Source organism: Microcoleus sp. A6-C6 (assembly GCF_036705955.1).
In the GTDB taxonomy this organism is placed as follows: Bacteria; Cyanobacteriota; Cyanobacteriia; order Cyanobacteriales; family Microcoleaceae; genus Microcoleus.
Genome location: NZ_JAUBVR010000042.1, coordinates 1 through 56,988, shown reverse-complemented (window position 1 = coordinate 56,988; position 56,988 = coordinate 1). Strand labels below are relative to the sequence as shown.

Sequence of the window (56,988 nt, the reverse complement as noted above, 5' to 3'; positions counted from 1 at the left end):
ACAGAAGCTGATCGTGACCCTAATACTCTCCGAATCTCCATTGATGCCAAGGCAGCAGTCAAAGTTGGAGAATTTGATCGAGGTGGTAAAAGTCGGATACCAACTCTTGCACTCGATCACGATTTTGCGACCGAATCAACCGTGATTCCCTATGGCATCTTTCTGCCTGAGTACAACGAGTTATTTTTGATTTTCGTTACCTCTAAATTAACGGCTGATTGTATTGTTGATCTACTTGAAAGTTGGTGGCAGACTGTCAAGCATCGTTTTACTCATATTCAAAGATTGGTCATAAATCAGGATAATGGACCAGAAAATAATTCTCGTCGCACTCAGTTTATGAAACGGATTCTAGATTTTGCTACATCATCTCAACTGACGTTACAACTGGCTTATTACCCGCCCTATCATAGCAAATATAACCCCATAGAACGTTGTTTTGGTTGGCTAGAAAAGCATTGGAATGGTAGTTTACTTGATACTGTTGAGACTGTAGTAAATTTTGCAAAAACTCTCACATTTAAGGATAAAAATCCAGTAGTGACATTGGTAGAAACAATTTACTCCACAGGAGTTACACTCAATAAATTAGCTAGGGCAGAAATTGAAACTCAGATTAATCGCCTCCCTAATCTTCAAAAATGGTTCGTGGAAATTTTCGCTAAACCCACATAGTTATTGGATCATTTTTTTTGTGGAGGCCTCTAAAAGACTATTCCACGATATGTATTTACTCTAAATAAGGTGATAACACATAATGAAAAAGCAAACAGACGATCTTAATCAGCCGTTAGAATCAGTTCGTTGCAAAATTATTAATTCCTACCTTGCAACTATTGAAGATAGCTTTCGAGAAAACCGTCCCCAACTAAAACTCATCAATTATGGTACGGGTTCAGGAAAAACTCACCAATTGTTTCAAGCGATTTATCAAACCATAGAAGAACATCCCAACAATCAAATAATCGGTATATATGTTGCGCCATTGAGAGAACACTTATGTGTTCCAACTTCTGTTGAGAGCCAATACCAAAATATTCCCGTCTATAAAATAAATTCATTAGCAATGAAAACGACGGATGAGTATATCAAATTATACAAAGAATTGATATCTTCAATTCTTGAAAATAAAAATATTTGGAAGATCGATAAGAAAGTACGTTCTGATGAAAAAGTTCAGGAAAATCGACGAAATCTTGAAAAAGTTAAAAATGTAATTAAACGCCTTGAATATGTAAAAAACACAGACTTGGGCAATGAAAATTTTAATATTTTGGAAATTACGAAAATAGAACAAGAACTGAATAATTTAATTGAAAAGTTTTTAGAGTTTTTTATCAAATGTGAATTAGATAGAACAAATTGTCCTGCTGAATGTTTAAAGTTAATTGAAATATTTTTTCCTCTTCATCTTCTGCAAAAGAAATCTGGAATTTTGATGCTCACATATAAAAAATTTGAAACGGCTATTCCGTACTTTATCCACAATGATAAAACCTGGGTAAAGAAAAGCAGTCATCTCGATAAATATGTTGTTGAACATACAGACAACTCCCGAAAATTTATCCTTGCCTTGGATGAGCAGGAAGATGGCTATCAAATTATGCTAGAGGAGAAGATTGATATCATCTCTCCTGAAAAACTGGCAATCAATAATGCGCTGTCATCTATCAATAGAGAATTTTCTATGCTGTTTTCAACTAAAAATAATGAAAACAGAGATTTTTTAAATTTTATAGATAAGAATAAGGGAGCTTTTTACGAATTTCAAGAACACTTTGAAAAAGACAAAGCTCTAGAACAAAAACTGCAAGAATTCGCTCACACCTATCAACGAATGACCTTTGAGGAGGGAAACTCTATCAAATTTTTAGAAGAAATAGTAAAACTTCAAAAAAAGCTTGACAAATCAATGGAAGAAATTATTGGGATTTTCGAGAATAATGATGAAAAAAATCCCATTATAGTAGATTTTGAAATGTTATCCAGAGTTATTTCAAAATTCGAGAATAATAGAAGTTTATTGATTCCTCAAAAGCTTTACAATAAAATATGTGATGATTTGATGAACATTTTTGCATACAACAACCTATACATCTACAACCTCGAACCTCTGCAAAAATTGTTTTTAACAAAACCTTCTGGCGGACACGTACAAATCACAGAGGAAAAAGTTGCAGATAATACTTCTGTAGCAGAGTTAATTTATGCCATTCTAGCTGTGCGATCGCAAATCAAAACCATCAAAGATTTTCTAGCTAACGTCTTAGATGCTGAAGATTCTCAATCCCGTTCTTTAGAAATTTGGTCGAAACAAATAACTAAAGTCCAAAAGGCAATTGAAGAAAGTCCCTCGCAAAATAAACTGCTAAAATACTTAAATACTGCTTATGTCTATGAAAGTTATAAGTCTATCATAAATATTAAAGAAATTTCTCGTTATCAAAATCCTAAAAATAATCTGATAGATCGCGCCCTTAGAGAAGTTTCTATTGGTAGTACGGCTATATTGACTTCGCCTGAATTCAAGATAAAATCCATGTTATGCAATAATAGTAATGTGATTTTTCTGATTTCAGCAACAGGAGGAATTTTAGGAGATTTAAGCACTAGCTATGATATGCAGTATTTCAAAGATAAATTGCGGAATGCTAGTGAATTCGGTCAAAGTTCCTTTAAGGAAATGAGCGAGGAAGAAGTATTGCTTTGCGAAAACATCAGAGAGAGTCGTGAGGCGAAGCGACAGATTGGAGTAGAGTTTTTCGGTGAGGATTTATTGTCTTTCCCAAATGACGAAACTCAACAAGTTGTGGAACGATTTGAAGAAACTATTTTAAAAAGTTTTATCGACGATCTCAAACAGGATGGGAATTGGCTGGGTATTTACAAAATCCAAGAACTTCAAAAGTTTGTTCGTTTCTTGTTTTACCTTTTTGAGGATGACTTAATTCAAGAAACAATTGCTTTTACTCAAACTTTACGCTGGATTAAACAGTTTATTCAACATTGCGAACGGCTCAATCATGCTAACTTTGTATTTGAGGTGTCACCAGAGCACCCAAACATATATTATATGCAAGTGAAGCATAAAAAATATCACAGTAATATTCGGATTAAAATCATTTTGTATGAGGCATCATTCAACAGTCTTTACTGCGACAAAAAAGCTCATGACACGTATTTAAATGAGCTTGTTGAAAAAGAAGGGGAAAAAATATTCTTTATATCGGCTTATCAATCAGCCTCTAAAGGCTTGAATCCTATCATCAAAAGCCCTAACGGTGATGAAAAAGATTTCGACTCTTTAATTTTGTTAATGGACAGTTACTATACAGTAATGGGCCCATCGCTTAACAAATCAAAAGATTCTGGATTATCTATGACGCTTTACCATTTTGCCTTAATGAAAAGTATTGTAAACTTGGGAGAGTCTGATCTTGAAATCAAAGATTTTAACAAATATCTGAGTAAACCAGAAGCTGGAGCATTTCGAGAGCAGCAACACCAGATATTATTAGGGAAACAAGTTTTGCAAGCTATCGGCAGATCTGAGAGACGTGATTTTCCCAACCAAGTAATAAAAATATTTGTTAATGAAGAAACTAGAAAAAATTTAGTGAATTTTTATAGATACCTGGAAGGGAAAGAAAAGGAGGAAATCCGTAAGTTTTCCGTTAACAACCACAAAGTTTACTTAAGCGTTCGAGAAGAAGAGAAAAAACGAGCAATTAAGGATTATGACGATCATGTTATTGATGAGATTGATGCCACTCTGGCTTTCCAAGCGTTTAGAACACAAATGTTGGAGGAAATCGATCGCTTTCATCTTAATAAAAATACTTTTGATATTGCACAAGCGTGGGATGCGTTGCGCGACCCAATTGTTTTCAAAAACCCAGCCAAGTATCTGGAAAATTTACGAAATTCAAGGCTATTTCCTGATGATTTTATTAAGTCATTATTCTATCACAACCCAGAACAAGTTGAATTTACGCCATATTTAGCTTCCGAGGAAGAAAGAGGCCAAAAATTCCAGATTATTAGCGATAGTATCAATGGAGAAAAAATATATCCTTATCAAAAGCGGTTATATCCTGAATCTCTAAAAATAAATGATCGAGGCTATGACTTAGAAAATAATGAAATTAGCTCGCTATATCCTTCGACTGATTTAATCTACAGACTGTACAGCAAGTTGATGCCACAACCGGAAGTTTTTAATACTTATATTCCGCGTCCGCATTTCTTTTACGATGTGTTGTATGCCTCACTGGCTGAAAATTTTGTGGAACGCTGGATTCAAGATGTAGTTTTCAAAGGCAAAGACTGGAAAGACATAAAAGCCACCTATGGTTTTGAGCCATTGCAAAATTTCAAAAAATATCATAAGCTATATGAGCGGTTTGATTTGTACTATGTCAAGGATAATACGCTATTCTGTATTGATGTTAAAGCTTGGAGCGTAGGTTCGGGTAATCGCCTTTCAAAAAAGACCCTGGATAAAACCGAAAACAAGCTGAAGGCGATTGTTTCAGACTATCCAGAATTTAGCACTGCGAGAGGGTTACTCCTTAACTTGCACGCCGCCCAAGAAAAAAATCAACAACACTCACCCATATTATTTTCGGGAAATTTGATTTTTTTTGACGAGCGCAATTGTCCAGTAGAATCCAAGATCCTCAGAGATTTTTTGTTTCAAAAGGAGAAATAAAATGAAAAATAAAATAGCAGCATTATCAGATATATCGCGAACCAACCAACTAAAAATATTAGAAACTCCCCAACAAGTTGCCGAAAAACTGCGTCAGTATCTATTTGAATTGGGACAAGGGATAGAACATTTTACTCTTGAATATCCGCTTGCTGAAGATAAAAATTCTGAAAATGAGGATTCACGACCGACATTTTATAAAGACCGACATAAATACATTAAAGCTCAAGTCCAAGAAAGGCTTGCTGCACATGGGGAAAAACGGGAAATTTCAGACATTCAATACTTCCTATCCTATACGGGTGGCAAAAAATATGTGTTCTTTTTATCGCCCAATAAAAATCATTCGGGATGGCAAAAGTTATTTACAGACACTTCTAGCGATCGAGAAAGGATTTTCAACCTCATTTTTAAGTTTTATATTCTTTCTCAAGGCTTATCTGTCGAAACAATAAACGGTTTTGAAGAATTACTCTTACTTCATTCCATGAAGACCAGTGAAAAATCGAAAGACGCTCTTTTTGTATGGGGACAGAATTTGTTAATCAAATACAATCCATATAATGTACTAACATTAACACTGTCTAGAAAAAGCCGAAAATTCTTAGTACAAAAAGATCGAAAAGATTACAAGACTGTAGATGGTGATAATTTAGGAGAGTTGTTGGTATACAAAAATAAGAATTACTACTTCGAGCGCGATCTCGATGCTCGTCGCCAAAATTCTATTTATTTTATGCAATTTGATAGCGATCCCAAAAATTACGATAAGTTCAAAAAAACTCAGCTTTATCATTACCAAAATCTCATGACAAAACTTGAGGGATTTTTAAGTGAGTGCAATATTACTTTTCAATCTCTTGATTTTCAGGCTGACCACTACGTAGAAAACCCTTTCATCAAAAATATAGAATCTGTAGAATCCTTACAGATTATTAACAATACAGGAGTCGATCTGGCTGAATCTGACCAACAATTTTTGCAACGTTTTCTGAAACATCAAGGGGTATCTACGATCGCATTTTACAATCAGGGAAAAACTGTTAGTACCTATGAAAAAGTAGAATCTGAAGGTGATGACGAGGTTTGCTGGAGAATTACGGAATCTATTAAATGGTCAGATATTCAACTCGAACCGGAAAAAAACTATTTAGTTTTCAATAAACTTTTGGAGGAAGAAGCGGGTTCAATGGCTTACCAGAGAAAAGACACTCTCTGGTGTCCCTCGACAACATTAGATAAGCAATCACCAGTAGATTTCTATTCACAGTTAAAGAAAAAATTTAACTATTTGGAGACTGGAAAGTTTTTTAGCATGCAGGGGAGAAATATACCAGAATTTCGTGCTGTGGGAGATGAGAAAACTGATTTTGCTGTTTTTAATTATACAAATTGGAAAATAGATATAGATAATCTCCGCGAGGAGACGAAAGCTTTTACAGATGGTAATTTTTTGGATGTAGAGGGCTCTATTTTTGCTTATATAATAGGACAAGAAGATACCAAACAATGGGAGAGTTTCTGCGATAAATACAAGATAAATATTTCACCTGAATTTCAGAAAGTTTTGATTGAGTTGGGAATTAAGAACTGGATCTCGCAGAGTTTGTCAAATCCGAACTTGGGCTTGCGTATTACTACTCCTCAAGCATTTTCTGAAAAACAATTTTTTAGTATTTATGTACGCAGCCCCAAAAAAAAGGAAGCTAAAGCTGTTGCGGTAGAATTTCTGTACAAAGATGGTTGCATATATATAAAAAATGTAATATCCAATTTGAAACAAATAGAGTCCAAATTTCGATTTTTAAGAAGGAAAAGAAATAATTCAGAAAAATTAATTAACGATCAGAAAATTTTTGTAGATGAATCAGAGAAGCTGTATATTAGTTGTTATACCGATGATTTCTATACGCCAACATTAATTGGAAAAACTGGTATTATTGAAGACTTGGCAAGCGAAGAATTAACAATAGATCGAAAAAATAAAGGTGAAAATAGTAGTAAATTGTTACCTTTGGTATCCCATTACAACAGCGAAATTAACCCTATCAACAGAATCCAAAAGATGATATGTTTGGACTTGAAGAATGAAACATTTATTCAGTATTATGTTCCTCCGGCACAAAATATCGTAGCATCGATTAAGAAAGGGTTTAGAGTCTATCATTTGATTGGGAATAGATATTCAGGAGAGTCAATTCCCACATCGGATCTGATCGATCATCCCATCACAGCTTTACATTTGAGTACGCTAACTCACAATGTTTTAAAAATCGGGGAAAACAGTCAATCGTCATTGTTACAAAAAGTAGCACAAGTATTAATTGAAAATTGAAAAAAAGCTGAATTTGAAGGCTGATTCCAGAAAAAATCAAGATATTTCAGCGATCGGAGAAGATGATCGGATACACTCATATCTGGTCTGAGGCAGGACAAAAGTATCAATGTCAGCTAGAAGCCAACCTGCTAGTTAGAGCCGATCGAGCATTACGATCGCCCTTTAGACTGGTAACTTGGCAAACTAGACGTGCAATAATCAGCCATATTCTCTGGTATGCGATCGCCCGAACCTATGGACGCACTAATCGGCAAAACTTTACAAGGTGGAAAATACACCCTAGAAAAAGAACTGGGGCGGGGCGGTTTTGGGATTACCTTCCGGGCCAATCACCGCTACTTAGGACAGCCCGTGGTGATTAAAACCCTCAACGAATCTCTGCGGCGCGATCCAAATTTTGCCGAATTCGATCGCAAATTCCAAGACGAAGCGAGGCGATTGGCATCCTGCGTCCATCCGAATATAGTGCGCGTCAGCGACTTTTTTGTGGAAGACGGACAGCCATACATGGTAATGGACTACATTGCCGGTCAGAATTTGGCAGAAGTAGTCGGTGGAAACAATCCCCTCCCAGAAAATCTCGCAATTCTCTACATCACTCAAATTGGCGCTGCTTTGAAAGCAGTTCATCAAAAGGGTTTGCTACACCGAGATGTCAAGCCGCAAAACATCCTCCTGCGCCAAGGTACTCAGGAAGTAGTGCTAATAGATTTTGGCATTTCCCGCGAGTTTACAGCAGGTGCAACCCAAAATCACACTAATATGGTGTCCGACGGCTACGCGCCGCCAGAACAGTATTTCGCCCAAGGAAAATATACGCCCGCGACAGATGTTTACGGGCTGGCGGCGACGCTTTACACTTTGCTCACAGCACAGGTGCCGGTGGCTGCAATTTTGCGTACCAGCCAGCCGATGCCTTCACCCCGCGACTTGCGGCCTGAGTTAAGTACGACTGTCAGTCAAGCTGTGATGCGGGGGATGACGGTAGAAGCTCAAAATCGCCCTGCTAGCGTGGATGAGTGGCTGGGTCTGCTGCGCGGGCAGGGTGCAGGGTCGGACACCGGGCCGACGCTGGCGGTGATGCCGGGACACGGCGCTCAGTCGCCTGCAAATGTGAGAACAGCGCCTGCTGTGGTGTCTTCTGGGGGGAGCAATCGCAAGATTTGGTGGATTTTGGGGTTGGTGGCGATCGCCCTGTTAGTTGCAAGTTTAGTGGGTGTTGCTAGGGTTTTCCTCAACCGGCAACCTTCCGAACCCGCACCGGTAGCGAAGGACGATCGCACTTCTGCCTCTGCTGATCCAGACGCGCGATCGACCCCCGCACCAATTCCCACACCAACTCCCACACCAACTCGCCGAGAAACTCCGCCACCTGCTGCTGAAACTCCAACACCAACACCAACACCAACACCAACTACAACTCCCGCGCCTGCTGAAACTCCTTTCTCGCCAACACCAGCCCCAGCGCCAACAACCGCAGGGGAAGGCGCTGAGACACCGCCGCCACAAGAACCAACCGAAAAACTTGTTGACAAGGAGTTGCCGCCCGATCGATCCGCACCCAGCCCCGAACAACCCGCAACCAGTTATCAGAAGACTCCCACTATCCCAGGGTTTGCCGTTGGTACCCCGGAAAGTCAGATTGTAACTGCATTGGGAAATCCCACAGACTCTCAATCCCGCGGCTATTGGCCGAATACTCGCACCGCGCTTTACGAAATATTGCCAAATCGGATTACTCTCGGCTACATCTACGATCGCGATTCCGACAAATTAGTGCAAACAGAGGGATCATTTGCCCCGTCGGTGGACGATTTGGTGGTGAAAACCGCCTTAAATGGGATGGTGGGCGGTGCTAACCGGGATATTTTGCAAGGCTTGGGGGACGTGCAGCAGCGCCGGACTAATCGATTTACTTTTAGGAAGGGTTCTCTCGAAGGTACGATCGAACGCAATGAGCGCGATCGGATTTACATCGGCGTTTGGGACGAAAATTTGCATTAAACATTCCTACACGCAGAACCTCGTAGAGTTCGCAGTGCGAACTTTACAGATTCCATCTTCCATCTTCCATCTTCCATCTTCCATCTTCCATCTTCCATCTTCCATCTTCCATCTTCCATCTTCCATCTTCCTTCTTCCATAAAATCTAAAATCGATTGACGTTACACGAAATATTCGCTATGATAAGAGAACACGAGGGGCTGTAATGGTTTCGACAGGGTGGCGAAAGCCGCTCCGTGATGCAGGTCGAGAGGGAGTCTACTCTCGTTAATATCGGCTCAAACAAAAAAGTAAATGCGAACAACATCGTTCCTTTCGCTCGCAAAGCCGTAGCTGTAGCCTAAAAACTTCTCTAGCTTGGTTCAGAGTGTATGCAGCTTAACTCCGTTAAAGGCAGCATAACAACCCCCAACGGATGCCCTAGCTAAACGTTTCTAGTCGTCTAGCCGGGAAAGCAATCACTAGAAAATCCCCCCATTTGGGATAAAGATGGTTCCCGCCCCAAGGATTAGAGGGGATAAACCTGTGAACGATCGGAAGGTTAATACCCATTTTGGACGGCAGTTCGATTCTGCCCAGTTCCATAAAAAAGGTGACGTAAAATCAATGGTTTAAGCCATTTGAAAGCCACTTTACAAAATTCAAAGGGCTCGCGAGTTAACTCGCGAGCCCTTTTGTTTGGCATTCAATCTTGATTCAACCTAAAGATCAGACGGCGGTTGAAACCGCTTCTACACAAAGATCAGACGGCGGTTGAAACCGCGTCTACACAAACGAAGTCCGGATGGTGCGCGGACTGAAGAAAAAAAGGTAATTTTAACCAATCAGTCTTCAACCCGCGGAGGCGAGTTTTGTCTGTATAGACGCGGTTTCAACCGCCATGTCTTCTGCGTCGGCGGGTTTTGTCTGTATAGACGCGGTTTCAACCGCTCGGTCTTCTAAAAACACATCAGTTACCAACCCATTAGCTAAGCTGCGGGATCACATAATTAGAACTTCACCTCATCCATCGGTTCTTGGGGCCAGTCCGGCGATATACTATTAGGCGGTAAAGCATTAAAAATCTTTACAAAAACCCCGCTCTCTAAGCCTACTCCTACGAAGGACAGGTTAAAAATTATATGGCGATCGCTCAAAAGCTGGAAACATGAACCCAGGAATTGACTTACAAGGAAGTTTCGTAGAAGCCCTCATCAATTGGGGCTTACCTGCCGACATCGCCCAAGTGCTTTGGCTACCGCTGCCGATGTTGCTGATGATTGTCGGTGCTGTATTCGGGGTACTGACTAGCGTCTGGCTGGAACGGAAAATTTCCGCCGCCGCTCAACAGCGGATCGGCCCAGAATTTATCGGCCCTCTGGGAGTGCTCGCACCCGTTGCTGACGGGCTGAAGTTGGTATTCAAAGAAGACATCGTACCGGCCAAAGCTGACGCGCTGCTGTTCACGCTCGGCCCGGTAATTGTCGTGATTCCCGTGTTTCTGTCCTACTTAATCGTGCCCTTCGGAGAGCATATGCTCATCGCCGACATGGGGACAGCAATATTTCTGTGGATTGCTCTTTCTAGCATTCAGCCGATCGGCTTGCTGATGTCGGGCTATGCTTCTAACAACAAATACGCCCTCCTCGGCGGACTAAGAGCAGCCGCTCAATCCCTCAGCTACGAAATTCCCCTAGCTTTGGCAGTATTGGCAGTTGTGATGATGTCCAATAGCCTCAGTACGATCGACATCGTACAGCAACAAGCCAGCTACGGAATCCTCGGCTGGAACGTCTGGCGACAACCCGCCGGTTTCCTCATTTTTTGGATCGCAGCCCTCGCAGAATGCGAACGGTTGCCCTTCGACCTTCCCGAAGCAGAAGAAGAATTGGTAGCAGGATATCAGACTGAGTACACAGGCATGAAATTTGCTCTGTACTACATCGCTTCCTACGTTAACCTCGTCCTTTCTTGCCTGCTAGTAGCAGTTTTGTACCTCGGCGGCTGGGAATGCCCGATTCCCGTCGGAGTTATCAGTAATGCCCTCGGATTGAGCGAGACAACTCCTTGGTTGCAGGTAATTACCGGCTTGCTGGGCATTACCATGACCATGCTGAAAGCCTACTTTTTCCTGTTTCTGGCAATTCTGCTGCGCTGGACTCTGCCGCGAGTTCGGATCGACCAATTGCTAAATTTGGGATGGAAGTTTTTGCTTCCCGTTGCTTTAGTTAATTTGCTATTAACCGCAGCTTTGAAGCTTGCCTTTCCCTTTGCTTTTGGCGGTTAATTGATAATAGGTAAAAGGCAATAGCTAACACAAATTAGCTGTTAACCAATTACCTATTATCAATTAGCAATTACCAAAAACTCAAGTACAGAGAGAGAACACAATGCTAAAATTCCTCAATCAAGTAGGCGAATACGCCAAAGAAACTCTTCAAGCTGCTAAGTATATCGGTCAAGGGCTAGCTGTGACTTTTGACCACATGAGACGCCGGCCGATTACGGTGCAGTATCCTTACGAAAAACTAATTCCTTCGGAACGTTTCCGGGGCAGAATTCACTTTGAATTTGACAAGTGCATCTCCTGCGAAGTCTGCGTTAGGGTGTGTCCGATCAATTTACCTGTGGTGGATTGGGAATTTAACAAAGAAACTAAGAAGAAACAACTCAAGCACTACAGTATCGATTTCGGGGTGTGTATCTTCTGCGGCAACTGCGTAGAATATTGTCCGACTAATTGTTTGTCGATGACAGAAGAATACGAGTTAGCCGCTTACGAGCGTCACGAGTTGAATTATGATAGCGTGGCTCTCGGACGTTTGCCCTACAAGGTTACAGATGATCCGATGGTGACACCGCTGCGGGAATTCGCTTATTTGCCGAAAGGTGTGATCGACCCTCATGAAGTTTCCTACACCGATCGCCGCGCCGGTCTCCGCCCAGAGGAAATTGTCGAAAAGTAAGTAATTAGTCATTAGTCAGCAGTCATCAGTCATTGAAACAACCAATAATTAATGACTGCTAACTAATGAGTGAAAACCAACAATAGAAAACTAATGATTGAGGATTTAAAATTGTGAATCTAGCCGAAGGGGTTCAACTTGTTTCATTTGGCATCCTGTCAGTAATGATGATTGGAGGAGCATTAGGAGTAGTCCTATTCTCCAACATCGTTTACTCAGCATTCTTGCTGTGCGGCGTATTTACCAGCATTGCGGGTTTGTACCTGTTGCTGAATGCTGATTTTGTCGCAGCAGCGCAAGTCTTGATTTATGTTGGCGCAGTTAACGTCTTAATTTTGTTCGCCATCATGTTGGTAAACAAACGAGAAGACTTCCGCGTAATTTCCAACGCTTGGGTACGTCAAGTAGCAACCGCAGTAGTTTGTGCTGGTTTGTTTGCGCTTTTGGGTACGATGGTAGTGTCTACTCCTTGGGCGATCGTGCCGATTACGGGAGCACCGGCTGAAAGTTCGATTGTAACGATCGCCAAACACTTCTTCACAGACTACTTGCTACCTTTTGAATTAGCCTCACTGTTTTTGTTGATGGCAATGGTAGGAGCAATTGTCTTAGCCCGCCGCGATTTCTTTGCGGATGAACTGTCCATGAAGCAATCGGAAACACCAGCTTTTAGTTTGCCAGAACGCCCGCGCGAATTAGTTTCAGCAGGTGATGTTTCCTCACCCGAAACAAAGTAATTCTATGGTGTTTGTGGCGCACATAATTATGCGTAGGGTTCGCCACAAGCACCTCATGGATTTATGCAAGAAGTCCAAATCTGCCTGTTTTGTAGTAATTTTGACTGAAAGAAACTCAAAAAATTTATGCAACTGCAACTCCAGTATTTCCTGTTATTAGCTGCTGCACTTTTCTGCATTGGGATATACGGTTTAATTACCAGCCGAAATGCAGTGCGGGTGTTGATGTCGATCGAGTTGATGCTAAATGCAGTCAATCTCAACCTGATGGGTTTTTCCAACTATCTTGACCCCGTACAGATTAAAGGCCAAGTATTTACGGTGTTTGTACTCACGGTAGCGGCTGCTGAGGCTGCAGTCGGTTTGGCGATCGTCTTGACGATTTACCGCAACCGCAACACCGTAGACATGGAAGAGTTTAATTTGCTGAAGTGGTAATTAGTCATTAGTCAGTAGTCAGTAGTCATTAGTCATTAGTCAACACTTAGGCAAGTTATATTCGTTACCAGCCAAGAGCCTGGTAACGCATACTCGGAGGGAGCATCTCAGTTTTGCATTTATAGTGCGAGCGTCCCCGCTCGCTCCTCCGTACAATACGCGAGCGGGGACGCTCGCACTATACTCGCAACCAGTTAATTACTGTCTTTGCTTCTAGTAATTTCGAGAGTAATTCTGCCGCCAAAGTCAGGAATCGGAGCGGCCGGTTTTGAGAGTTTGAGCTTAACTTTTTCGACTAAATGCAGTTCTAAAAGTGCTTGAACAATAGTATCTGCTAGCCTTTCTATCAATAAAAACTTCGAGTCTTTGACTAGCCGTTGAATCAGAGAAATTGCACTTCGGTAATCGAGAGTCTGTTCAATATTATCGCTTTTGCCGGCGGGCGATAAATCTAGCCAGAGAGTGACATCCACTTCAAACCACTGGCCCAATACTTGCTCTTCAGGTAAATAGCCTGTGTAGCCGTAGCAGCGAATTCCTGTAAGTTGAATACAATCCATTGTGAAATAAACTAAAAGTGCATTGCATATACCAATTTACATTGAACCCGATAAAGTTCTAATTCTATTCGGGAGTATCTCAGTTTTGGTGTTGTATTAGTGCGAGTTCGTATAGCACAGCAAAGGTCTATAAGCAAGCGATCGGGGACGATCGCACTATAGTATAATTCTGATGTTGTATTGCAAATTTGATAAGCCGTTGCGCGTGCAAGCATTTTCGCGGTTCATTAACTCTTATTATACCTTAAATATCAAAGTTGCTCTCCCTTCTCCGATTTATCCAGAAAATCCTCAGCAACTTGATACCATTTCTTTCTAATTTCTGCATCTTCGGGCTTGTCTGTCAAGCTACGACCTTGTAATTCTGGATATTTATTGTAAAACAATTCATCCACTTTCTGATAAAATATGTCCGGCTCGATATTAAGATTTTTGCGGCGCTTACCAATTTGTTCTTGTCTAGCTACTTCTGCATCGAAAGATGTATCTGGAAATTTGGGAAGTTCTGGAATTTTAGGCATATCAGGTAGTTTGGGCAGTGTAAAACCAGATTTGACTATGCTAAAAGCTAGCATCCCCGGCAATAAAACCACACTTAAACTCCCTAGAGTTTTCCACGGAATTAACTTAAATTTGCTGGTGTTGCTGTTAACAACTTGATTGTTTTGCACAACAGGAGGATTGTTATTGGTAGCTGTTTGAGTGCTTTGGTTGAAGGGGCGACCGACAAAGTTCATTGTCACCATTTGGGAGATGATGCTGCCAATTTGGGATAATTTTGGGTCTTTGAGTGCTTCGCGGACTTCTTTTGCGGACTGGTAGCGATCGCCCGGTTGTTCTGCTAGCATCTTATCCAACACACTTGCGAGGTTTTGACCGACTGTGACGTGCGTGCGCCAATCCCAAGTTTTGTTATGGATATCGTACAGTTTTTGAGGCTTTTTGCCGGTTAGTAGCACTAAAGCCGTCACAGCTAAAGCGTACAAATCGCTAGCGGGAGTAACTTTTCCCAGTCGCATTTGTTCGGCGGGCGAATAACCTTGTTTGCCGATCGCAGTATCCGATTGTCCCCTAAACTGAAATAGGGCGGTTGCTGCGATTTGCTTGACTGAACCGAAATCAATTAAAAATGGCAGTTTGTCAGCATCGTGCTGGATGATGTTGTCAGGGGAAACATCGCGGTGAATTAAATTGCGGGAATGAATGTATTCTAAAACGGGTAAAATCTGAAATAGCAGTTGAGTAACTTCCGCTTCGGTAAAATTGTTACCTTGCTGCTGGCGAGATATCAATATTTGTTCGTAGGTTTCACCGGGGATGTAGTCTTGAACTAAAAATAAAGATGGATTACCGCCCAAATCGGTGCGAAGCAGTTCTCGAAAGCGGGGGATTTGCGGGTGTTGGAGGTTGTAAAGCATATTCGCTTCGCGATCGAACAATTCGGCCGCTTTGGGGCTTTGAACCACCGGAGAGAACTCTTTGAGCACGCAGTTTTCGCCGTAGCGATTGATATCTTCTGCGAGGTAGGTGCGCCCGAAGCCGCCGCGGCCCAATTCGCGGATGATGCGGTAGCGTTTTTCGAGGGTGGAACCAGGGGCGAGGAGGGATGAGTTAGACATAAACAACGGTAAATTGTTCGAGTTGAGGAGTCGCGGAGCACAGTATAGCTTATTGTAGCTAAGTTTTTTTGGCTGTGAGGGCGATCTTATAGCCTTTTTCAAAAAGGTGAGGTTTAGATTTTAGATTTTAGATTTTAGATTTTAGATTTTAGATTAGGGGATTGATTGGTCAATACCTCATATGAGAGCTCGAACTGCTATACATTAGATTTGAATTGCAGCATAAATCTTTGATAGATAGATCGACCGCAGATGAAAGGCAGATAAACACAGATGGACGCAGATAATTTCAAGAATAGCAATTCAATGAAAGCACAAGGTATATTGCAATACTCCCAAAAATCAAATAAAATTTGATTCCAATTCGAGATTAATATGCAGCTTATTGTTAGTTACAAAAGTTAAGCGGCTGCGTTAAAAATTACATCTTTAGTTATGATGGATGAATCCGAAACACTGCTTAGCCACTCACAAAAATCATCGGGTGTCATTGCAGGATGATCGCCCGATTTTGCCAAAGCTTCCTGCACAACTTCAACCATTGTTTGCTCGTAATCTGGGTGCTCTCTTTCGATCGCTCCAAGTACAGCATTTTTTAGACGAATTAAGGCGTTGAAGTAGTCAGTCAGAACATCAGTTTCACCACAGATTAGCATCCAAGCTAGTGACAGCCTTGTTCTCAGAGAAGCGAAAAAACCTTGATTACCATCTTGATTGATAATTGAGGCATAAATCAGAGCTTTAAGCAACTCACGCTCCCCATCCGAAAAATCTTCCCACTTATTCTCTACTGCTGTTGCTAGAGCCTCTGTGTTTTGGGCGATCGATCGCAACCTTGACTGACTTACTGTATCCGGTTGGGATATTTGCCTAATTTCATAGGGGTTAATGGTAATTGCAGCGGACATTTTTTGCCTCCGGGCGCGATTGCGAAGGGTATAGATTAAGTATAGCAGTGCGATCAATAATTTGTGAATCGGCAAATCGCGATCGGGGCGATCGCACTATTGTATTCTACAAATCGCGATGGGTAAATTCCTGAGCATCTTTCCCGACATAACTCGCAGCAATATGACCGTCTCCAACAACTCGATACTTATAGGTAATCAAACCCTCCAAACCAACCGGCCCGCGAGGCGGCATTTGCTGCGTGCTAATCCCCACTTCTGCACCGAAACCGTAGCGGAAACCGTCAGCAAATCGAGTCGAACAATTGTGATAAACTCCGGCTGCATCGACTTGATTTAAAAAAGTTTCGGCGGCTTCGCTGTCTTCGGTGACAATCACATCTGTATGTCTGGAACCGTAGGTGTTGATGTGGTTAATTGCTGCTTCTACAGAATCTACTATTTTGATTGACAAAATCAAATCGCTGTATTCTGTAGACCAATCTGTTTCTGTCGCTTCGGCAATATTTTCTAAGATGCCGCGAGTTGGTTCGTCTCCCCGCAATTCGACTTTTTTTTGCTGAAAAGCTTGGGCGACAGCGGGGAGGAAAATGGGAGCAATATCCCTGTGAACTAACAAGGTTTCAATGGCATTGCAGGCGGCTGGATACTGAGTTTTGGCATCGACAGAAATCTCTACGGCTTTCTGAATGTCCGCTGCTTTGTCTGCGTACAAATGACAAATTCCATCGGCGTGTCCTAACACGGGAATCCGGGTATTTTCCTGCACGAACCGCACGAAAGAATTAGAACCTCTGGGAATAATCAAATCTACGTATTCATCCATTTTCAGCAGTTCGATTGTTTCTTCCCGCGTGGTGAGCAACTGCACTGCTGCGGGATTAACGGCTGTTTCTGCTAATGCTTGATGGATGATTTTTGTCAAGGTTTCGCAGGAACGGACTGCTTCTTTGCCGCCTTTGAGAATAACGCCGTTGCCCGATTTGATTGCCAAGGATACTATCTGAATCAAGGCTTCTGGACGCGCTTCAAAAATAATCCCTAAAACGCCCAAAGGACAGGTTACGCGCTTTAGGATTAATCCTGCGTCCAATTCGCGATGAATTTGCACGGCACCGATCGGGTCTGGGAGTTTGGCAACATCTCGCACGCCCGCGATCGCACTTTTCAACTTGCTCTCATCCAATTTTAGGCGATCGTACAACGGTTTAGCAATCCCATCCGCCTCAGCAGCCTTGCAATCAGCAGCATTCGCCGCTAAAATATCCGCAGCAGCAGCTTCTAAAGCTTTAGCAATAGCCTCAATCGCTTGATTTTTAGCACCGGCGGACAAAACTGCCAATTTTCTAGCAGATGCGCGCGTTTTTTGGGCAATTTCAATAATCGACATAGCAGTAACTTTTAAATAGTTTTGATTGTTGAGTTTTGAGGTAGTAATTGAATTCGCCCAAATAAATTAGGCGGGCAGTTTTCCATCTTAACAAAATAGAGGAAATTATATATTTTTGTTGAGACTCCTTACCGCGATCCGTACTGACAGGTTAAAACAGTGAAGTATAGATAAAATCCCACCGCGATTACCATTTGTCAATAACCTTTGGAGATTATTATGCCATCTCAAGCTCCTTTACGCAAGGCAGGGCGATCGCCCAAAGCCGGCGTTAAACTGATACAGAAAACTGGCGGAAATCTCGTTTTAGCTTCCGGCGTCACCATCACCCTGCTGTTTGGTATGGTGTTGGCGCTATCCTTAGCCTCAGTTTTGATTCTCAACAGTCCCGATCCAGTTACCGGATTGGCGATCGCACTTCCCATCACTCTAATTTTTAACATCGCAGCTTTTTTTCTATCACCTTACTTGATGGACTTAACCCAAAATTGGCTTTACAATACTCGCTGGGTTTCCCTAGCAGAAATTGAAAGCCAGAGTCCTGAAGCGGCGAAAATTATTAAGAAGGTTTGCAAACAGAAAAAACTGACTCAGCCGCGGTTAGGAATTATCGACGACCAAAACCCCACTGCTTTTACCTACGGTTCATTTCCTAACAGTGCTCGCTTAGTCGTCAGCCAAGGTATTTTCACCTATTTAGACGACGATGAAATTGCCACTGTTTACGCCCACGAACTCGGTCACATCGTCCACTGGGACTTTGCAGTCATGACCTTAGCTTCGACTTTAGTGCAGATTACTTACTTAATTTATACCTTTGCCACACGCATGGGTAGAAGTGGGGGAAACAAAGCTAAAGATGCGGCGGGTACTGTAGCTGCTGTTGCTTATTTGTTTTACATTGCAGGCACTTATTTGTTGCTGTATTTGTCGCGGACGCGAGAATATTTTGCCGACCATTTTGCCGCCGAAACTACCGGAAATCCCAACGCTTTATCCCGCGCTTTAGTAAAAATTGCTTACGGCATTTTGGAAGAAGGACAAAGAGCAACGGAACCCAGCCGCTTGTTAGAAGGAACTCGCGCTTTAGGCATTTATGATGCGAAAGCTGCTACTTCTACCGGCACAGCTTACCGGATTGCGTCGGAACCGGAAAAAATTGGGCGAGTGTTTTTGTGGGATATGTTTAATCCTTGGGCTTGGTGGATGGAGTTGAATTCGACTCACCCGCTTACTGGTAAGCGGGTTCGCGCTTTGAGCACCTACGCAGAACAATTAGGCTTGAATATTGAGTTTGATATGGGCAGGATTGTCGGGGAAGGCCGCAATTTGAGTAAGCGGAAATTGTACGGCAATTTTGTGTTCGATTTGCTGCTGTACAGTGCGGAAACTCTGGGATTGGCTGTGGGTTTTGCGATCGGGATTTCGCTGTCTGCTGCGAATCCGATGATGATAGTTGCTTGTCCTTTGATCGGTTTGGGTGTGGGAATTTTGCTCAAGACTTTGGTGATGTTTCCAAATTACGCACAAGCAGAACAATTGGATGTTTTAACCTTAATGTCTGACCCCTATGCAAGTCCTTTGCGCGGTCAACCTGCGAAACTGCAAGGCGAATTAATTGGTCGCGGTGATGCGGGTTATACCTTTGGTTCTGATTTGAAATTGCAAGACAAAACGGGAATGATTTATCTGCGCTATGCTTCTCGTTTTGGGCCGATTGGTAATTTTCTGTTCGGAATGAAACGGGTTAAAAGTTTGATTGGTATGGATGTTAGCGCTTTGGGTTGGTTCCGCCGGGGTGTCGCGCCTTGGATGGATTTGATTCGGCTTGAAAGCGATAGCGGTACGACGGTTAGCAGTTATCACCGTTTCTGGTCTTTTGTGATGGGGATTGGTGCGATCGCGATCGGTATTGCTTCTCTATGCGTGTCATTTGCTGCTTAAGATTAGAAAGGACTGAAGTCCTCACTACGAACCTGGTTTGTAGTAAGGACTTCAGTCCTCTTAAGTCAGGGTTAAGGACTAGAGCGTTAGTGTCAACTTAAGCAATATATGTAAGAAAGGGCGATCGCCCTATGGATAGCTACGCTTCACGCCCTTGAGTGCGATCAGCGCCCCTTGAGATGGTGGAAATGGATCAGATTGTGAGTGGAAACAGGGGTTGGGATGACACGAGGGTTAAGCGAATATGCTTGGTGGGGCGATCGCTCTGGTTGGATAAAATTAGAATGGCGATCGCGCAACTCTTCCATTGAATTGAGACGAGTCTGCTGTGAGGGTACTGGTGAGCGATCGAGATAAATATGATAATATTAAGAAACGAACAATAAATTTGTGGAAAGAGTGTGAGAGAGTGATTCAGAATTTGATGAAAATGGCAATTTACCACCAGGAGTTCATTTTTGTGAATGGGAGGAGTTTAAGGAGAGATTTGGTACTAATTTCAAGAGAAATAACATGATAGATGGCTTGAAACTAGCAATGACTCAGTTAAAAGCAGCAGGTTGTAGGACTATTTATATTAATGGTAGTTTTGTTACCCTAGAACCAAACCCTAACGACTTTGATGCTTGTTACGATCGCGAAACTGTAGACATGGACGATCTGAGAGTTAATGCTCCTCGATTGTTCAATCATTACGATCGGAATGCCCAAAAAGCTAAGTATAGAGGGGAGATTTTTCCGTCAGACCAACCTGTAGGTAATTACGGAGATAATTCTTTTGAGTTTTTTCAAAAGGATAGAAAACACAGGAATAAAGGAATTATAGCGATTGATTTAATGAGGTGGGAACCATGATCAAAGATGAATTAGAGTATGAAGTCAGCAAAGAATGGGTTGAAAAATTCAACAAAACTATAGCAGCAATGGAGCGGGATGAAGAAGCAAAAAGAAAAGACTTTCTCAAATGGGACGCAGGTAGGGGTGCGATACAATGCCATTTGGATCAGTTACATGAAGAAATAGCGGAATATGAAAGATTGATTAATTGTGACAAGAGCGAACCGATCGAAATTGTAGTTGAGAATTTTAATAAACTGCCCGATGCTTTAATTAAAGCTCGGATCGCTGCAAAAATGAGCGAGAAAGAACTAGCTGAAATGCTAGAAATTGACGAACAGCGGATTAAGGAGCATGAGGCTAAAAATTATAGATATGCTAGTTTTTTAGAACTCCTTGATATTAGCTTTGCGTTGGGTGTAGAGTTTAAGATGGCTGTAGTGCAGGTGGATTTTGAGCAGATAGAGGAACTCAAAGAAAGTGCAAAGAAATGGCACGAACAAAGAATAAAAAGGGCAAGTAAAGTATCTTAAGAATATCTTCTTTTCAAAAGAAAGGGCTGAATAGATCGGGTTTGTTGGCTGTCAATTAAATGAGTAGGTGTGCGATCGCTCATCAGAAAAAAGAAATGGCGATCGCCCTTTTGTTTGCTGGGGCGATCGCCCTACAGGATAGCTACGCTTCACGCCTAGAGTGCAATCATCGCCCTTTGAAATGGTGGAAATGGATCGGATTGTCGGTGGAAAGAGAGGTTGGGGTGAGACGAGGGTTAAGCGAATATGCAAGAAAGGGCGATCGCTCAAGGGGAAAGCTACCAACTTGCACAACTATCACAATCGGAGTAAACTTAGCCTATGGACTTAGTTTTTTAAGAACATGGAAACTGTAAATATCGATCAAGCTAAGACAAATCTCTCAGGATTATTGTCGCGTGTGGAACTCGGAGAAGAAATTATTATTTCAAACGGATCTATCCCAATAGCGAAGTTGGTTCCGTTTCGTAATTCATCCAATCGACGAGCTAGTTTAGGGCAAGATCGAGGGAGATTTATTGTACCCGAGGACTTTAACGATCCTTTGCCAAAAGAGATTTTGGCAGCATTCGAGGGGGATTAAAAGTGAAACTTTTGCTGGATACGCAGTGTTGGTTATGGTGGTTTGCCCAACCAGAGCGATTGAATGAGGAGGCGATCGCCCATATTGCCGATGAAATGAATGAATTGTGGTTTTCTGTTGCTAGTATTTGGGAAATAGGTATAAAAAATGCGATCGGAAAGTTGCCGCTGCCAGAACCGATAGATAGCTACATTTCTAGTCGCATGGTACAGTTAGGTGTGCAGTATTTGGAAATTAGAGCGCCTCATGCTTTACGAGCGGCTGCGTTACCATTACATCATCGAGATCCCTTTGATAGAATGCTGATTGCTCAGGCTCAAATTGAGGATATGACGCTTGTGAGTGCTGATTCAATGTTCAAGCAATACAGCGATATTTCGATTCTTTGCGCTGGCAATTAGTTTAGTAAGAATCGCCCTTTGTTTGCTGGGCCGATCGCCCTACGGGATAGCTACGCTTCACGCCCCTGTGTGCAATCAGCGCCCTTTGAGATGGTGGAAATGGATCAGATTGTCGGTGGAAACAGGGGTTGGGGTGACACGAGGGTTAAGCGAATATGTAGGAAAGGGCGATCGCCTACGCACTACAAATCATCGATCGTCACTAAACCGCCTTCGGTGAACTGAATCACAAGTTCTCGATCGTCTAGCAGAGAAGTTCCTAGCAATGGTCGCCTTCCTGTAGCAATCACACGAACTTCCCGTTCTTCCCCGTCCCAGATGACAACCGCTTCATGGACTGGCAGTAAAACCTCGCTGTTGTCTGCCAAATTTGCTGGAAGATCAAATATAAAAGGTAGCCTTAATAATGAAACGGCTTCTGGAGGCAAGCAAAGGTCTCCTGTGAATCCTGTATCGATGACAAATTCGATCGGTAAGGTTGAGCCGTTGGGGAGTATAAATGTCAAAGTGACGGTGGCGTGTCTATCAGTCACAATACCCGAAATCATTTGTATACACGCTCCATAACTCCACCGAATGACACAGCTACATTGTATCCAATACGGATGCCGAATAGACGAGCATTGGGATGTTTTACTCCCAGGTTGCGGGCTGCTTTTAACCCAGTTTCATCTACTTCGTAGTCTCCTGATTCAAAGTCGATGATTACCATCTTCCCGATGTTTTCCTCTATCTCGACTTGTTGGCGGATGCTGTTTTCGTACAATTGTCTGGCGCGCCGTGCCACTTCTGCGCGGCTTAAAAGGATGGTTTGCATAGTCTCGCCTCGCGATCGCTACACTGATATTGTACCGCAGAGGGCGATCGCCCTTTGTTTGCTTGGGCGATCGCCCTACAGGATAGCTACGCTTCACGCCCCAGTGTGCAATCAGCGCCCTTTGAGATGGTGGAAATGAATCGGATTGTCAGTGGAAACAGGGGTTGGGGTGACACGAGGGTTAATGGAATATGTCGGATGGGGCGATCGGACTAAGTTATGCTGCGAATACTACGACACGCCTGAACATTATATCCATTCAAGCTTTCATGCCAAATCTATCATAAAGCATCTGTCTTAACCTATTGCTACCGCGTTTCACGAAGTCATCTTCAGATTCCTGTTCTAAAGGCTCACCAATTTGATTACTGAAGTCCGATAAAAAAGATTCATTCTGAATTAAGCTGGACACCTCTTCTGAGAATTTTTGCTTTTCATTATTTGAAAATGAAAATGGCGTCAATATAAGGAAAGTTGCTGCTGTTAAACCCATTTGAAGGGATGGAAGAGTTAAATGAGATGCTGGCACTAATTGAGTAGGTGATTGCTCAATCTCATCCATGAATTCCTTAAAATTACTCTTCATTGATTGAGTAGGTGATTGCTCAATCTCATCCATAAATTCCTGCTGAAAATTACTCATCACTTATTCTCACTTATAATACCGATTTTTCCACGAACCATAAAAAGCACGAAGCAACTTTTCAAATGACTTGACAACTTCCTCTATAATTTTACCTTTCGTTTTATCGTCCAAGCGATTCCACAGTTTCAAAAACCAATTAAATATTTCAGATAGCCAACCAAACATCCGTATACTCCAAAGCTAAGAAACAGAACCTATAACCCAACCCTGTAATATTTGCTGCTGCATATAGATAGCCAAGCTTACCTTTTCAATCGCTCGCAGTTTTCTGATATTGGCTGCGAGGAAATACTAAAGCCAGACTAAACGCCGATGAAGGTTGGGTTGCAACAGGAAACCCAACCTTTATTATCAAACTGAACTAACTATCTTTACTTTTTACCTCCAAAAAGTTTATATATTCCGTATCCAATAGCAGCCGCCGCAGCAACAGGTGCAGCAGCAACTATGGCAGTACCTGCGATCGCGCCTCCCCCGACAACGCCACCGATACCAGCAAGGGTTCCCATAATTGCAGCACCAGAAGCACCACCAGCTACCGTTACAGCACCAGCACCAACTAGACCAGCAGCAGCCCCAATGTTTGTAGCTGTTCTTGCCGCTGCACGAGCATCATTCTCTTCCCCAGACAAGTTAGGTTGGTCTTTGAACAAAGTTTCATTCATTATTTTTGCCCCAAGATAAGCAGGGCCTGCTCCTAATACCGCAGGAGCCGCCGCCATACCACCACCAACCACACCACCTGCTGCGGCTAGGCCTGAAGTAATTCCTGCTCCTGAAGTTGCTGCAACAGTCAACCCTGTAGCAGCACTGCCAGCCGCGCCTAGCGCAGCACCACTGGCAGCCGCGCCTAGCGCAGCACCAGTTTCTGCAACCACTTTGACTTTTTTGACGGTATTTCGATAACTCATAAATTAATTTCTGTTTTGATTTTTTTCCATTATCCTTAATAAATTCAAGCTTTGTCTAGTCGAAAAATGTTCAATTTTGCCGACAATTTTCCCCCACGTTCACTCTTTTTAATCTAGTTTTGTCTAAAAATGTATTAGAAGGTCGGCAGATGTGAGCTATAATACATAAAAAATCCACATCTTCCCGCCGTGATGAATCTTAAAGAAATGTTACACCTCGCAGATAACATAGTCTTCGAGAAAACGGGTCAGCACCTCGACGACTTACAGGAAGCGGTACTAAAAGGCACTTTAGAACGTGAGACATACAAGCACATAGCCAAAGAGTTTGACTGCTCTGAAAGTGGTGTTAGGAATACGGGTTCGGAATTATGGCAGATACTTTCAGAAAAGTTAGGAGAAAAAGTCAGTAAAACGAATTTTCGATCGGCAATGGACAGGTTACAAAACTCTAATGTTTTAAACTTTGCACAAGATGTTCAAGATTTTGTAGCAATTAGTAGTTTCAATATTTGTGGAGAAGCTAGACATCCGCCCGATCGACCAAATCCACACCAACCAAATCAAGAAACATCCCATCACGACTTAAGCGAAATGCCGCAATTAGGTGCTTTCTACGATCGCACCCCACAACTCCAAACCCTCAAAAACTGGATTCTACAACAAAACAGCAGCCTCATAGCCCTCACCGGCATCAGCGGCATCGGCAAAACCACACTCGCAGTACAACTCATCCAACAAATTAAACACGAATTTGAATACGTCATTTGGTGCAACCTCGACACATCCCCCACCCTCCCGGAATTTGAAGCCAACCTAATCCAGTTTTTCTCCCAGTACCAAAAGCAAGACTCACCCACAACCAACCAGAAAGCATTACCCCTAATTAAATATTTACAAAAATATCGCTGCTTAATAATCTTAGATGACATTCACAACTTGTTCAGCAGCGGCGAATTAGCAGGAAAATATCAACCCAAATACGAAGAATATCGCTCTTTATTCAAAAAAATAGAAAAAAAATCCCATCAAAGTTGCTTCCTGCTAATCGGTTGGGAACAACCCAGAGAACTCACTCAAATTAACAACCCAAATACACAAATTAACACCTTACAACTCAAAGGTTTAGACATCGCCGCCGGACGGGAAATCCTCAGAGATTATGGATTAGCAGACATCGACAACTACTCAGCACTGATTCACCGCTACCAAGGTAATCCCCTGTGGTTAAAAAGCGTCGCCACTCAGATGCAAGAGTTGGGCGAATGCGTCACAGAGTTATTATTAAATGATATTATATTATTGCCCGAAGATTTGAAAGATGTTTTACAGCAACAATTTAGTCGCCTATCCGAACTCGAAAAACAAGTCCTCTCCTTGTTAGCCAAAGCAAGCGATGCAATTAACCTCACCCAATTGCTAGAAAATAGCCGAATTCCCGCCTCAGACTTGGTAAATGCGCTGCAATCTTTATCGCGGCGCTGCTTGATAGAACAACAAGCCAAATTTTACACAATTTCACCTGTACTGAGGCAATATGCCACAATAAGACTCGGCGGTTGAAACCGTATGTCCAATCTTAAATACCCCTTTATTTCTTAGTCCCTCTGAACTCGGACATCGTTTTTGTAGATGCGGTTGAAACCGCCGTCTGATCTGTAACTTAATCATATCTAATTTTTATTAATGAGTAATCCCTGTATATGTTATACTAAGGCAGGGCTACTGATTTTTATTCGGAGCATTACGCCCATGATCGTACAAGTTTCAGAACCAATAACAACTCTTAAAGAAGAACGCTTTACCTTACCAGGCTATTATACTTGGGAGCAATTTGAAGCGCTAGAAACCTTAATAAAAGATGCCCCAGGCTTGCGAATAACTTATTTAGATGGGTGTGTGGAGTTTATGACACTAGGCGAAGACCACGAACAGATAAAAAGTATTTTGGCTATATTTATAGGACTTTACTTTTTTGAGAAAGGGATTAATTTCATTCCTGTAGGGAGTGCAACTCGCAGAAACCAGGCAAAAGATGTATCCTTTGAACCTGACGAGTCTTATTATATCGGTTCAAGGAAAGAGCATCCCGATTTAGCCGTGGAAGTAACGATTTCTAGCGGTAGCACAAATAAACTGGCTAAATATCTGCGACTTCGCATCCCAGAAGTTTGGTTTTGGGAAAATAATCAGCTTGCTGTCTATCGGCTGCGCGACGATGATTACGAGCAAGTTTCAAGAAGTGAGTTTTTGCCGGAGTTGGATTTAGAATTGCTGGTACGCTGCGTTTTGATGCCTTCAATAATTGAGGCAAGGACTGAGTTTCTCAATGGGATTCGGCAGCAGTAATTGGGTTAATTAATAGAATTTATGCAACTGATACCAATTTAATGTGAAGTTGCACATATCTCGATCCCCCTCGCATCCCCCGAAAGCAAGGGGGACTTTGATCGGAATCTTGTCCCCCCCTCCCACCAGGGGGGCTAGGGGCGGATCGGATTCTATGCAGCCTCATAAAAAATTGGTATGACACAATTACTGAGGCAATATGCCGCCATAAGACTCGGCGGTTGAAACCGCGGCTACTGTATGAACGATCGCGACTGGGAAGCACTCGTTAGCCGAATTCACATTACGATTACAGTAGCAGAATCTTTGCAAGGTAAACTGGTTCGCGTTGTGCGTCCTTCACATTCTTTCCCAATCTAAAATCTTAAATGGTATTAATAGCCCGCTTGCACAAATTTCTGACGGCGACTGTGGATGAACAATCCCGATCGCGCACAATATTTTGGTTGACTCTGAGCTTGACATTTGCCGCAATTTATGGTTTGTTAGGCATCCAGCAAGCCTTTAGCGCCGAGTATGTGGTGCAAGACGATGCGAGACAGCACGTTTTCTGGATGATGCGGTTTGTCGATCGCGAATTATTCCCCAACGATTTCATCGCTAACTACTTTCAATCAGTCGCTCCAGCAGGATACAGCACGCTCTACAAAATAGCAGTAACAATTGGCATTCACCCCCTATTATTGCACAAAATATTGCCGCTATTTCTCGGCTTAATCTCCACTTATTACTGTTTTGGACTTTGCCTAGAAATGCTGCCGGTGCCGCTGACTGGATTTATAGCATCTTTGCTGCTAAATCAGCATATCTGGATGACTGACGATTTGGCTTCCGCAACGCCCAGAGCTTTTATTTACCCGATATTTCTCGGCTTTTTATATTATTTATCCCGGAATTCGTTGCTACCATGTTTGGGGGCTATCGCCCTAATCGGACTATTTTACCCTCCTTACGCCTTGGTGGCTGCCGGAATTTTAGTTTTGCGGCTGCTAAGCTGGGAAAACGGCCGTTTGCACTTGTCGGGCGATCGCACAAATTACCTATTTTGCACTACAGGCTTGGGAATAATCTTTTTAGTAATGCTGCCCTATGCCTTAGATAAATCTGAATTTGGCCCGACTTATACCGCAGCAGAAGCTAAGCAAATGGGAGTATTTGCACCAGACGGCAGAAATGCTTTTTTTCGTCCAAATCCGGTAGATTATTGGCTGACTGGTAGGGGCAGCGGGATGTTTCCCAAGTCGCTGTTTACGCCTGTAACTCACTGTGTGGCGCTGTTATTTCCGCTGCTGCTGTTTTGGCGATCGGCCTTTCCCTTAGCGAGTCGCATTACTAGCAAAATCTGGCTGTTACTTCAGCTATTTTTAGGATCATCGGTGATGTTTTTAGCGGCTCACGCCACCATTTTTAAGCTTTATCAACCTGGACGCTATACTGCGTATAGTTTGCGATTTATTATTGTGTCGATAAGTGCGATCGTCCTAACGTTAATTATCGATGGAATCTGTAATTGGGCATTAACCACCGAAACAAAATTTCACTTCAAAAATTTAGTTGTACTAATTACCACAGCCATAATCCTTGTTGCCGTTGTTTTTTATCCCTGCTTTGTTGAAAAGTTTCCTATAGTCGGGTATATAGAAGGTAAAATGCCCAGTTTGTACAGTTTTTTTCAGCAACAACCTAAAGATATTCTGATTGCTTCGATCGCCTCCGAAGCCGACAACATACCGACTTTTAGCCAGCGTTCTGTTTTGGTGGCAAAGGAATATTCAGTGCCGTATCAAAAAGGCTATTATAGCAGATTTCGGCAGCGAGTTAGCGATTTAATTCGCGCTCAATATACGGACGATCGGGCTGTTTTGCAAAACTTTATTAACAGCTATGGAATTGATTTTTGGATGCTCACTCGGAATGCTTTGACTCTGAAGTATGTAGAAGATTACGGCTGGATGGATGACTTTGATGCGACACCGGAGGCGATGCTTGCTCTCAAACAAGGGAAAATTCCCGCACTAGCTCCAGCAATGACAAGTTGTGCTGTTTTTCAGAATGAAACTGTAGTAGTTTTGGAGGCATCTTGTATTGTGAAAATGACTAAAAATTGAGTTTGTAGGGTGCGCAATGCGTACCAGTTGACTTAGACACCGGTGCGCAGTGCACTACAAATTATTCAATTTTACAATCTCAAATCGAATTACTGCTGTGTAGGGGCAATCCCCCCTGCGGTTGTTGCTCCTGATGGGTGATATTACGGATATCCTGCAAGTAAATAATCTGCGAAATTAAAGGTGAATATAGATCCGGGGTCAGCTTAGTAGAGAATGAAAAGTACACAAAGGCCCGATCACAAATTATCCATACAGCAAAAACATGGCAACACTTTACGTTAACCCGCAAACAGGCAGCGATGCAGCCGCCGGCAGCCAATCGGCTCCCTTGAAAACGATCGCCCGCGCGATCGCCCGCGCTGCATCGGGAACAATTATTCAGCTAGCACCGGGAACTTACAGCGCAGCCAGCGGCGAACAATTCCCCTTAGAAATTCCCTCTGGAGTCAAAGTTATCGGTAGCGAAACTAACAAAGGAAGCGGCACTCTGATTCAAGGAAGCGGCAAATTTGTCAGTCCCACCGCAGCCAGTCAAAATATCACCATATTGCTAGAAACCGATGCCGAATTACGCGGCGTAACTGTGACTAATTTGGAGAGTCGCGGCACCGGAGTCTGGATTGAGTCAACTGCTCCCACAGTGGCTAACTGCACTTTCACACTTTGCAAGCGCGAAGGTGTTTTTATCACAGGTTCGGCGAATCCTGCGATTCTCGACAACAGATTTGTACAAAACTCGGCTGCTGGGGTAATCGTGGCGGAAACTGCTAAAGGCGTACTGCGGCGCAATGTTTTTCAAAATACTGGTTTCGGCATTTCTCTGCAAGACAAATCTGCTCCTTTGATTGTTGATAACCAAATTTTGGAAAATCGCTCCGGTATTGTTTTATCAGGGGAATCTAAGCCCGTTGTGCGGAAGAATCGCATTGAAAAAAATACCGAAGACGGTTTGACTGCTGTGGGGAAATCGCTGCCAGATCTTGGTACGGCTCAAGATTTGGGGGGGAATATTTTTGCGAATAATGGCGAATTTGATTTGCAAAATGCGACTACTGCTAAGATTTTTGCACTGGGAAATCAGCTCAATCCTTCGCGAGTAAAAGGTTTATTTGAGCTGGGAAATGTGACGCCAACTCCAACTCCAACTCCGACTCCAACTCCAACTCCGACTCCAACTCCTGGGGGCGTAAAGTTTAGCGATATCAGCACGCACTGGGCTAAGGATTTTATCGATCGCCTCGCTAAGATGAATATTGTCAGCGGGTTTCCCGACGGCACTTTTAAACCTGATCAGAGTTTAACTAGAGCTCAGTATGCAGCGTTGCTGGCGAGGGCGTTTGACTTGCAGCCGCGCCGTGAAGCGACGGTGTTTAAGGATGTGGCGGCGGATTTTTGGGCGCAAAGTGCGATCGTCAAAGCGAATCGAGGTGGGTTTTTGGTTGGATATCCCGATCGCACGTTTCGCCCGGAACAGAATTTGACTAGAGCTCAGGCGATCGTATCATTGGTAAATGGCTTGCAGTTTACGGGCGGCAATCCTAATTCTTTGAGCGTTTATGCCGATCGAGCTTTAATTCCGAGTTTTGCCACCGACGAGATCGCAACCGCCACAGAGCGCAAAATCGTAGTCAACTATCCCGCGCGCGACAAGCTTTCCCCCGCCCGCGACATCACCCGTGGCGAGATATCCGCCCTCGTCTACCAAACTCTCGTAGCCACAAACCGGGCACAACCCATTAACTCTCCCTACATCGTCTAAGGCAATTGGGAGAAAGGGGACAAGGCAGAGTTGCAATCAACCTCTCTCCTCCTCCCAAGTCTTGACTTCCGAGTGTCCAAATCGTTTTATAGAGAATACCCTGAAAACCCTGTGACTTTAGTCCAGGGATGAAAGGGCGTCGCAGGATTTATCCTGCCTATTAAATATACCAATTGCACAAATATCTGGCAAGTGTGCTATCATCAAATGAGTCAAAAGTTGCGAATTTTGAGAAATCAAGTATCTAGCTTAACAGCAGTACGGATGCTCAAAACAATTAATCACAACTAATACTAAGATTCTGAGCCTATTAAATCGTCAGTAATAGACGTTAAAAACCTACCCCCGGACTGGAGGAAAGTCACGACTGAGGAGCTAGTTGTAAGACTAGGATAGCAGACCGCCATTTGGCAAAAGGATTGCGCCCGGAAACCCTAGCAATAGGGATATTAAGGCTGAAAAGTCTTAAGAATCCCCGTCGCTTTAGCGCGGGGAGTGTCAAGATTAAAACATTAAGAAATTAAGCAATTTTTAAGGTTCAACTCTCAGATTATGGCTAAAATTCAATTCTCCCGCGGTATAGACGAAGATACTGTGCCTGAAGTCCGCCTAACCCGTTCTAAAAGCGGAGCTCAAGGCACTGCGACGTTTATCTTTGAAAATCCCAAATCTCTGAGCAACGATAGTACCCAAGATATTACTGGAATGTACATGATGGACGAAGAAGGGGAACTTGTGACTCGCGAAGTTAAGGCTAAGTTCATCAACGGTCAACCTGCGGGTTTGGAAGCTCTTTATCTCATGAAAACTGCCGATGAATGGGAACGCTTTATGCGTTTCATGGAACGCTACTCGGAAGCAAACGGCTTAGGATTTAACAAGGCATAATGGGTGGTTGGTAATTGGTAATTGGTGATTGGTAAGGAAGCCGATCGCCAGTTGCTGGTTGCCGATTACTTACGACGAGAAACTATGACGCAAATTCCTCACCCCGATTCATCTAAAATAACCGTCAATTGTGCTATCATGACTGTTAGCGATACGCGATCTCCTGACACAGACAATAGCGGTTTGTTAACAAAAAAGTTGCTAAAAGATGCCGGTCACTCTGTGGTAGCTTACACTGTTGTTAAAGATGATGCCGCAAAAATTGTATTGCAAATGCAGGCGTTTTCCCAGCGCGAAGATGTGGATGCGATTATTTTGAGTGGCGGGACGGGTATTTCTCCACGAGATACTACTTACGATGTGATGGAGAGTTTGCTGGACAGGATTTTACCGGGATTTGGGGAGATCTTTCGGTATTTGAGTTATCAAGAAATTGGTTCGAGGGCGATCGCATCTCGCGCCGTTGCAGGCGTGTATCAAGGTAAGTTAGTCTTTTCTCTTCCTGGCTCTAGCAATGGCGTAAAACTAGCTGTGGAAAAGTTGATTTTACCAGAATTAGTTCACTTGGTCAAGCAGTTGCGGGGAAGTTAAGGGCGATCGAGCTTTTTTAACTGAGGGGAGAGATTGGCAGTCGATCGAGCTTTTAGTCGATCGACCACTTTCTGCTAAGTTAAGGGCGATCGGCTAGACTTCGATTTTATAGTTGAGTTGATGCTCGTCGCCGGGCAAACCTCGAAAACCCCAATTGTGCTTGGGATTCTCAAAAATCGTGATTTCTAAATCCTGTGGGGAAATTCCAAAGGGCTGTAATCGCTCAAACATTAAACGAATCAACTGCTTTTTTATCTCACCACTGCGTCCTGTAATCATGCTCACCTCAATGATAGTGTAACGTTCTGTGCGCCCTGTAGGATAAAAAAAATCAGAGGAGTCGAACAGAAAGAATCGATGTGAACGTTTATCGGGTGGATATTGGAGTGCATCTACGACACAGGAATTAATAACATCAGAGAGTTGCGGCTTAATGGGATCGAGATACTGTCTCAAGCCGGAGATTTTAACCTGTACCATAATTCAATGTATGACAACAACTATCTATTAAAACCTAATTGCCTCGCATTAATTTGCCGATTGCACATAAATTTCAGAGTGCAACTAAGTTGGTAGTGAGGACTGAAGTCCTCATAGTTTTATGTTTTACGAAGACTGAAGTCCTCAATACCAACCTAGATCAAACATCATGCTATGAAAATCCCAGCAACTTTATCTTCATTCATAGTCATGCGTGCCACAAATTCATCTCCACCATCTGCAAAACTCAGCTTCCACAAATAAACCTGCAAACCATCTTGTGTCAACTCACCAAAATAACTAATTGAATAGCCGTTTTGCAGACGACAACCGAGTTCATCACTAACATGATCGAACATTTCTTGTGTAATGCCGGCTTTGTAACCTGCATCGCCCACCGTGGTAAACAGCTCGTAATTTTTTGATGCAGTGGCATCCAAAATAACCTGCAAACAATCAATGACGTTTTGATGAGGGGCTGTCGGGTTCATGATGATGTCCTTTATTTAGAGTTCTATCAAAATGATCTAGCTTAGCTAAGATTGCTGTCTAAGTATTAATTCTACTACATTTGCGATCGAATCCAGTTTGGCATCGTCATTGACGCGCAAAAGTTTTTACACATCAACCTTTACTTAAATAGAGTAGGACACGGCAATGCCATGTCCTAACCCAGCATCTGTAATTCAGTCAACTGAAAACCGCTATATCGCCTCAGCAACAATAGTCCGATGTCGGAGAGTATTGCGAGTGATTGTCGGCGCTGCAAAACCAGAATCTACCAAAGCCTGCTCAATATCCAACCCAAAATACTGATCCAAATAAGGCTCCGTACTCTTGAGCAAAGTCAAAATATAAGGAGGCATTTTGGCATAAACTTCCGACTGAGGATTCATATCCATAATTGTCAAATGTCCGCCAGCGCGAAGCAAACGCCGAGCTTCCCGAAATATTTCTTTAGTAGCTTTCTGCGGCAATTCATGACAAACTAAACAAATAGAAACCAAATCAAAACGACGCGCAGTCAAACCAGTAGATTCAGCAGCAGCGTGAAGCCAAGTCGGAGATTTTTGATTTGGAAATTCAGATTTTCGTTGTTGGGAACGGTATTGAGCAACTGCCAAAAAATAAGGCGACAAATCCACCCCAGTCATCTTTGCTTCCGGGTAAACATCCCCAAGCGCAAACGTACTCATTCCCACACTGCATCCCAAATCCACAATATCTTGGGGTGCTTTGCCAATTTTAGCTTTGACAATTTCGTGATAACTGGCGCGGAGTTTCGCATCACCATCTGCACCCGCTTCGGGCCAAATTCCCGCATGAACTGCACGGGCTGCAACTTCAACTTCTGTCGCAGCTTCCCAACTCATATTACCTTTTTCGTAAGCGTGGAATGAAGTTAGATAATATTTTGGGTAAACCAGATTGGGATTTTCTACGCTGAGCAATTCTGCATCCCAATTGCGGGCCAAAAGTGCTTGCGCTTCTTGTCGCCAATGCACTCCGATTCTTTCAGCTCTTTTGATCATCATTTCCCGCGCTTGGTGCTTGGCTAGGGCGGCCAAAGGCTTGATGGAGAGTACGCCATTTACTAAACGCGAGGCTAATCCCGGAGTTTTGTTAACTGCAACAGTCATATTTTATATTTTTCTGTTTTGCGCTATCTACTATAACATATATATGTCATTTTTCGTGATTTGAGACAATGAAATTTTACAAGCTTCGTAGTGAGGACTTTAGTTCTTTTTTGGATGCTGACTCGCATTCCTCACTGCAAGCCAATCGGACTATGAGCATTAGATCTCATCTGAGATTACCGGAAAATCTGGAATCGGATTTGGGGGAGTTGGAGTATTGGGAAGAACACTATCAAATATGGTTATTTAGGAGTTTGTCGTGAGCAAATCAATTGTGGAATTGGTTGACAATTTGCCGGATTCTGGGATTACTGTGATGATGCTCAAATCCCTGGATTTTGTGGTTCCGGGGGAGTGGAATAATCTATCTGGTTTTGATCATACTATTCGATCGCTCACAGGGGAAACCGAGCGCGCTTTAGTGGAAAAAATTCGCGCCAGGGCGATCGAGCTTTACGCCAACTCCAACGAGCCATATCAAGGCGCAGTCAAGCTTTACCAGCTTGCAGACAGCGCCGACAGTGCCTTGGGTGCCACGGCTATGGCGAATAAAATCGGCGAAAAAATCGGCTTTCTCTCGTTTATGAGCCGCCTGACTCCCAAGGCTGACACCACTCAAACGATCGACTTATGCGTCAAAGTGGCGATCGAACTCATCGTCTTCTGCAAACTCAACAAAATTTCCCTTGACAACGTGGGAAGCTTTGCCAATTACTTATCAGAATACAAAAATGAATCTCTGATGCGGATGGCTGCATTAGTATGCGCTGACGGTTTAATTCCCCTCGGCCCAGACTTCCTTAGAGTAGCGCAAAACACCCTAAGCGGATTGAATCCTTCAACCTTGCAGCAAAACTCAACATTCCAAAACATCAGCAACCTAATTCCCGGCGCAAATAACGCCCAAAAATTCGGATTCGTCACAACAACCTTCGCCTCAGCCCAAGGTTGGATGAACAATTTAGTGGTATCTCGTGGCTTAACTCCCGCCACAGTTTTAGGCAACCTCAAGCAATACGTTGATATTACCGATGACAAATTGGATTATGTCGCCGCATTTTTGGACATGACTACCAATTATTATGAACATACCGGAATTCAGACAGTTGCTCGCCAATTGATCGATCGCGCTTACGCCGAAACATTATTCCCCCGAATGTAAGTTGCCGAGATAAATCAAATGCGAGGAGCTATTTCATGCACCTCGCATTCCCCGGATTGCTTATTATACCTCTTACAAAAATAGCTGGACAGGCAAGAGGCTTGTCCCGAAAAAATATTTATTTTTTCTTGTGGGATGGGCATCTTGCCCGTCCCAAAATTAGAGCAACGCACTAGCAATTAAAGTCAAAAATTCAAGCAAAAACAACAGTCCGATTACCATAAATTAAAACACGATTTTGTAAATGATATCGCACCGCCCTTGCCAAAACAACCCTTTCTAAATCTTTACCTTTACGAACTAAATCAGACACTTCATCGCGGTGACTCACACGCACAACATCTTGCTCAATAATCGGCCCTGCATCTAAATCAGGTGTCACATAATGGGCAGTTGCACCAATAATTTTCACTCCTCTTTCATAAGCCCTTTCGTAGGGATTTGCCCCGACAAAAGCTGGCAAAAATGAATGGTGAATATTAATCACAGTGGGAAACTTCACCATAAAGTCTTGACTCAAAATTTGCATATATTTCGCCAAAACCACCAAGTCAATATTATAATCTTTAAGAATTTCTAACTGTTGTGCTTCTTGAATAGCTTTATTATCTTTAGTAATGGGAATATACTCAAAGTCGATACCATATTGTGCAGCAATCGGCTTTAAATTTTCATGATTACTGATAATCAGCGGAATTTCACCCCGGATTTCTTGAGAACGTTGTCGCCAAATCAAGTCTAATAAACAATGATCTTGACGACTTACCCAGAGCGCAATTCGTCTAATTTTATGGGAGAAATGTAATTGCCAATTTGCTTGTAAATCCTTGGCAAGTTCACTAAAAGCAGGTGTGATTTCTTCGATATTTAAGTCAAAACCGTCTAATTGCCATTCCAGACGACTTAAAAATAATCCGGCGGTAAAATCTGTATGGTGATCGGCATGGATAATATTGCCATTATGGGAGGCGATAAAATTAGCCAGTAAGGCGACAAGTCCTTTGCGATCGGGACAGGAAATTAAAAGAGTTGCAGTAGGGCTAGTCATGGTATAATAAAAAAATTTTTGAGTTTTGAATTTTCACTTAATTATATCATTATCATCGTGATATGGCGATCGCAAATCATTAGTGAAAACAGATCAACCCAGTTTTCCACGTGCAGAACTAAATCAAGTCAAAATCCTGCACATCTTCGCTAAAAGTCCTGACTGTTAACTCCTTCCCTAAATCCTGAGCTAGTAAATCGATACCGTCAATAACTTGATTTGGCTCTGCAATACTCAAAACCTCATAACACTTTTCCCGATATTCAGGACGTTCTTGGAAATACTGAATCGATCGCCCTAGCGGCTGCATAACTTGATAAGCAGCTTCAGCTTTGTCGATCGCCTCTTGGGGAAGAGCACTCGCCAACCTCAGCATTGCCAAATCGATTAAATCTCTCGAATTTACCCGATCGCTCGGCCATCGATCGGCATTGGCTAACAACTTTTCCGCAAAAATATCGACTAAATTCAAACAAGGAACAGGCGACCAATTGGGATAACTCGGTTCACCGAACTCAATTCGTCCTTCACAAACCATCTCAAACTTAATCGTTGTCCCGTCCACAATCACCGGAAATCTGATCCCGTACTGGTTCGTTTGAATGTCCTGCGGCAAAAAAATGCCGCTGCGCCCAGAAAAAATCGCATCATAGCCGCCTTCAGCAACTTGGCGGCGCAGGAGACGGTAGCCGCCATCCATCGGACACATAAAGTCAATATCCTTGCTCAACCGATATTCCCCTTGCTGCATACTTACCAGCGTTCCGCCGCCAAAGTAAGCCCGACATTCTTGTAGAAATTCGACGTTTAAATGGCTGAGTACAGTTAAGATTTTTTGATGAAATTCGTGTTTAAAGGTCGATCGATCAATCACGTTATTTTCTGAAGTTTCTGGCGAGGGACAAATCCTATCAAGTTCCGCCACCAACCAAGACTGATAATATTGGCTGATTTGTTGAATAAAAAACAATTCCTCCGAACTCGGTTTTCCCAAAACTCCCCAATAATCCCAGCCCGATTCGTAGCGGCAAAGCATTTCTGGGAGAGTCAAAAGTTTGACATCAGCAATTTGCCAGCAGATAGCCTGAAGAAATGGAAGTTGTGCGGGAATTTTTAAAGTTGCTGTTACTTCTTTTTTGTTCATATTTTTTTATGAACCACAGAGGGCGCAGAGAGCGCAGAGCCAGAAAAGGATAGATTTTCCCCGTGTCCGCCCCGATCGATCGTAGGGGCGGTGCCCCCGTGCCCGCCCCCTCAAAACCCAGGATTTAATGACCAGCCAAAATCTCTTCAAGTGCTAATTTCAGCGTCGGATACTGATATTTAAAACCACTAGCCAAAGTTTGTTTAGGCAAAACTTTCTGCCCTTCCAAAACAACTTTAGCACCATCTCCCAGCAGCAATTCTAAAGCAAAACTTGGCACCGGCAACCAAGAAGGCCGACTTAAAACTGCCCCTAAAGTTTCGCACAATTCATTCATCCGCACTGGATTCGGTGCTGTCGCATTCAAAACGCCTTCAACTTGCGGATTTTGCAAGGTGTACAAAATTAAATCGACCACATCCTCGCGATGAACCCAAGAAAACCACTGTTTTCCTGTCCCAATTGGGCCGCCTGCAAATAGTTTAAAAGCCGGCAGCATTTTAGCCAACGCGCCTCCCATTCCCAAAACTATCCCCAGCCGCAAAATTGCTAGCCTTGTGCCCGCATTTTTTGCAGGTTGCGCCGCTGCTTCCCACTCTTTGCAAACTGTTGCTAAAAAATCGTTTCCCGCAGGGCTGTTTTCATCAAACTCGGCCGTTTCGCTGGTGCCGTAATAGCCGATCGCCGATGCGCTCACAAATACCGATGGTTTAGGATTAGCATTGACGATCGCCTCTACCAATTTTTCCGTCGTCAGTTTGCGACTGTCCAAAATCGCCCGCTGGCGCGCCTCCGTCCACCTTTCCTCCGCAATCGGCACCCCAGCTAAATTGACAACAGCGTCGCAGCCCGCGATCGACTTTTGCCAATCACCAGACTCCGCCGGAGTGTAGGCGACAACTTCCAAATTCGGATAAGCTGAAGTCGGAAAAATTCGCCCAGCCTTCACCGCATCCCTGCTCAAAACCACCACTTGATGTCCGGCGGCTTGCAGTTTCTCCACCAGCCGGCTACCTACAAATCCCGTTGCTCCCGCGATCGCTACTTTCATCTTCCTTCCCGCACTTCATATCAACAGCAGTTTACACGATCGCCCAAACCCGTTTTAAATTCTACAAAAATAAACAGCAAGCTCGATCGGCTCACCACAAGCCAAGTCTATCTAGTTAAACTGATATGGGACGCGAGGAACACAAACCATGCCTGCAAAAAAATCAAAGCTTCTAATTGCTGCCTCCATCGTCGCAGCAGGTAGCGCTGCGGTCTACTTTTACTTCCAGGGTTTGAGCCAACAAGTCTCCAACCCCCAAGAAAGCGCCAAAGTTATACCAGACGAAGCAACGATGGCCGCCTTCATCTCCCCCAATCCCCAAGCGCTGTCCCAGTTGCAGCAATTTGGCACCCAGGGCGCTCAAAAGTTGGTCGGTCAGGGTTTGAAGACCTTTCAAGAACAAAGCTTGGCAGGCACTCAAATCGACTTTGAGAGGGACTTAAAGCCTTGGCTGGGGGGGGTGATGGTCGCTTTGTTGCCGCCGGATGCTGGGGCAACAACCGAGGCTCCTAAGCTGCTGGTTGTAGTCAGCGTCAAAAATAAAATTAGCGCTTGGAATTTTGCGAATAAATTAAAATCTCAGCAAGGTGCAACAATTCAAGAAACTGAGTATAAAGGAGTGAAAATTTCGGAAATTGCAGAGCCAACCGGCAAGCGCTACAGTGTGGCTTTGCTAAATGACCAATTAGTCATGGCTCCTTTGAGAAAACCTGTGGAATTGGCGATCGATACTTTTAAAGGAGCACCCTCCCTCGCCACGCAGCAGAGTACAACTAAGTTTTTTTCCGAGAGTGCTGGGGTCAAGAATCCGATCGCAACTATTTACATTGCTAACTATCCTGCCGCCATGCAGCAATTGAAAGCTAATTTACCAGATGATTTTCAGTTGCCTTCGACAGTGCTTTCCCAGTTCAAACAAGTTAAGTCTTTGGTAGCGGGAATTGGGGCGGACAGTTCGGGATTGAGAATCAAAACTATCGCTCAGTTAGACCCTAAATTCGTGCAGCAAAAGCCGCAAGTCGCATCGAAATTGTTACCCAGATTTCCCGGTGAAACCATTGCTGTAATAGGTGGCAATGGCATTAATCAATTTTGGTCGCAGGCGACGGCAGAGGCAAAAGATAGCCCCGAAGTAGACAGGGGAATTCAGCAGGTGAGGAGTAGTTTTAAGCGGTTGGATTTGGATGCGGATCGCGATGTTTTTGGCTGGATGAATGGGGAATTTGCGATCGGGGCGATCGGTTCGGATCAAGGTATTTTGTCTCAGTTGGGGATGGGGGCGGCGATGATTTTTGAAACGAGCGATCGCCCCGCAGCGGAAGCCACCCTGAAAAAACTCGATGCGATCGCCAAAAGCAATCCCACAGTCAGCGTCGCCCCCAGACAAGTCCAAGGAAAAGAAGTTACAGAGTGGACAATACCGCAGCAAGGCACTTTATTCGGGCACGGTTGGCTGAATGAAAATTCTGTGTTTGTCGCTTTCGGCGGCCCTTTAGTCGATGTCATCACGACAACGCCACCGCAACCGCTAAGCAGCAGTGCGAGTTTTCAGGCGATCGCCACTTCTTTACCGCAAGCCAACCAAGGTTACTTTTACATAGATATGGAAAAAGCCATGTCTTGGGCCAACCGTTATTTACTCGCAGTACAGCCCAATTTAGTTTCGCCACCAGTCGCTGATTTGCTCAATTCTCTCCGAGGAGTCAGCGTAGCCACAACTTCGACAGAACCGACAACTGCTCAGCTTGAAATGCTGTTTGCCTTAAAATCTCACAATTAGGCGATCGGGAATTGGTAATTGGCGATCGGTAATTGGTAATTGATAATTAATAATTGGTAATTGGGAATCGGTAATCGGGAATCGGTAATCGGGAATCGGTAATTGGTAATTTTTCTATCCGTTAAATCCGTTACAAAATCCGTTGCCGAACTTCTATCCATTACATCCGTTAAATCCGTTACAAAATCCGTTGCCGAACTTCTGACTACTGACTACTGACTACTGACTACTGACTACTGACTACTGACTACTGACTACTGACAAAAAAAAGATGCTGCCTCTCAATCGAGGGCAGCTACTTTAGTAAAGCATTTTAATGTCTCTCAAAACTTCAGGATTAACCTTCAGACATTCCCGATTTATTTGGCAATTGCAAATCATCAGGATCTACATAATGACAAACTGCTTTGTCCATGCAAATCAAGGCCCAGCCGGATTTATCTATGCTCATCAACTTGTAAGAAGCGGGCTGAATAAAGAAACCTTTGTGGTTGCGGGTTGCTGGTTTGATGTTAACGTGGCTGTCGTTGCTCATATCGTTACAACTCCTAGTATTTGTGGTAGTCAAGTCTGAAAACCGCTGTGCCGGTTTGTCGATCGTCTAAGTTTTCAAATACTAGCACTGCCATTCTGAGTTTTACATAAAGTTATTTATTGATTTATTACGAAATTGTAATAAATTCCAAAGCCGATTTCGTTGATCCCCGACACAAAATCGACTTTTTTACGCGGTTACGGCTCCATAAGCCACTGTTTAACGCGGGCGAGGCTCTTCCAGTCCGGTTTTCGGCTTAGTCCTTCTTCAAAATTCTTTTTAACTTCGTCGAACAACTCATCGGAAGCCATCAGGAGTTGCTGAGCGACTTCTACGTGGGGGCGCACCCCTTTTTCTTTGAGATCGAGGATCGCGATTGCTAGGTTGATGCGAGCTTGGGGGTCGTGAGGGTTCAATTTAACGGCGGTTTTCGCTGCCTTTTGAGCCGATGTGGGTTTATTTTCCAGCAGGTAAAGCCAGGAGAGGCTAGCCCAGGCATTGCCATTTTTGGGGGATTTCTCGCACAATTCTTTGAACACGGGGATCAGATTAGCAGGGGCTTCGCCAGCTTGATAGCGATCGAAACCGTCTTTAAACATTTCTTCAGGGGTCATTCGATTTTGGATTTTGGATTTTGGATTTTAGATTGACTGAAAGCATCCGTGCGGGACACCAGAAGTCAATCTGATGTTCTGCAATTTTGGATTTTGGATTCAATAATTGCTCGAAAGCATTGGGTAGGGGACAAAGGAAGTCAATCCGAGGCTAATGATCGATCGCGCTATTGTCAGCGAATTCTCACCAACGCCGGTTGAGACCAATTACCAATGCCCCAGACCCATGTCCCAAGCAATTTTCCCATTTAAGCAGAAAAAGAACTGCCGCAGCCGCAAGTTTGAGTGGCGTTGGGGTTGGTGAACTTAAAGCCGCCGCCGATCATGGAATCGCTGAAGTCGAGCACCAAACCGTAGAGATAAAGAATGCTCTTGCGATCGCACACTACCTGAAAACCCTCGTAGTCAAACACTTCATCATCAGATTTCACAGTGCTGGGGTCTGCGAAATCCATCACGTAAGACATACCAGAACAGCCACCCTGGCGCACCCCTACCCGCAAGCAGAGGTCTTTACCTTGTTTTTCTCGAAGAGCTAAAACTTGACGAACAGCAGAGTCCGTCATTTGAATGCCCCGCTGTTGGGAAATTGCTTGAGTCATAATTTGTCGAACTCCTGAGACTGTCCAATGCTAAGAGTTTAATCTTATTCATCCATTGTACAGGGCAGAAGGAAGTCATTAGTCATTAGTCATCAGTCATCAGCCAGTAAATAGTCAACTGCCAACTCTCAACTGCCAACTCTCAACTGCCAACTCTCAACTCTCAACTCTCAACTGCCCACTGAAGGCAGAATTTTGAGTTTTAAATTTTTAATTCCCGCAGCGCCTTCCAAGCTCGATGTCCTCTCCCCCCATAGGGTTTATGATTGAGAAGCAGCGGTTGACCCTTTGTGGCACCGCAACAATGCTTCACCCAACGGGCTTACTCTATGGCAGCGCTGAATCGCTCTACTTTTCGTCGGCTACAAAACTTACCTCAAATTCCCAGCGTGTGGGAGGGCGATCGCCGACCGTTATCTAATGCTGACTCCCACATGATGCTAGAGGACGACGACGATCCAGAAGCCGGTGGCGAGTGCATTCTCTGGGTGGATGGCTCTGAAGGCATCGTCAGGGCTATGGACATGGTTGGCCCAGATGCCGGCCCAGAGGCGATCGTCCGCGCTCTGCTGCGGGCAATGGAACATCCCCAAAGTCCGGCTCCCGCAGTCCGCCCCCAAAAAATCGTAGTTAAAAACCGAGAAATTCAATTTTATCTGCGGGGCGTACTTCAAGATTTAGGGATTTCCATTGACTACGTACCGGAATTGCCCCTAATTGATGAAATATTTCGGGGCATGGAAGAAGTCGCTGTCAATCGGCCTCCCGAATTACCGCCTGAGTACGCCGAAGTTCTAATGGAAAAAGCTGCTCAAATTTGGCACGATGCTCCGTGGCGGACTTTGAGCGAACACCAAATTATATCGATTGAAATCAATCAATGGGATGTCGCCAGCCTCTACGTGTCCGTATTGGGCCAAGGCAGAATGGATTACGGAGTTTTGCTGTACCGCTCTCTAGAATCCTTGAAGCGGTTTCGAGAGCGAGTCGTCAATGATGACTCTTTTGAAGATTTAGAACAGGCTTTCTTAGGACAGGACTGTTTGTTTCTCACCTTTGAAAGTGCCGGCGATTTTGATGAAGATGACGAAGAAGACGAAATTGATTTAGCCGATTTGCCTCCATCGGAAATTGAACCGAATTTTGGCAACCTCCATCCTTTAGAAGGATTGCGATCGATTCTTTACGAAGAAGAAGCCCTGACGATGTTAGTTGCTCTCGAAGCATTTCACCGCTTTTTCCGCAACGGCCGCCGAAAATTGGGAGCAGATACATTTCCCACTCTCAGCAGTCGCTACCGCATCCCAATTCCACAGTCTGACGGAGAAATTCAACAAATCTCCGTTAAAGTTTCGACTATGCCCGAAGTATCTGACGAATTATTACAGATGCTTGGTGACGATGATGAGGACGATGATGATGATGATGATGACTTTGAAACGCCGTTGCTGCGGGACGATTTGGTACCGCCGAATTCATTTTTGAGTCTGGGCGCAGTACCTTGGGATACGATAGACTTTCTGCGCGAAAATGTCCAATTTCACCAAGGTGCAGAAGGTGATATTAATGCCGCCGGAGATGGTTTGCCAATAATCATGATTCAAACTTCTCATCCGAAAGCGAAAACTATGATTCAGGATTTGAAAGAAGCTGGAGGGGTGAAGGCAATTGGTTTTAATCCGGGCGAAAATCCTTTTCAGGAGGAGGAATACGACTTGGGTATTTTGCAAACTAAAAATGGGGATTTGTATCTGTTTGGGGAGTTTAATGAAAATGATCCCGTCCATAAGGAAGCTCGCAAGAAGTGGGATCGACGTTGCAAATCAACTAATGGTTGGTGCGGTTTGATTATTGCTAAAGGGTTGATGGGTGCTTCTCGTGGTCAGCCTCAGCTTAAGGATATGATCGCTTTGCTGGAGGTGCGCTGGGTGTCGGCTAAAGATTTGGGAATTGGGCCGCTTCAGTTGATGCCGATGTTTTAAACGAAGGAAGAAGGAAGAGGGAAGAAGGAAGAAGGAAGAGGGAAGATGTAAAAGTAATATGTAAGGTGCTCTTCGGCGCACCCTACTTGTTGAATTATTCAGGAGAATTATTATGTCAAATTCTACTCAAAAGTGAGAAGTGTTGGTCGCCCTTGACGCCGAATTCGCTGACAAAATAGACCAGCTTACTGATAATTGGACGGAGGCGATCGAACAAGCTCTCCGTCTCTGGTACGCTAAGCAAATAGAAGATAAGTTGCGGAAATTTTATCTAAACCGCAGTCAAGAAGATATTGACTTTGAAGAAGAATGGGCAACATTTGCCGAGGAACAAATGGAAGAAATTTTAAGAGAGGAAAGTCTTTGATACAATGACAGAAGCTTATCCGCAACAAGGCGAAGTTTATATCTTGTGAGAGCTTTGCGAGCAATAGAAGATACTAAAAAACGTCCTGTTGCTGTCGTTTCCATAAATAGTCGCAATGAATTGAGCCGTACTGTACTGATTGTGCCTTTTACTAGCGATTTGAGCGGGGGGGAAACTCCGACTCAGATTTTGATTGCTGCCGGGGTAGGAGGGTTAGAATCGGACTCACTCGCCGTCTGCGAGCAAATTCTAGCAGTCCAAAAGACTTATCTGGAACAAGGCCCTTACGGTGAAATTAGTGCGGATTTTTTAGGGAGAATTCAGAGAGGGGTACAAGTGGCGATCGGCATTTACGCACTTTGAATGTTTCGGAAATTCTAAAATTTGTTACAATCTGTAAAAATACTGGAAAGGATAGGTAAAATGCGGGTTGCGATCGCAGGTGCGGGACTGGCTGGAATGACCACAGCAGTCGATTTAGTGGATGCTGGCCACGAAGTAGAAATTTTTGAATCCCGCCCCTTTGTCGGCGGCAAAGTCGGCAGTTGGGTAGATCCAGACGGCAATCACGTTGAAATGGGTTTGCACGTCTTCTTCGGCTGCTATTATAACTTATTTGCTCTGATGAAAAAAGTGGGAGCTTTTGACGATTTGCTCCTCAAAGATCACGTCCACACTTTTATCAATCGAGGCGGCGAAATCGGTTCTTTAGATTTTCGCTTTCCCGTGGGTGCTCCTTTGCACGGTTTGAAGGCATTTTTTACTACATCCCAGCTAACCGTACAAGACAAAATCCAAAATTCGATCGCCCTGGGAACTAGCCCGATCGTCCGTGGTTTGATAGACTTTGACGGGGCTATGAAAACGATCCGCAATTTAGATAAAGTTAGCTTTGCTGACTGGTTCCGGGGTCAAGGCGGCAACCAAAACTCGCTCAAAAGACTCTGGAACCCGATCGCCTACGCACTAGGTTTCATCGACACCGAAAATATTTCTGCCCGGTGTATGTTGACAATCTTCCAATTCTTTGCTACAAAAACCGAAGCCTCTGTCATGCGGATGCTAGCCGGTTCTCCCAACGAATATTTGCACAAACCAATTGTGGCATATTTGGAAAGCAAAGGAACCAAAATTTACACGCGACGCAGAGTTCGAGAAATTCAGTTTCAAGAAGCCGAAGAAACGCGCGTGACAGGTCTGGTAGTAGCTAACGGCGAAACAGAAGAAAATATCACCGCAGACGCTTACGTTTTCGCCTGCGACGTTCCTGGAATTCAGAAAATATTGCCCCCAGCTTGGCGAAAGTGGTCGGAATTTGACAACATTTATAAGTTAGATACGGTGCCGGTTGCTACTGTACAATTACGGTTCGACGGTTGGGTAACGGAACTGGAAGATGAAGCCAAGCGCAAACAGTTGAGCCACGCTGTAGGCATCGATAATTTGCTATATTCAGCAGATGCAGATTTTTCTTGTTTTGCCGATTTGGCACTAACAAGTCCCAAGGATTATTATAAAGAAGGACAAGGTTCTCTGTTGCAATTGGTTCTGACACCGGGCGATCCGTTTATCAAACAAAGCAATGAGGCGATCGCCCAACACGTACTCAAGCAAGTTCAGGATTTATTTCCCTCAGCACGGGAATTAAACATGACTTGGTACAGTGTAGTTAAGTTGGCTCAATCTTTGTATCGCGAAGCACCGGGAATGGATGTTTTCCGCCCTGCTCAAAAAACTCCTGTTTCTAACTTCTTTCTAGCAGGAAGTTACACTCAGCAAGATTACATTGACAGTATGGAAGGAGCGACACTTTCCGGGCATCAAGCGGCCAAGGTAATTCTCGAAGCTTACGGTCATTAGTCATTGGTCATTAGTCATTGGTCATTAGTCGATAGACTGAAAAATGTAAAATGCTAAAAGCTAATGATTTTCTCTCGTTCCCAGCCAGAGACTGGGAACGAAAAAAAAATTAGAAAAAAAACAATCTAAAATCTAAAATCTAAAATAGAATGACTGATTGGTTAGAACATAGTGTACAAGTAGAAGTGGCAATTCCCATCGAATTAGCGTGGGAACTCTGGTCTGATTTAGAGCAATTGCCGCGCTGGATGAAGTGGATAGAATCTGTTCATATTCTCGAAGAAAATCCAGAATTATCGCGCTGGAAACTCGCAACGGGCGGGTTAGAATTTAGCTGGCTTTCTCGGATTGTCAAATTAGTCCCGAATCAGATCATGCAGTGGGAATCGGTGGACGGTTTGCCAAATCGTGGTGCGGTGCGATTTTACGATCGCAAAAACACCAGTATTGTCAAACTAACGGTAGCTTACGGAATTCCCGGCTGGCTGGCCAAATTGATGGACAATTCATTTCTAGCGGGAGTAGTTGAATCGACTCTTCAGGCTGACTTGGAAAGGTTTAAAGAGTATGCTTTGAAAGTTAAGGCGACATCTTGAATTTTGAGGACTAAAGTCCTGACTACAAACCGCATCTTCGTTTGTAGTCAGGACTTCAGATAAGACTCGGCGGTTGAAACCGCGACTACACAAACGATGTCCGCCTCCGCGGACTAAGAAATCAAGGGGATATTTAAGTCGGATTTGGTATTGCCTCAGTATCATAGAGATATGCTGCTGATTGCTTCCCGGTTCAGTTATGAGTTATTGCCTCAACCCCGCCTGTCAAAACCCGCAAAATGCCGATCGAACTCAATTCTGCCTGAGTTGCGGCTCCAAACTGTTGCTCAGAGAGCGTTACCGCGCCATCAAACCCCTGGGGCGCGGCGGTTTCGGTCGCACTTTTTTAGCAATAGACCAAGACAAACCCTCAAAACCGCGCTGTGCAATCAAACAGTTTTTCCCCCTATCCCAAGGAACCAGCAGCAGCGAAAAAGCAGCAGAATTATTCAACCGAGAAGCCGTGCGGCTGGACGAATTGGGGAAACACCCGCAAATTCCCGAATTGCTAGCGCACTTTCAACAGGAACGCTATCAGTATTTAGTGCAAGAATTTATAGAAGGTGAGAATTTACAGCAAGAATTAGTGCGGAATGGGCCTTTCAGCGCCAATCAAATTTTGAGTTTGCTGAATGATTTATTACCAGTATTAGAATTTGTACACTCGCGCAGTGTAATTCACCGAGACATTAAACCGCCCAATATTATCCGCCGCCGCATTTCTCAAACTCCAATTATTTATACTTACCCAACATTAACCGGAGAATTAGTTTTAGTTGATTTTGGCGCTGCAAAACTTGTGGAGGGTTTGAGAGAAACAGGAACAGTCATCGGTTCACCCGAATTCGTCGCGCCGGAACAAATTAGAGGTCAAGCGGTTTATGCCAGCGATTTGTACAGTTTGGGCGTAACTTGCATTTATTTGTTGACTCAAATATCTCCGTTTGATTTGTTCGATATCAATCAAGATGTTTGGGTTTGGCGAGATTTTTTGAAGGTTCAAATCGATCCGAAATTAAGCCGCATTCTGGACAAAATGATCGAACCGAGTCTCAGTCGCCGCTACAAATCTGTAGCTGAGATTCTCCAAGATTTGCAGCCGCAGCAGTCGCCTCCACGGATTCCCCCGACTCCCGCGCCAAGAGCAATTCCAGTCCCACAGACTGCGCCTGCGGTGCAGAATACGGTGCCGCCAACGGTTGCAGGCACGATTATACCTGTGCCCCGGAACCAGCGGGTTTTGCCGGCCCGCGCGCCCACTTGGAGGTGCGTTCATACTCTGGTAGGGCATTCTAATGCTGTCACGTCGGTAGCTTTCAGTCCTGATGGGGCGACTTTGGCTAGCGGGAGTGAGGATAAGACGATTGAGATTTGGAAGTTGGAGGCGGGTAAGCGCTGGTACACTCTGACGGGTCATTCTGACTGGGTGACTTGTGTGGCGTTTAGTCCTGATGGTGCGACTTTGGCTACCGGTGGCCGGGATAAGACGATTCAAATTTGGGATTTGAATAAGGGTAAGTGGTGGTACGCTTTGCGCGGTCATGAGGATCGGGTTTATGCTGTGGCGTTCAGTCGCGACGGTCAGGTTTTGGCTAGCGGTAGTCGGGACAAGACTGTGCAGTTGTGGAATTTGAATAAGGGTAGGCCGATGTCGGTTTTGACTGGTCACGCTGGCGGGGTGGAGGCGGTGGCTTTTAGTCCGGGTGGGGAGTTTTTGGCGACGGGGAGTCGGGATAAGACTTTGCAGTTGTGGGATTGGCGCAATGGTCGATCGATTTGTACTTTAGCAGAGCACGGGGATTGGGTGCGGGCGATCGCCTTTGCTGGAACCCCCCCCAGCCCCCCCTTGGTAAGGGGGGGAGTTGGAGGTGGATCTAGCCCCCCATTGGTAAGGGGGGGAGTTGGAGAAGGATCGATTTTGGTTAGTGGGAGTCGGGATGGTACGGCGAAGTTGTGGCGGGTGGATGTTGACGGGCGAGGGACGCTGCTGCGGAGTATGAGCGACAATTCTGGGGATGTTTTGTGTGTGGCGTTTAGCCCGGATGGTGGGGTTTTGGCGACGGGGAGTCGGGATGGTTCGATTTATTTGTGGGATGCTGCTACGGGGGGTTTGCTGGAACTTCTGACTGGGCACGGGGGGGAGGTTTTGTCGGTGGCGTTTGGTGCTGATGGGTGTTTGGCTAGCGGTTCGGGCGATCGAACTGTGAAGATTTGGCGGGTTGGGAATTAGGGCGGTGGATGTGGGTGTCTGCTTTAAAAATTTTATTTTTGTGCTTGACAGGCGATCGAATGTTGTGCTAAGTTATTAATTCGTGAGGACACATAGCTCAGTTGGTTAGAGCACTACGTTGACATCGTAGGGGTCACTGGTTCGAGTCCAGTTGCGTCCATCTTATAAAGCCCGCTCTGGTAGCGGGTTTTGTTGTTTTTACCGAAATTATTGGGTCTAAAGCCCCGTCCTTCTAGGACGGCTTTTTCTTAGTGAGCGACCGTATAAACTCTCTAAGAACATCAGTCTTTGTTCTGCCCATAGCTTTGCAATAAGCCTCAAGAATCTCTAGCTCGTATTCTTCTATCCTAAAATCTAATCTTTTTTTCATTGCTATGTACACAGTTATGCTGTACAATATTAACATGAAAACAATGAAGTTTAAGTTTTATCAGCACAAGCGGAATCGATATCTGAAGCGGCAAATTAACGCGGCTGGGGTTATCTACAACCACTGTATTGCGCTGCATAGACGGTACTATCGGATGTTCAAAAAGCATCTGAACTGTACCAAACTTCAAGCTCACATCGCTAAACAACGCCGGCGTAACAAGTTCTGGCAGTCTATCGGTTCTCAAGCTGTACAGGACATTTGCCAACGGATTGAGAAAGCATACCAATTGTTTTTTAAGCATCACAAAAAAGGAGTTAGACCGCCAAACTTTAAGAAAGTCAGAAAATACAAATCCTTCACGCTCAAACAAGCTGGCTACAAATTCTTGGGCGGCAACCGTGTCAAGATTGGCAGTCGAGTCTATCAATATTGGAACAGTCGAGAAATTGAGGGGGCGGTCAAGACTTTGATCATTAAGCGGACTCATGAGGGAGAGCTGTTTATGGTCGTAGTAGTTGACAGTTCTGAACCTGCAATTGAAGTCGAGCCGAGTAGAATCGCTGGTTTTGATTTTGGGTTGAAAACTTTCCTTACTTGCTCTGATGGCTCCAAGATAGAATCGCCCCAATTCCTGAAACAGTCGCTTAATGTGATCAAAAAAGCGGCGCGGCAATTGTCCAGTAAGAAAAAAGGCTCGGCTAACCGAGAACGAGCTAGGCTGAATCTGGCAAGAAGACATGAGGACGTAACAAATCGCCGCTCTGATTGGTTTTGGAAGCTTGCCCAAGACTTGACAGATAAGTTTGATGTACTGTGCTTTGAGACGCTTAACCTCAGAGGAATGCAGAAACTTTGGGGACGCAAGATTAACGATTTGGCTTTTCGAGAATTCTTGCAAATCTTGGAATAGGTAGCCAAAAAGAAAGGCAAGATTGTCACCTATATCAGCCAGTGGTTCCCTAGTTCTAAGACTTGCAATCATTGTGGTCATGTTCTAAAAGAGTTAGATTTGTCGGTTAGGGTTTGGCGCTGCCCATCCTGTAATTCAGTAAATGATCGGGATGAGAATGCAGCATTGAATATTTGTATGGTTGGGGCATCAACCATCGAGCTAGGTGATATAAGACGGGCAATGCAAAGCAATCACTGCTTGAATTCAGAATCCCCTTGCCTTCAGGCAGGGGAGTATGTCAAAGCTATTGTTATGAATTCCACGACATTAGACATTCTCAATTAGGAGTGACAAAATGTGACAAGCTCTGACAAGATTAGCGATGAAACAGCGATGATAGTCAGCGAAGCGGGTTACAGCTTTTTAACCTCTGAAAATGAGGTTTGCTTTAAAGGAGAAACCAGTGGCAGGAACTGTCAGAATTGAAAATTTTCAGGAACGGTTGAGACTGGCTTGGCGTTGGCAAGGTAAGCGTTATTGGCTCTCCATGAACTTGCCCTACACCCAAATCAACTGCAAAGCCGCCGAAATCAAGGCTCGGCAGATTGAGCTTGACATTGCCAGCAACAATTTTGGGTAGTCCTGCATAGCAAGGAAAATTAAGGATTTTAATTTATAAGTAAACTCGCGTTATACTCATGAATAAAATACCAAATTCCTCCTATATGATTGGAGAGTTTTTTAGAGAAGGAAAGAGTTTTTCTGACCAATCGAGATATTCTTTGTCTCATAGTATTATTAAATCTTTCTATATAGTTTGTCAGACCCGTTTCTTTTCCTACTGCCTTGTCTCTATTTTTAGGAAAAACTGTGACCTAGGCATTCCAAAAGTCTGTATAACTCACGGCACATTGACCATAAACTGGTGGTAAAGAATCCCATAATCCCTGTGTACCACCTTGATCTCTTTTGCCAATATATACTTCAACAATTTATGAAGGTTGATACATCAATTGCCAACCAGATCCACTGCTTGTTATCCTTAGAGCATACAAATCACCACATTTCATCGCATTGAATTGTTAGTTTCTCTTTCTTTTTTGACTTCACTTCTACTTCTCTTTTTACAGCTCCTAACTTTTGGTTCACATAGTATTGTAACCACCGTTCCGAAACTCCAGTCGCTCTCACAATCCCAGCCAGAGATATCTTTTCTAATAAAAGTCGATCTATCAACCATGATTGTTGGTGCTGAAATCGGTTGATGTCTGGGAGATATGACAAATTGTCTGCTACAATCTCGACATTTAAAATTTTGTTTGCCGGAGCGAGTGCGACCATTTTTCAAGATGTATTCAAAGTTGCACTTGGGACAGTTCATAAGCTAAAATTTAATGTAGGTTGAAAGAGTAAAATTATACACATTTTCCTTGTTATGCAGGACTACCGCTCTGGTATATTCTTGCAGCTTTCTTTGTTTCTCTGGATTCATGATTGTTCGAGAGTGGTAAATATATTTAATTATGGACTAATGATTGACCTGATATTTATGAGTATAAATATTAATTTTATAAGTGTTATGCTCCTTTTTCCGGTGGATAGTTGTGAATTTCCCTGGAGATGCGAAACATCAATTCCTGTTTTGCTTCCGCACAAATTTCCCGATAGATTGCATAGGAAAAATTTGGATTTTGAGGACATTTAATAATTTGATGTTTTTCAATCTCCATGATTAATCTGGTCACAGCTTTCTGTCGCCCTAAAGTTTTAGGCTGGTGATTTTTGGCAGCTATGGCTAGCTGTTTGAGCCGATCGTCAATTTCGTCCTTAGTAGGCATCTCTTGTTCCAAGGTTACTCAGAAAAATTGTCTCCAACCAGCTAATGCAGGCCGCCGGAGTTCAGCCAACGCTCTGATCAATGGTGCTTGATGGCCCCATTCGAGCGATCGCATCCTCCTGCATAACCTTCTATTTGTCTATCTGTCAGGATCTACGATTTTTACGCAAAATTTTTACATAATTTACCAAAGTTCATATAAACCCCTAATTTATGGGCCCAGGGGGTTGGGGGTGTGTGGGGGCTCGGCGGGAGATGCTTGGGGTTGGTGTTGAATGCTATAATCGTGCTCGCCAGCATCAAATATCCGCCCCAAGCGAACACGGCAAGAGAGCAGGACGATCGCACTCTCAAACAACGTTTTTACACTCCAGAGGGATGCAGCAGCGAAATACGCCATTAATAGTTCAAAAAAAATCCAACTTTAGGAGATATCCAAACCTTTATTTGATCATTCATTGCCAATTCTTTAATCTTCAATGCTCGAATGCGAAAATGGTATAACCGCCCCAAAACCATGCACTACCAGTCCCAGCAGCACCGCCAAAAACACGCGACTCATAAAAAAATCAAAAGAGCTATTTTTTACTGTTTGACAACCATATTTTTCTGCTGGAGCACCGCGAACCTCCCTACAATTGCCCAAAACACAGCCCCAGGCGGGCTTAACGGGCAAGAAATGAGAAATTTGCTCGATCGCGGAAACCTCACCGAAGCCGTCACCAGAATCGAAAAAGACTGGGAAGAAGACTATCAAAAATACTTTGAACAAGACTTTACAGCCCGTGAAAAAACCGCCCAATCAATATCAAAAACTCTCTCCCGCCTAGCAGTTAAAACCAAGAAAAAACCAGCTTTAATTTACGCTATCCCGCGTACAGACCAACTAGAACTAATCTTAATATTGCCCGATCGCCCGCCAGTTCACCGCAGCATCCCCTCAGCAAAACAAGAGAAACTGCTGCAAGTCGTCCAAGAATTCACCAGCGAAATTACCAACCCAGTCAAAATTAATACCACCAGCTATCTAGAATCAGCTCAACAACTTTATCAATGGATAATTGCACCGCTAGAAGCCGACTTGAAAATAGCAAAAATTGACACATTGCTGTTCTGCGTCGGCGAAGGTTTGCGAACCATACCCATAGCAGCAATGCACGATGGCAAGCAATTTCTGATCGAAAAATACAGCATGGCGCGCATTCCGGCATTCAAGCTTACAGACATCAATTACGCCGATCTCAGAAACTCCCACGTCTTAGCAATGGGAGCAGCAATTTTCTCGGAAACCGTGAATAAAGAACCGCTACCAGCAGTGCCGTTAGAATTAAGTGCGATCGCCCGACAGTGGGCAGGTCAATCCTTTATCAACGAAGATTTTACCATCGTCAACTTGCAATCACAGCGACTGCAACAAAGATACGGCATCATCCACCTCGCGACTCACGCCGAATTCCGCCCTGGAACCCCAGATAACTCCTACATTCAATTTTGGGACACCCAACTCAGATTATCTCAAATGAGAGATTTGAAATGGAACAATCCGCCACTGGAACTGTTAGTATTGAGCGCCTGTAGAACTGCCTTGGGAGACAAAGAAGCAGAACTCGGATTTGCCGGTTTAGCGCTGCAATCGGGAGCAAAATCTGCCCTCGCCAGCTTGTGGTATGTCAGCGATGCCGGGACTCTGGCGCTGATGACAGAGTTTTACCAGCAATTAAAAGTCAGCAAACCTCAAGATCCTCCAATCATTAAAGCTGAAGCTCTCAGGCAAGCACAAATTGCTGCGATCAAAGGTAAAGTCACCATCGAAAATGGGCAACTGCGGAGTTCTAGGGGAGAAACTCCGTTGCCGTCGTCTATCCCCAAACTCGATAGCAAAGATTTATCGCATCCTTATTATTGGGCAGCTTTTAGTATGATCGGCAGTCCGTGGTAATTGCGGGGAAGAAACAGGCTTTTCGGCCTGTTCTATCATGCAAGCATCTCTAGGGAAACGGCAATGCCGTTTCCGGCGCCAGACTCTGCCGAATTGCTGTAGGGAAACGGCAATGCCGTATCCGGTGCAGGACTGCTTGGTGAATACGGGCTCTACCGATCGCGCTTTTGGGGCCTCTTGACCGACACAGATGATAGGCTATACAACATAAAGTAATTCAATATCTGTAGCTGTCGCTCAACCAACCACAACCTGTGACCAATCAAGCGGGAGCCTTCAAGGGGAAACAAACATGAAAAAATTAGAATTTTTACTACAGAAAGAAGGCGATCGCGCCTGGTTGCCCCTAGAAACCCCCGACGTGGAAATTCTAGAAGGCAAATATCGCGTCGTTGCGCGCATTCAGCACCCCAACACCGACATCGAAATTCGCATCACCCATACATCCTTCGACGAAGTAGCCCCCCAGCGGAAAGTCCAAAGCCGATCGGCCCGCACCAACCCCGAAGGATTAGTCGTGATCATTCCCTACACCAGGCTCAAACCTGGAATGTGGGAACTCTCCTGCTTACCAGATCCCAAATTAGCACCAGCAAAACCTTGGCAGTACGGCGTGCAATTAGAAGTATTGCCCGCAGAATCGGACAGTTCCGAACCCCTACCCGCGATCGACTCCTCCGAACCCGCCACCACCTCCTCAGACTCAGAAAACCCAGCAGCAGTCGTGAAGCCTAGCTATCCCGTAGGGGATCACGCGGCCCCAAAAATCGCAGCATCGGTCGATCGCGCACCAACCCAAATCCCAGCAGCCCAACCAGCACCGCAGCCGACCAAAATCTACCAATTCCCCAATCCCCAAACCCCTGGGCCTCCGCCCAAAGCCCCAGTCAAACTCGAACTCGAACTTGTACTCGATCGAGAAACCTTCGTGACTCAACTCGGTCGCCCCTTAATCATTTCCGGCAAAATCGACATTCCCCAACCACCCCAAAAAACCAGAAAAACAGCAACTCTCATCCCCGAATCCCAAACCGAAGAACTCCAAAAACTAATCGGTTCAGCCCAACTGCAAATTTACCTGCGAGACCCCCAAACCTCACAAATACTCGCCCAAATCGAGCAGCCGATGCCAGAACAAGCTCCCCCCTGCATCTTCGCCTGCGTCACCTACATCCCAGCCGAGTGCAAAAGCCGCCTAATTTTAGGAGAAGCAATTCTCAGCAGCGGCGGCGTCACCCTAGCCACCAAACTATTCACAATTACAGCTCGTTTAGAGCATCTTCTAGAAGCAATTAAAGACAATTTCATCGAAGAAAAGCATCAAGCCGAGCCCTCTCCAACAGCAGCAAAACCGCCTCGGAGCGCCACAAATTTATCCTTTCTCAAGCTAGTAGAAAAATCCTTAGAGCCTCCATCCCCCGCCGAAGTCTCAACAAACGAGCCCTTACCCCCTCAACTGAATTCCCGCCAAACCGCAAGTGCAGGCGGTCTAGAATTGCCCGCATTCGGTAACAAACTGCCCGACAGCAGCCGATCGCAATTACTCTCTGAAATCTCCAATCCCCCTCGGACATCCGCAGGGGCGATCGACCCACAAACCAAACCCTCAGACATCCCAACAGCCCCAGAAACGGCTGAATTTCTGGCGATCGACCAAAAACCCCAAAACACCGCCGAACCAGAAAAAACAGCCCCAGAAACCCCACCAGCAGCCTCAAAACAGGCATTTCAAACGCTAAACGTCGAAAATAGATTTTGGTCGCGACTCAGCTCCCTAGCCAGCACCGGCGAATCCCCCGAATGGCTCAAAGCAACCACCCTGTCGCCAACTCCAAAACCGGAGGCAAATAGCAGCGACGCAATAGCCCTCGTGGAAGAAAGCAGCCCAACCCAGCAGCAACGGGCGATCGGGGCAACAATTTCTGAACCCAAATATATTGGCCCGGAATCCAGAGAATTTGTAGTTTTTGACGAACCCCCGCAGCCGAAACAAGTTGCTCAAAAAACCACAAAACTCGAAGCAGAATCAACTCCCCCAACTCCCTACGTTTTGCCAGAAGACGAGTTAGTACCGATGCCCGTCTTAGAATTGCCGCGCGCCCAAATCCTCGCGGGCCAGGCTGTAACAGTGAAAGTGCAACTGCCGGAATTGATGCCCCGGATTTATGTGAAAGTTTGGGTATTCGATCGGCAAACCTATCTCATTCTCGACGGGCCGCGCTGGATCACCGAATTTCAAGCTAACGGATTAGGAAATATGCGAGCAAGTATCGAGTTAGAGATTCCCTACGGCTGCATGGAAGTTGAATTTGAGGCGATCGCCGTGGAAATGCAAACTCAGCGGGAAAGTCACAAAATCAGCGTTCACCGCCAAGTTTTGCCCCCAGCCGGCCCCCTTTTGCCCTTGGATGAGTAGACCTATTGCAAAAATAGCTAGGAACGGGCAAGATACCCGTTCCACAAAAATAATTTTTTATGTGGAAGGGGCATCTTGCCCGTTCCAAAATTTGATTAAAAAGTAGTATTTGTAGGGTGCGTCGCCATCGAGAATCCCTAGAGAAAGGCAACAATCTCACAACGACGCACCTTACACAATCGTTGAAGAAACAACCCTCTGTTTCACTCTCGCCCAACAATTGTTGTGTAGCAAGACTTTTTATAAAATGGTATAAGGTGCGTCGCCATTAAATTGTCGATTGAATGCGAGATATTTTCAATGGCGACGCACCCTACAAATACTATTGTAACATCGGAATTATGTAGGGCTTGCTGAATAATCGAGCACATATTGCCTCGTCTGAGTTTCGATACTGCGATCGAGAATAAAGTGCAAGAT

General features: G+C 44.2%; 53 protein-coding genes, 1 tRNA gene, 1 other RNA gene and 3 pseudogenes. 38 read left to right on the top strand and 20 right to left on the bottom strand.

What is annotated here, in order from left to right:
• The 9 genes from QUB52_RS17815 to nuoK all read left to right on the top strand — a co-directional run.
• Window positions 1–675, top strand: a 675-nt coding sequence (locus tag QUB52_RS17815; protein WP_332976224.1) for an ISAzo13 family transposase, incomplete at its 5' end; no start/stop codon positions are given.
• A gap of 82 nt (window positions 676–757) precedes the next feature.
• Complete coding sequence (locus tag QUB52_RS17810; protein WP_332974139.1) at window positions 758–4,711, top strand: hypothetical protein; 3,954 nt, start codon at window positions 758–760, stop codon at window positions 4,709–4,711.
• Between the two features lies 1 nt (window position 4,712).
• A complete protein-coding gene (locus QUB52_RS17805; protein WP_332974138.1) occupies window positions 4,713–7,046 on the top strand; it encodes a hypothetical protein in 2,334 nt (777 codons plus the stop codon).
• Window positions 7,047–7,283: 237 nt separating this feature from the next.
• Complete coding sequence (locus tag QUB52_RS17800) at window positions 7,284–9,053, top strand: serine/threonine protein kinase (protein ID WP_332974137.1); 1,770 nt, start codon at window positions 7,284–7,286, stop codon at window positions 9,051–9,053.
• Between the two features lie 196 nt (window positions 9,054–9,249).
• Window positions 9,250–9,640: a transfer-messenger RNA gene (gene ssrA, locus QUB52_RS17795) on the top strand.
• A 560-nt stretch (window positions 9,641–10,200) separates the two neighbouring features.
• Entirely contained in the window at window positions 10,201–11,319 is a 1,119-nt protein-coding gene (gene nuoH, locus QUB52_RS17790; protein ID WP_265239375.1) for an NADH-quinone oxidoreductase subunit NuoH, read from the top strand.
• 103 nt (window positions 11,320–11,422) lie between these two features.
• Window positions 11,423–11,998, top strand: a complete 576-nt coding sequence (gene ndhI, locus QUB52_RS17785) for an NAD(P)H-quinone oxidoreductase subunit I (protein WP_332968852.1) — start codon at window positions 11,423–11,425, stop codon at window positions 11,996–11,998.
• A gap of 113 nt (window positions 11,999–12,111) precedes the next feature.
• Window positions 12,112–12,735 (top strand): NADH-quinone oxidoreductase subunit J, encoded by a 624-nt coding sequence (locus tag QUB52_RS17780; RefSeq protein ID WP_332968851.1) that lies wholly within the window; start codon window positions 12,112–12,114, stop codon window positions 12,733–12,735.
• 132 nt (window positions 12,736–12,867) lie between these two features.
• The gene (nuoK, locus tag QUB52_RS17775) at window positions 12,868–13,173 is read left to right on the top strand and encodes an NADH-quinone oxidoreductase subunit NuoK (RefSeq protein ID WP_332974143.1); all 306 of its coding nucleotides are present in this window, start codon (window positions 12,868–12,870) and stop codon (window positions 13,171–13,173) included.
• A gap of 194 nt (window positions 13,174–13,367) precedes the next feature.
• Here the strand turns inward: nuoK and folB are convergent, their stop codons facing one another.
• The 4 genes from folB to QUB52_RS17755 all read right to left on the bottom strand — a co-directional run bounded on the left by folB (window position 13,368) and on the right by QUB52_RS17755 (window position 17,650).
• Entirely contained in the window at window positions 13,368–13,733 is a 366-nt protein-coding gene (gene folB / locus QUB52_RS17770) for a dihydroneopterin aldolase (RefSeq protein WP_332974136.1), read from the bottom strand.
• A 251-nt stretch (window positions 13,734–13,984) separates the two neighbouring features.
• Window positions 13,985–15,352, bottom strand: coding sequence for a serine/threonine-protein kinase (locus QUB52_RS17765; RefSeq protein ID WP_332974135.1), 1,368 nt, complete (start codon window positions 15,350–15,352; stop codon window positions 13,985–13,987).
• A gap of 401 nt (window positions 15,353–15,753) precedes the next feature.
• Window positions 15,754–16,260, bottom strand: a complete 507-nt coding sequence (locus QUB52_RS17760) for a hypothetical protein (RefSeq protein ID WP_332974134.1) — start codon at window positions 16,258–16,260, stop codon at window positions 15,754–15,756.
• Window positions 16,261–16,366: 106 nt separating this feature from the next.
• Window positions 16,367–17,650, bottom strand: coding sequence for a glutamate-5-semialdehyde dehydrogenase (locus tag QUB52_RS17755; RefSeq protein ID WP_332974132.1), 1,284 nt, complete (start codon window positions 17,648–17,650; stop codon window positions 16,367–16,369).
• 219 nt (window positions 17,651–17,869) lie between these two features.
• Here QUB52_RS17755 and QUB52_RS17750 point away from each other — a divergent pair, with 219 nt between their 5' ends.
• The 7 genes and pseudogenes from QUB52_RS17750 (at window position 17,870) to QUB52_RS17720 (ending at window position 21,948) form a co-directional block, all read left to right on the top strand.
• Window positions 17,870–19,594 (top strand): zinc metalloprotease HtpX, encoded by a 1,725-nt coding sequence (locus QUB52_RS17750; RefSeq protein WP_332974131.1) that lies wholly within the window; start codon window positions 17,870–17,872, stop codon window positions 19,592–19,594.
• Window positions 19,595–19,816: 222 nt separating this feature from the next.
• Complete coding sequence (locus QUB52_RS17745) at window positions 19,817–19,951, top strand: hypothetical protein (protein ID WP_332968842.1); 135 nt, start codon at window positions 19,817–19,819, stop codon at window positions 19,949–19,951.
• A gap of 72 nt (window positions 19,952–20,023) precedes the next feature.
• Window positions 20,024–20,449, top strand: a pseudogene (locus QUB52_RS17740) (DUF6932 family protein); the annotation flags it as partial.
• Entirely contained in the window at window positions 20,446–20,964 is a 519-nt protein-coding gene (locus QUB52_RS17735; protein ID WP_265239674.1) for a DNA-binding protein, read from the top strand. The pseudogene QUB52_RS17740 and the gene QUB52_RS17735, both read left to right, overlap by 4 nt.
• Window positions 20,965–21,023: 59 nt before the next feature.
• Window positions 21,024–21,320: a hypothetical protein gene (locus QUB52_RS17730; RefSeq protein ID WP_265239675.1), complete on the top strand. Its 297-nt coding sequence runs from the start codon at window positions 21,024–21,026 to the stop codon at window positions 21,318–21,320.
• A complete protein-coding gene (locus QUB52_RS17725; RefSeq protein ID WP_265239676.1) occupies window positions 21,308–21,547 on the top strand; it encodes a type II toxin-antitoxin system Phd/YefM family antitoxin in 240 nt (79 codons plus the stop codon). The genes QUB52_RS17730 and QUB52_RS17725 overlap by 13 nt, the downstream gene beginning before the upstream one ends.
• Window positions 21,548–21,549: 2 nt before the next feature.
• Window positions 21,550–21,948, top strand: coding sequence for a type II toxin-antitoxin system VapC family toxin (locus tag QUB52_RS17720; RefSeq protein WP_265239677.1), 399 nt, complete (start codon window positions 21,550–21,552; stop codon window positions 21,946–21,948).
• A 182-nt stretch (window positions 21,949–22,130) separates the two neighbouring features.
• Here QUB52_RS17720 and QUB52_RS17715 read toward each other — a convergent pair whose 3' ends face one another.
• A complete protein-coding gene (locus QUB52_RS17715; protein WP_265239678.1) occupies window positions 22,131–22,496 on the bottom strand; it encodes a clan AA aspartic protease in 366 nt (121 codons plus the stop codon).
• The gene (locus QUB52_RS17710; RefSeq protein WP_265239679.1) at window positions 22,493–22,765 is read right to left on the bottom strand and encodes a hypothetical protein; all 273 of its coding nucleotides are present in this window, start codon (window positions 22,763–22,765) and stop codon (window positions 22,493–22,495) included. The genes QUB52_RS17715 and QUB52_RS17710 overlap by 4 nt, the downstream gene beginning before the upstream one ends.
• Here QUB52_RS17710 and QUB52_RS17705 point away from each other — a divergent pair.
• On the top strand, window positions 22,755–22,904 hold the full coding sequence (locus tag QUB52_RS17705; RefSeq protein ID WP_265239680.1) for a hypothetical protein: 150 nt from the start codon (window positions 22,755–22,757) through the stop codon (window positions 22,902–22,904). The two genes, QUB52_RS17710 and QUB52_RS17705, sit on opposite strands and share 11 nt — an antisense overlap.
• Window positions 22,905–23,024: 120 nt before the next feature.
• Here QUB52_RS17705 and QUB52_RS17700 read toward each other — a convergent pair whose 3' ends face one another.
• On the bottom strand, window positions 23,025–23,408 hold the full coding sequence (locus tag QUB52_RS17700; RefSeq protein WP_332974129.1) for a hypothetical protein: 384 nt from the start codon (window positions 23,406–23,408) through the stop codon (window positions 23,025–23,027).
• A 374-nt stretch (window positions 23,409–23,782) separates the two neighbouring features.
• Window positions 23,783–24,322, bottom strand: coding sequence for an RNA polymerase subunit sigma-24 (locus QUB52_RS17695; protein ID WP_332974127.1), 540 nt, complete (start codon window positions 24,320–24,322; stop codon window positions 23,783–23,785).
• Window positions 24,323–24,514: 192 nt separating this feature from the next.
• On the opposite strand from QUB52_RS17695, the gene QUB52_RS17690 reads away from it, so the two are divergent.
• From QUB52_RS17690 to QUB52_RS17665, 6 genes are all read left to right on the top strand, one after another.
• Window positions 24,515–25,885 (top strand): NB-ARC domain-containing protein, encoded by a 1,371-nt coding sequence (locus QUB52_RS17690; protein ID WP_332974142.1) that lies wholly within the window; start codon window positions 24,515–24,517, stop codon window positions 25,883–25,885.
• Between the two features lie 189 nt (window positions 25,886–26,074).
• Window positions 26,075–26,671 carry a Uma2 family endonuclease gene (locus QUB52_RS17685; protein ID WP_332974124.1) on the top strand — a complete coding sequence of 199 codons (597 nt, stop codon included), beginning with the start codon at window positions 26,075–26,077 and terminating at the stop codon, window positions 26,669–26,671.
• Between the two features lie 368 nt (window positions 26,672–27,039).
• A complete protein-coding gene (locus tag QUB52_RS17680; RefSeq protein ID WP_332974121.1) occupies window positions 27,040–28,779 on the top strand; it encodes a hypothetical protein in 1,740 nt (579 codons plus the stop codon).
• A 265-nt stretch (window positions 28,780–29,044) separates the two neighbouring features.
• On the top strand, window positions 29,045–30,541 hold the full coding sequence (locus QUB52_RS17675; RefSeq protein ID WP_332969928.1) for a DUF1565 domain-containing protein: 1,497 nt from the start codon (window positions 29,045–29,047) through the stop codon (window positions 30,539–30,541).
• Between the two features lie 552 nt (window positions 30,542–31,093).
• Window positions 31,094–31,429 (top strand): photosystem II reaction center protein Psb28, encoded by a 336-nt coding sequence (gene psb28 / locus QUB52_RS17670; RefSeq protein WP_265239688.1) that lies wholly within the window; start codon window positions 31,094–31,096, stop codon window positions 31,427–31,429.
• Between the two features lie 84 nt (window positions 31,430–31,513).
• Window positions 31,514–32,020, top strand: a complete 507-nt coding sequence (locus QUB52_RS17665) for a MogA/MoaB family molybdenum cofactor biosynthesis protein (protein WP_265239691.1) — start codon at window positions 31,514–31,516, stop codon at window positions 32,018–32,020.
• 93 nt (window positions 32,021–32,113) lie between these two features.
• Here the strand turns inward: QUB52_RS17665 and QUB52_RS17660 are convergent, their stop codons facing one another.
• The 3 genes from QUB52_RS17660 to QUB52_RS17650 all read right to left on the bottom strand — a co-directional run bounded on the left by QUB52_RS17660 (window position 32,114) and on the right by QUB52_RS17650 (window position 34,140).
• Window positions 32,114–32,500: a tautomerase family protein gene (locus QUB52_RS17660; protein ID WP_332969929.1), complete on the bottom strand. Its 387-nt coding sequence runs from the start codon at window positions 32,498–32,500 to the stop codon at window positions 32,114–32,116.
• A gap of 167 nt (window positions 32,501–32,667) precedes the next feature.
• A complete protein-coding gene (locus QUB52_RS17655) occupies window positions 32,668–32,991 on the bottom strand; it encodes a hypothetical protein (protein WP_332974119.1) in 324 nt (107 codons plus the stop codon).
• 213 nt (window positions 32,992–33,204) lie between these two features.
• On the bottom strand, window positions 33,205–34,140 hold the full coding sequence (locus QUB52_RS17650; RefSeq protein WP_265239495.1) for a class I SAM-dependent methyltransferase: 936 nt from the start codon (window positions 34,138–34,140) through the stop codon (window positions 33,205–33,207).
• Between the two features lie 259 nt (window positions 34,141–34,399).
• On the opposite strand from QUB52_RS17650, the gene QUB52_RS17645 reads away from it, so the two are divergent.
• Window positions 34,400–35,302, top strand: a complete 903-nt coding sequence (locus QUB52_RS17645; protein ID WP_332974118.1) for a hypothetical protein — start codon at window positions 34,400–34,402, stop codon at window positions 35,300–35,302.
• A 193-nt stretch (window positions 35,303–35,495) separates the two neighbouring features.
• On the opposite strand, the gene purU is transcribed toward QUB52_RS17645, so the two are convergent.
• From purU to thyD, 3 genes are all read right to left on the bottom strand, one after another.
• The gene (purU, locus tag QUB52_RS17640) at window positions 35,496–36,350 is read right to left on the bottom strand and encodes a formyltetrahydrofolate deformylase (protein ID WP_332974116.1); all 855 of its coding nucleotides are present in this window, start codon (window positions 36,348–36,350) and stop codon (window positions 35,496–35,498) included.
• Window positions 36,351–36,468: 118 nt separating this feature from the next.
• Window positions 36,469–37,494, bottom strand: a complete 1,026-nt coding sequence (locus QUB52_RS17635) for a nucleotidyl transferase AbiEii/AbiGii toxin family protein (protein WP_265238067.1) — start codon at window positions 37,492–37,494, stop codon at window positions 36,469–36,471.
• A 124-nt stretch (window positions 37,495–37,618) separates the two neighbouring features.
• Window positions 37,619–38,545, bottom strand: coding sequence for a thylakoid membrane protein ThyD (gene thyD / locus QUB52_RS17630; protein ID WP_332974115.1), 927 nt, complete (start codon window positions 38,543–38,545; stop codon window positions 37,619–37,621).
• Between the two features lie 148 nt (window positions 38,546–38,693).
• Here thyD and QUB52_RS17625 point away from each other — a divergent pair, with 148 nt between their 5' ends.
• Entirely contained in the window at window positions 38,694–40,325 is a 1,632-nt protein-coding gene (locus tag QUB52_RS17625) for a DUF3352 domain-containing protein (RefSeq protein ID WP_265238071.1), read from the top strand.
• Here QUB52_RS17625 and QUB52_RS17620 read toward each other — a convergent pair.
• The 4 genes from QUB52_RS17620 to QUB52_RS17605 all read right to left on the bottom strand — a co-directional run bounded on the left by QUB52_RS17620 (window position 40,322) and on the right by QUB52_RS17605 (window position 42,076).
• Window positions 40,322–40,486: a hypothetical protein gene (locus QUB52_RS17620; protein ID WP_332974114.1), complete on the bottom strand. Its 165-nt coding sequence runs from the start codon at window positions 40,484–40,486 to the stop codon at window positions 40,322–40,324. The two genes, QUB52_RS17625 and QUB52_RS17620, sit on opposite strands and share 4 nt — an antisense overlap.
• A 176-nt stretch (window positions 40,487–40,662) precedes the next feature.
• Window positions 40,663–40,860 (bottom strand): hypothetical protein, encoded by a 198-nt coding sequence (locus QUB52_RS17615; protein ID WP_172187588.1) that lies wholly within the window; start codon window positions 40,858–40,860, stop codon window positions 40,663–40,665.
• 197 nt (window positions 40,861–41,057) lie between these two features.
• Entirely contained in the window at window positions 41,058–41,474 is a 417-nt protein-coding gene (locus tag QUB52_RS17610) for a tetratricopeptide repeat protein (RefSeq protein WP_265238078.1), read from the bottom strand.
• Between the two features lie 248 nt (window positions 41,475–41,722).
• A complete protein-coding gene (locus QUB52_RS17605) occupies window positions 41,723–42,076 on the bottom strand; it encodes a HesB/IscA family protein (protein ID WP_265238087.1) in 354 nt (117 codons plus the stop codon).
• Between the two features lie 329 nt (window positions 42,077–42,405).
• Between QUB52_RS17605 and QUB52_RS17600 the strand changes: the two genes are divergently transcribed.
• The 10 genes and pseudogenes from QUB52_RS17600 to QUB52_RS17555 all read left to right on the top strand — a co-directional run bounded on the left by QUB52_RS17600 (window position 42,406) and on the right by QUB52_RS17555 (window position 51,016).
• A complete protein-coding gene (locus QUB52_RS17600) occupies window positions 42,406–44,058 on the top strand; it encodes a DUF6930 domain-containing protein (RefSeq protein ID WP_332974141.1) in 1,653 nt (550 codons plus the stop codon).
• A gap of 139 nt (window positions 44,059–44,197) precedes the next feature.
• On the top strand, window positions 44,198–44,425 hold the full coding sequence (locus QUB52_RS17595; RefSeq protein WP_332974113.1) for a hypothetical protein: 228 nt from the start codon (window positions 44,198–44,200) through the stop codon (window positions 44,423–44,425).
• Window positions 44,426–44,470: 45 nt separating this feature from the next.
• Window positions 44,471–44,788: a type II toxin-antitoxin system PemK/MazF family toxin gene (locus QUB52_RS17590; RefSeq protein WP_332969937.1), complete on the top strand. Its 318-nt coding sequence runs from the start codon at window positions 44,471–44,473 to the stop codon at window positions 44,786–44,788.
• Between the two features lie 60 nt (window positions 44,789–44,848).
• On the top strand, window positions 44,849–46,285 hold the full coding sequence (zds, locus tag QUB52_RS17585) for a 9,9'-di-cis-zeta-carotene desaturase (protein WP_265238124.1): 1,437 nt from the start codon (window positions 44,849–44,851) through the stop codon (window positions 46,283–46,285).
• A gap of 149 nt (window positions 46,286–46,434) precedes the next feature.
• A complete protein-coding gene (locus QUB52_RS17580) occupies window positions 46,435–46,881 on the top strand; it encodes an SRPBCC family protein (RefSeq protein WP_265238093.1) in 447 nt (148 codons plus the stop codon).
• Window positions 46,882–47,080: 199 nt separating this feature from the next.
• The gene (locus QUB52_RS17575; RefSeq protein WP_332974112.1) at window positions 47,081–49,111 is read left to right on the top strand and encodes a serine/threonine-protein kinase; all 2,031 of its coding nucleotides are present in this window, start codon (window positions 47,081–47,083) and stop codon (window positions 49,109–49,111) included.
• Between the two features lie 86 nt (window positions 49,112–49,197).
• Window positions 49,198–49,271: transfer RNA gene (locus QUB52_RS17570), tRNA-Val, on the top strand.
• A gap of 253 nt (window positions 49,272–49,524) precedes the next feature.
• Window positions 49,525–50,394: an RNA-guided endonuclease InsQ/TnpB family protein gene (locus QUB52_RS17565; protein ID WP_332974111.1), complete on the top strand. Its 870-nt coding sequence runs from the start codon at window positions 49,525–49,527 to the stop codon at window positions 50,392–50,394.
• A 15-nt stretch (window positions 50,395–50,409) separates the two neighbouring features.
• A pseudogene (locus tag QUB52_RS17560) lies at window positions 50,410–50,721 on the top strand (zinc ribbon domain-containing protein); the annotation flags it as partial.
• A gap of 118 nt (window positions 50,722–50,839) precedes the next feature.
• Complete coding sequence (locus tag QUB52_RS17555) at window positions 50,840–51,016, top strand: Arm DNA-binding domain-containing protein (protein WP_265238096.1); 177 nt, start codon at window positions 50,840–50,842, stop codon at window positions 51,014–51,016.
• 28 nt (window positions 51,017–51,044) lie between these two features.
• On the opposite strand, the pseudogene QUB52_RS17550 reads toward QUB52_RS17555, so the two are convergent.
• A pseudogene (locus tag QUB52_RS17550) lies at window positions 51,045–51,757 on the bottom strand (IS1 family transposase).
• A 196-nt stretch (window positions 51,758–51,953) separates the two neighbouring features.
• A complete protein-coding gene (locus tag QUB52_RS17545; RefSeq protein ID WP_265238098.1) occupies window positions 51,954–52,214 on the bottom strand; it encodes a hypothetical protein in 261 nt (86 codons plus the stop codon).
• A 270-nt stretch (window positions 52,215–52,484) separates the two neighbouring features.
• Here QUB52_RS17545 and QUB52_RS17540 point away from each other — a divergent pair, with 270 nt between their 5' ends.
• The 3 genes from QUB52_RS17540 to QUB52_RS17530 all read left to right on the top strand — a co-directional run bounded on the left by QUB52_RS17540 (window position 52,485) and on the right by QUB52_RS17530 (window position 56,568).
• Entirely contained in the window at window positions 52,485–52,616 is a 132-nt protein-coding gene (locus QUB52_RS17540) for a hypothetical protein (protein ID WP_265238099.1), read from the top strand.
• A gap of 114 nt (window positions 52,617–52,730) precedes the next feature.
• Window positions 52,731–54,152 (top strand): CHAT domain-containing protein, encoded by a 1,422-nt coding sequence (locus QUB52_RS17535; protein ID WP_332974110.1) that lies wholly within the window; start codon window positions 52,731–52,733, stop codon window positions 54,150–54,152.
• Between the two features lie 292 nt (window positions 54,153–54,444).
• Window positions 54,445–56,568, top strand: a complete 2,124-nt coding sequence (locus tag QUB52_RS17530) for a hypothetical protein (RefSeq protein WP_332974108.1) — start codon at window positions 54,445–54,447, stop codon at window positions 56,566–56,568.
• Window positions 56,569–56,988: the final 420 nt, after the last annotated feature.

What these genes read in the sequence shown, in the direction of transcription:
- QUB52_RS17650 (WP_265239495.1), bottom strand. Translation starts at nt 34,140, where the DNA reads ATGACTGTTGCAGTTAACAAAACTCCGGGATTAGCCTCGCGTTTAGTA.
- QUB52_RS17600 (WP_332974141.1), top strand. Translation starts at nt 42,406, where the DNA reads ATGGCAGCGCTGAATCGCTCTACTTTTCGTCGGCTACAAAACTTACCT.
- ndhI (WP_332968852.1), top strand. Translation starts at nt 11,423, where the DNA reads ATGCTAAAATTCCTCAATCAAGTAGGCGAATACGCCAAAGAAACTCTT.
- QUB52_RS17580 (WP_265238093.1), top strand. Translation starts at nt 46,435, where the DNA reads ATGACTGATTGGTTAGAACATAGTGTACAAGTAGAAGTGGCAATTCCC.
- zds (WP_265238124.1), top strand. Translation starts at nt 44,849, where the DNA reads ATGCGGGTTGCGATCGCAGGTGCGGGACTGGCTGGAATGACCACAGCA.
- QUB52_RS17690 (WP_332974142.1), top strand. Translation starts at nt 24,515, where the DNA reads ATGAATCTTAAAGAAATGTTACACCTCGCAGATAACATAGTCTTCGAG.
- QUB52_RS17675 (WP_332969928.1), top strand. Translation starts at nt 29,045, where the DNA reads ATGGCAACACTTTACGTTAACCCGCAAACAGGCAGCGATGCAGCCGCC.
- QUB52_RS17710 (WP_265239679.1), bottom strand. Translation starts at nt 22,765, where the DNA reads ATGCAAACCATCCTTTTAAGCCGCGCAGAAGTGGCACGGCGCGCCAGA.
- QUB52_RS17615 (WP_172187588.1), bottom strand. Translation starts at nt 40,860, where the DNA reads ATGAGCAACGACAGCCACGTTAACATCAAACCAGCAACCCGCAACCAC.
- QUB52_RS17700 (WP_332974129.1), bottom strand. Translation starts at nt 23,408, where the DNA reads ATGAGTAATTTTCAGCAGGAATTTATGGATGAGATTGAGCAATCACCT.
- QUB52_RS17755 (WP_332974132.1), bottom strand. Translation starts at nt 17,650, where the DNA reads ATGTCGATTATTGAAATTGCCCAAAAAACGCGCGCATCTGCTAGAAAA.
- purU (WP_332974116.1), bottom strand. Translation starts at nt 36,350, where the DNA reads ATGACTAGCCCTACTGCAACTCTTTTAATTTCCTGTCCCGATCGCAAA.
- QUB52_RS17765 (WP_332974135.1), bottom strand. Translation starts at nt 15,352, where the DNA reads ATGTCTAACTCATCCCTCCTCGCCCCTGGTTCCACCCTCGAAAAACGC.
- psb28 (WP_265239688.1), top strand. Translation starts at nt 31,094, where the DNA reads ATGGCTAAAATTCAATTCTCCCGCGGTATAGACGAAGATACTGTGCCT.
- QUB52_RS17715 (WP_265239678.1), bottom strand. Translation starts at nt 22,496, where the DNA reads ATGATTTCGGGTATTGTGACTGATAGACACGCCACCGTCACTTTGACA.
- thyD (WP_332974115.1), bottom strand. Translation starts at nt 38,545, where the DNA reads ATGAAAGTAGCGATCGCGGGAGCAACGGGATTTGTAGGTAGCCGGCTG.
- QUB52_RS17800 (WP_332974137.1), top strand. Translation starts at nt 7,284, where the DNA reads ATGGACGCACTAATCGGCAAAACTTTACAAGGTGGAAAATACACCCTA.
- QUB52_RS17680 (WP_332974121.1), top strand. Translation starts at nt 27,040, where the DNA reads ATGGTATTAATAGCCCGCTTGCACAAATTTCTGACGGCGACTGTGGAT.
- QUB52_RS17660 (WP_332969929.1), bottom strand. Translation starts at nt 32,500, where the DNA reads ATGGTACAGGTTAAAATCTCCGGCTTGAGACAGTATCTCGATCCCATT.
- QUB52_RS17610 (WP_265238078.1), bottom strand. Translation starts at nt 41,474, where the DNA reads ATGACCCCTGAAGAAATGTTTAAAGACGGTTTCGATCGCTATCAAGCT.
- QUB52_RS17625 (WP_265238071.1), top strand. Translation starts at nt 38,694, where the DNA reads ATGCCTGCAAAAAAATCAAAGCTTCTAATTGCTGCCTCCATCGTCGCA.
- QUB52_RS17535 (WP_332974110.1), top strand. Translation starts at nt 52,731, where the DNA reads ATGCACTACCAGTCCCAGCAGCACCGCCAAAAACACGCGACTCATAAA.
- QUB52_RS17530 (WP_332974108.1), top strand. Translation starts at nt 54,445, where the DNA reads ATGAAAAAATTAGAATTTTTACTACAGAAAGAAGGCGATCGCGCCTGG.
- QUB52_RS17810 (WP_332974139.1), top strand. Translation starts at nt 758, where the DNA reads ATGAAAAAGCAAACAGACGATCTTAATCAGCCGTTAGAATCAGTTCGT.
- QUB52_RS17665 (WP_265239691.1), top strand. Translation starts at nt 31,514, where the DNA reads ATGACGCAAATTCCTCACCCCGATTCATCTAAAATAACCGTCAATTGT.
- QUB52_RS17565 (WP_332974111.1), top strand. Translation starts at nt 49,525, where the DNA reads ATGAAGTTTAAGTTTTATCAGCACAAGCGGAATCGATATCTGAAGCGG.
- QUB52_RS17805 (WP_332974138.1), top strand. Translation starts at nt 4,713, where the DNA reads ATGAAAAATAAAATAGCAGCATTATCAGATATATCGCGAACCAACCAA.
- QUB52_RS17750 (WP_332974131.1), top strand. Translation starts at nt 17,870, where the DNA reads ATGCCATCTCAAGCTCCTTTACGCAAGGCAGGGCGATCGCCCAAAGCC.
- QUB52_RS17745 (WP_332968842.1), top strand. Translation starts at nt 19,817, where the DNA reads ATGACACGAGGGTTAAGCGAATATGCTTGGTGGGGCGATCGCTCTGGT.
- QUB52_RS17695 (WP_332974127.1), bottom strand. Translation starts at nt 24,322, where the DNA reads ATGAGTTATCGAAATACCGTCAAAAAAGTCAAAGTGGTTGCAGAAACT.
- QUB52_RS17705 (WP_265239680.1), top strand. Translation starts at nt 22,755, where the DNA reads ATGGTTTGCATAGTCTCGCCTCGCGATCGCTACACTGATATTGTACCG.
- QUB52_RS17620 (WP_332974114.1), bottom strand. Translation starts at nt 40,486, where the DNA reads ATGGATAGAAGTTCGGCAACGGATTTTGTAACGGATTTAACGGATAGA.
- QUB52_RS17730 (WP_265239675.1), top strand. Translation starts at nt 21,024, where the DNA reads ATGAGTAGGTGTGCGATCGCTCATCAGAAAAAAGAAATGGCGATCGCC.
- QUB52_RS17635 (WP_265238067.1), bottom strand. Translation starts at nt 37,494, where the DNA reads ATGAACAAAAAAGAAGTAACAGCAACTTTAAAAATTCCCGCACAACTT.
- QUB52_RS17605 (WP_265238087.1), bottom strand. Translation starts at nt 42,076, where the DNA reads ATGACTCAAGCAATTTCCCAACAGCGGGGCATTCAAATGACGGACTCT.
- QUB52_RS17685 (WP_332974124.1), top strand. Translation starts at nt 26,075, where the DNA reads ATGATCGTACAAGTTTCAGAACCAATAACAACTCTTAAAGAAGAACGC.
- QUB52_RS17760 (WP_332974134.1), bottom strand. Translation starts at nt 16,260, where the DNA reads ATGTCCGCTGCAATTACCATTAACCCCTATGAAATTAGGCAAATATCC.
- QUB52_RS17545 (WP_265238098.1), bottom strand. Translation starts at nt 52,214, where the DNA reads ATGCCTACTAAGGACGAAATTGACGATCGGCTCAAACAGCTAGCCATA.
- QUB52_RS17735 (WP_265239674.1), top strand. Translation starts at nt 20,446, where the DNA reads ATGATCAAAGATGAATTAGAGTATGAAGTCAGCAAAGAATGGGTTGAA.
- QUB52_RS17725 (WP_265239676.1), top strand. Translation starts at nt 21,308, where the DNA reads ATGGAAACTGTAAATATCGATCAAGCTAAGACAAATCTCTCAGGATTA.
- QUB52_RS17655 (WP_332974119.1), bottom strand. Translation starts at nt 32,991, where the DNA reads ATGAACCCGACAGCCCCTCATCAAAACGTCATTGATTGTTTGCAGGTT.
- QUB52_RS17575 (WP_332974112.1), top strand. Translation starts at nt 47,081, where the DNA reads ATGAGTTATTGCCTCAACCCCGCCTGTCAAAACCCGCAAAATGCCGAT.
- folB (WP_332974136.1), bottom strand. Translation starts at nt 13,733, where the DNA reads ATGGATTGTATTCAACTTACAGGAATTCGCTGCTACGGCTACACAGGC.
- nuoH (WP_265239375.1), top strand. Translation starts at nt 10,201, where the DNA reads ATGAACCCAGGAATTGACTTACAAGGAAGTTTCGTAGAAGCCCTCATC.